Annotated in this window: 26 protein-coding genes; 4 read left to right on the top strand and 22 right to left on the bottom strand. The window is 61.3% G+C overall.

The genetic code is table 11. From position 1 onward, the window contains the following. From KDL09_RS08185 to KDL09_RS08200, 4 genes are all read right to left on the bottom strand, one after another. Nucleotides 1–1,370 (bottom strand): PQQ-binding-like beta-propeller repeat protein (locus KDL09_RS08185; protein WP_294383747.1); only part of this gene is annotated, 1,370 nt, incomplete at its 3' end. A 79-nt stretch (nucleotides 1,371–1,449) separates the two neighbouring features. Next, a complete protein-coding gene (locus tag KDL09_RS08190) occupies nucleotides 1,450–3,021 on the bottom strand; it encodes a TIGR03790 family protein (RefSeq protein ID WP_294383750.1) in 1,572 nt (523 codons plus the stop codon). Next, nucleotides 3,018–3,800: an MBL fold metallo-hydrolase gene (locus tag KDL09_RS08195; protein WP_294383751.1), complete on the bottom strand. Its 783-nt coding sequence runs from the start codon at nucleotides 3,798–3,800 to the stop codon at nucleotides 3,018–3,020. Before KDL09_RS08195 ends, KDL09_RS08190 begins: the two co-directional genes overlap by 4 nt. Nucleotides 3,801–3,809: 9 nt before the next feature. Next, nucleotides 3,810–5,015 carry a homoserine O-acetyltransferase gene (locus tag KDL09_RS08200; RefSeq protein WP_294383754.1) on the bottom strand — a complete coding sequence of 402 codons (1,206 nt, stop codon included), beginning with the start codon at nucleotides 5,013–5,015 and terminating at the stop codon, nucleotides 3,810–3,812. Nucleotides 5,016–5,122: 107 nt separating this feature from the next. Here KDL09_RS08200 and KDL09_RS08205 point away from each other — a divergent pair, with 107 nt between their 5' ends. Further along, nucleotides 5,123–6,061, top strand: a complete 939-nt coding sequence (locus KDL09_RS08205; protein ID WP_294383755.1) for a polymer-forming cytoskeletal protein — start codon at nucleotides 5,123–5,125, stop codon at nucleotides 6,059–6,061. Between the two features lie 51 nt (nucleotides 6,062–6,112). Next, nucleotides 6,113–7,888: a hypothetical protein gene (locus KDL09_RS08210; protein ID WP_294383758.1), complete on the top strand. Its 1,776-nt coding sequence runs from the start codon at nucleotides 6,113–6,115 to the stop codon at nucleotides 7,886–7,888. A 3-nt stretch (nucleotides 7,889–7,891) separates the two neighbouring features. On the opposite strand, the gene KDL09_RS08215 is transcribed toward KDL09_RS08210, so the two are convergent. After that, nucleotides 7,892–8,683 carry an alpha/beta hydrolase-fold protein gene (locus tag KDL09_RS08215; protein ID WP_294383761.1) on the bottom strand — a complete coding sequence of 264 codons (792 nt, stop codon included), beginning with the start codon at nucleotides 8,681–8,683 and terminating at the stop codon, nucleotides 7,892–7,894. Further along, nucleotides 8,680–10,080, bottom strand: a complete 1,401-nt coding sequence (locus KDL09_RS08220; RefSeq protein WP_294383763.1) for a DUF1501 domain-containing protein — start codon at nucleotides 10,078–10,080, stop codon at nucleotides 8,680–8,682. The genes KDL09_RS08215 and KDL09_RS08220 overlap by 4 nt, the downstream gene beginning before the upstream one ends. Before the next feature lie 104 nt (nucleotides 10,081–10,184). Between KDL09_RS08220 and KDL09_RS08225 the strand changes: the two genes are divergently transcribed. Further along, the gene (locus tag KDL09_RS08225) at nucleotides 10,185–10,847 is read left to right on the top strand and encodes a hypothetical protein (protein ID WP_294383765.1); all 663 of its coding nucleotides are present in this window, start codon (nucleotides 10,185–10,187) and stop codon (nucleotides 10,845–10,847) included. 515 nt (nucleotides 10,848–11,362) lie between these two features. Then, a complete protein-coding gene (locus tag KDL09_RS08230; protein ID WP_294383768.1) occupies nucleotides 11,363–26,776 on the top strand; it encodes a M36 family metallopeptidase in 15,414 nt (5,137 codons plus the stop codon). A 3-nt stretch (nucleotides 26,777–26,779) separates the two neighbouring features. Here the strand turns inward: KDL09_RS08230 and KDL09_RS08235 are convergent, their stop codons facing one another. From KDL09_RS08235 to KDL09_RS08310, 16 genes are all read right to left on the bottom strand, one after another. Further along, the gene (locus KDL09_RS08235; RefSeq protein WP_294383770.1) at nucleotides 26,780–29,314 is read right to left on the bottom strand and encodes a c-type cytochrome; all 2,535 of its coding nucleotides are present in this window, start codon (nucleotides 29,312–29,314) and stop codon (nucleotides 26,780–26,782) included. A 112-nt stretch (nucleotides 29,315–29,426) separates the two neighbouring features. Next, nucleotides 29,427–30,377 carry a DUF6807 family protein gene (locus KDL09_RS08240; protein ID WP_294383771.1) on the bottom strand — a complete coding sequence of 317 codons (951 nt, stop codon included), beginning with the start codon at nucleotides 30,375–30,377 and terminating at the stop codon, nucleotides 29,427–29,429. Continuing rightward, on the bottom strand, nucleotides 30,374–31,795 hold the full coding sequence (locus tag KDL09_RS08245; protein ID WP_294383773.1) for a DUF1501 domain-containing protein: 1,422 nt from the start codon (nucleotides 31,793–31,795) through the stop codon (nucleotides 30,374–30,376). The genes KDL09_RS08240 and KDL09_RS08245 overlap by 4 nt, the downstream gene beginning before the upstream one ends. A gap of 3 nt (nucleotides 31,796–31,798) precedes the next feature. Next, entirely contained in the window at nucleotides 31,799–34,843 is a 3,045-nt protein-coding gene (locus KDL09_RS08250) for a PSD1 and planctomycete cytochrome C domain-containing protein (RefSeq protein WP_294383776.1), read from the bottom strand. Between the two features lie 99 nt (nucleotides 34,844–34,942). Further along, a complete protein-coding gene (locus KDL09_RS08255) occupies nucleotides 34,943–36,280 on the bottom strand; it encodes a DUF1501 domain-containing protein (RefSeq protein WP_294383778.1) in 1,338 nt (445 codons plus the stop codon). An 18-nt stretch (nucleotides 36,281–36,298) separates the two neighbouring features. Further along, nucleotides 36,299–38,722 (bottom strand): PSD1 and planctomycete cytochrome C domain-containing protein, encoded by a 2,424-nt coding sequence (locus KDL09_RS08260; RefSeq protein WP_294383781.1) that lies wholly within the window; start codon nucleotides 38,720–38,722, stop codon nucleotides 36,299–36,301. Nucleotides 38,723–38,776: 54 nt separating this feature from the next. Beyond that, a complete protein-coding gene (locus KDL09_RS08265) occupies nucleotides 38,777–39,865 on the bottom strand; it encodes a serine hydrolase domain-containing protein (RefSeq protein WP_294383783.1) in 1,089 nt (362 codons plus the stop codon). A gap of 5 nt (nucleotides 39,866–39,870) precedes the next feature. Then, nucleotides 39,871–41,172 (bottom strand): amidohydrolase, encoded by a 1,302-nt coding sequence (locus tag KDL09_RS08270; protein WP_294383787.1) that lies wholly within the window; start codon nucleotides 41,170–41,172, stop codon nucleotides 39,871–39,873. Nucleotides 41,173–41,178: 6 nt separating this feature from the next. Beyond that, nucleotides 41,179–42,615, bottom strand: coding sequence for a sulfatase (locus tag KDL09_RS08275; RefSeq protein WP_294383789.1), 1,437 nt, complete (start codon nucleotides 42,613–42,615; stop codon nucleotides 41,179–41,181). Between the two features lie 65 nt (nucleotides 42,616–42,680). Continuing rightward, on the bottom strand, nucleotides 42,681–44,585 hold the full coding sequence (locus KDL09_RS08280) for an MBL fold metallo-hydrolase (protein ID WP_294383792.1): 1,905 nt from the start codon (nucleotides 44,583–44,585) through the stop codon (nucleotides 42,681–42,683). A 17-nt stretch (nucleotides 44,586–44,602) separates the two neighbouring features. After that, a complete protein-coding gene (locus KDL09_RS08285; protein ID WP_294383794.1) occupies nucleotides 44,603–45,355 on the bottom strand; it encodes a sialate O-acetylesterase in 753 nt (250 codons plus the stop codon). Between the two features lie 69 nt (nucleotides 45,356–45,424). After that, nucleotides 45,425–46,864 (bottom strand): sulfatase, encoded by a 1,440-nt coding sequence (locus tag KDL09_RS08290; protein ID WP_294383797.1) that lies wholly within the window; start codon nucleotides 46,862–46,864, stop codon nucleotides 45,425–45,427. A gap of 74 nt (nucleotides 46,865–46,938) precedes the next feature. Continuing rightward, nucleotides 46,939–47,649 carry an SDR family oxidoreductase gene (locus KDL09_RS08295; protein ID WP_294383801.1) on the bottom strand — a complete coding sequence of 237 codons (711 nt, stop codon included), beginning with the start codon at nucleotides 47,647–47,649 and terminating at the stop codon, nucleotides 46,939–46,941. Continuing rightward, complete coding sequence (locus KDL09_RS08300; RefSeq protein ID WP_294383805.1) at nucleotides 47,646–48,356, bottom strand: TrkA C-terminal domain-containing protein; 711 nt, start codon at nucleotides 48,354–48,356, stop codon at nucleotides 47,646–47,648. Before KDL09_RS08300 ends, KDL09_RS08295 begins: the two co-directional genes overlap by 4 nt. Before the next feature lie 46 nt (nucleotides 48,357–48,402). Continuing rightward, nucleotides 48,403–48,783: a hypothetical protein gene (locus tag KDL09_RS08305; RefSeq protein ID WP_294383808.1), complete on the bottom strand. Its 381-nt coding sequence runs from the start codon at nucleotides 48,781–48,783 to the stop codon at nucleotides 48,403–48,405. A 45-nt stretch (nucleotides 48,784–48,828) separates the two neighbouring features. Beyond that, a complete protein-coding gene (locus tag KDL09_RS08310; RefSeq protein ID WP_294383811.1) occupies nucleotides 48,829–50,145 on the bottom strand; it encodes a hypothetical protein in 1,317 nt (438 codons plus the stop codon). Nucleotides 50,146–50,191 lie beyond the last annotated feature (46 nt).

Raw genomic sequence — 50,191 nt, forward strand, 5'->3', positions numbered from 1 at the left:
AGCTTGCCGTTGCTGATGACGGGATGGGTCCAGATACGGCCGTCGCGAGCGCGCTGGGAGCTCTGTGCTTCGAGCTTGAAGCTGCTGACCATTTTCCATCCTTTCTTCGAAACCTCCACCAGAGCGATGGTACCATCGGTCTCTGCCTGGCAGTAGAGCATGCCGTCCGCGCAGGTCACCGCCCCTTTGCCGATGCCGGGATCCTGCCACACAGCTTCGCCAGTCTTGAAATCCTGGCAGGTCCAGTTGCCCGGACGGCCTTCGCAGAAGCCGTAAAGCAGGCCGTCGATCAGGATGACGCCGCCGTGGTGGTTGATCATGTTCTTGTTGGAGTACACCTCTTCGGCGCTGCTGGAACCGAGTTTTACCGCCTTGCAGCCGACATTGTAGCCAGCGGCAACATAGATCTGGCCGTCATTGTAGATCGGCGTAGGAATCACGGCGACGGCGCCTGGGAAATCACTTTTCCACAGCACTTTGCCTTCCTTGGACACTCCCAAAATGCTCTTCATCAGGAGCTGCACATACTGGCGCTTGCCGCCATGGTCGATGGGGATGATGGAGGAGTACTGGGCGGGCTCCTTCACTTCCTTGGTCTGCCAGATAAGCTCACCCGTCTTCGCATTCAACGCAGCGATGGCTCCCTTCGATCCGCCAGGGGTGACAATGACGAGATCGCCATCGACAAGCGGGGACTCCGTGAAGCCCCATTGTTGCAACTCGCCACCGAGGTCTTTGGTGAGACTCACCGTCCACACCTGCTTGCCATCGGCGGCGTTGACACAGATGAGATCACCGTTGCCGCCGATGGCGTAGACCAAGCCGTTGGCGACGGTGGGGGTTGCGCGTGGTCCATTACCCCAGGCGTTTTTGTAGATGGCTCCGACAGTCGTTTCCCATGCCTTTTTGCCGGTGGCTGTGTCGAGGCAAAGGACTTTCTCTTCGGCATCGAACAATCCCATCGTGTAAAGCTTGCCACCGACAACCGAGAAACCTGAGTAGCCAAGACCAGCTTCGTCGCTGACCCATGCACGCTTCGGACCGTTGGAGGGCCATTTTTTCAGCAATCCGGTCTCCTTAGAAATGTCATCGCGATTTGGGCCACGCCACTGCGGCCAATCCCCGGGTCCTGCTGCGCTGCCGCCGCCTGAAGCACCTTCCAGAAGCGCCTGATCGGCTTTGCTGAGGCTGGTAACGGGCAGGGTGATGAGTTTGCCGTCCTCACGCTTAAGAGTGACGTTGCCAGCCTGAACACCGACGAGTTCGGCTCTGATCTCGTGGACGCCGGAGGCATCCTTCCAAGTGCGAATTTCAGCCTGGACGGCGAGCGTGAGGCACAGGGAAAACAGGATGGTGACGGTGGTCTTCATGATGAGGTATGGATTGGCTCTCCGTGCAAACGGGTGAGGCATGCAGAGGTTTAGCACAGACCGCCGATTTCGGCTGCTTTCATCCGCCCATGTCGTTGAGCAGCGATTCGGCGGCGGCGCGGGCAGGAAGGTCTTTGAAGCGTGCGTCCTGAAGAACCTCGCGCAAAAGTGCACGTGCGGCACCGGCCTGTTCGCTTCGGCGCAGCATCTCGGCACGATACAAACGGAGTCGCAGCATGTCGGCGGGATCATGTGCGGTGGACTCGGCGTGTTCGAGAAGTTCGAGTGCCTGAGGCAGTTTGGACTGCAGTGCTGAGAGCAGCGCGGTGAGTTCGAGCAGCAGCGTGCTTTTACGCTTCGAGGCGAGCTCCGTGAGCGTGGTCTTGACGTGCGAATCGGGTTCGCCCGCCAGTCGCAGGGCCATGCCCTGATACAGTGCGTAGTCGCGCTCGGCTCCTTCGCCGAGCTTCGCGCCGATGCCTTTGCCATAGGGGCGGTAGAGCGGGTCGCCGAGCACGACGTTCATCCACGACAGGGCAGGTGTGGCGTTCCAGGCCGCCTCACCGACGGTGAATCCTTCGAGAAGCCGCCGGTTGAAGATGTCGAAGTGGATAGTGAGTGAGAGGTAGGGTTCAAACACATTGCCGAAGGTCACGGCAGCGCCATGGGACAGCAACGGCCCGGCCCAGGCTTTGTCGTGCGCACGAATGATGCTGGCGCTGAACGAATGCAGGTGGCAGGCGATCGCGCCGCGTTTGAACCGGAACGAGGGGGAAGCCAGCGCGCCGGTGATGTGATCGGTATACCAGCCGAAGTAGAGAATCGTATCAGGCAACGGCCACAAGTCGCGCAGCAAGGGCTCGTAGGGATCGATAAACACCGGAATGCCGGCGCGGCGAAATGAATCGGCGCTGTTCTTGAGCCAGGTTTCGCCCTCCTGATAGGCGCCGGTCTTCTTGGCCAGATCGATGACCGCACGGCCCAGGAGACCATGCTCTTCGGCGTAAATGGCGTCGTCGATCATGTGCTTCACGGTGTCATCGTCGGGCCCGTCGAGCCTGCCCACGATCAGCAGTCCGGAAGTGTTTCGGGCATTGGGAAAACGGGCCTGCTGGTCGAAGTAAGGATTGCGCACCCCTCCTTTGATTGGCGGTTGATCAAGGCCGAGCGTCGTCAGTTCGGAATCGACACTCGCCTCGTCTTCTTCGGATGGTTTCGGGTTCTGGGTGCCGCGTCGGATTTGATACGGCACGCCCCGCATCAGCACCAGCATACGGACATGAGGAGACGGTGCCAGAGGCGAGCGAATGCCGTCGCCCGTGAGCGGCTTTCCGGGAAGCGGTGGTTGTGAGATCCACCAGTGGCGTGATTCAAAAACCTTCAGCAACGGCTGGCGCAGCTGCTCTTCAAAATCGGCGCGGGAAATCGAGCTTTCCTGCGAACAGCGCAGGCCGATGACGTGCTCCTTCGGAATGTGGCGTTTTTCGGCGTAGTAGGCGGCCAATTCGGCAGAGCCGGGGAAGTCCGGGTTGAAGACAACGGCGGTCTCAGCTGCAGCATCCCATTCGGCGATGATCTGTGCATGAATATGAGGGGAGACAACGGGCAGCGCCAGCGCGACGGCAAGACAGGCTGGCAGTCTGAAAGTCATGCCCACTCAAGTTTCAGCCCGTCGTAGGCGATGTTCACTCCGGCGGGAAGCTTCGGATCTTCCACGGCGTGCATGATCTCACACTGAATGTGGGTGAACCAGGTCTGGCGCGGCCTGATCTCGCGCTGAACCGCCAGCGTCTCCTCGAAATTCATGTGCGTTGGGTGCGGTGTGTGCCGCAGCGCATCAATGATGAGCGTGTCCACGCCACGCAGTGCATCGAGCGACTGTGGGGACAGCGTTTTGCAGTCCGGGATGTAGGCGCAGAGTTTTTTGCCACCGCGTTCAAACAGAAAGCCGACCGTGTCCACTTTGCCATGTTGGACGGGAAGGGGAGTGATCGTGGTCTCACCGAGATGAAACGGGCCGTGAATCGGCTTGGGAAACGGTTTCAAGTACCCGCGATACCGGTTCTCGCCGTTGAAGGCATAGATGAACATGCGCTCCAGCACGGCGAGGCATTCCGGCGTGCCGTAGATCGGCATGAAATGATCCGCCTCAACCGTGAAGCGTCGCAGATCGTCGAACCCGGTGAGGTGGTCCATGTGAGGATGCGTGAAGATCGCCGCATCGATCCGGCGGATGTTTTCACGCAGGCACTGCATGCGAAAATCCGGCCCTGTATCGACCACCCATGAGGCCTCAGGAGTCTGAATGTAAACCGAGCACCGCAGACGCTTGTCCTTGGGATCGTTGCCCCGGCACACCGGGCAGTCGCAGCCGATCACCGGAATGCCGACGGAGGTGCCGGTGCCGAGAAAGGTGAGCTTCATTTCCATGTCAGGAATCTATTCTACTTCAGGCACGCGTCGATCGACGGACCCTTTGTTCCAGCGTCCTTCGAGGGTGAAGGAGAGGTGCGGGGTGTAGAGCTGGGGTTCCAGGAGGAAGGAATCGTGACCTTTGTCGGAGTGCACGGTGATATGCATGTTTGAGACAGCGGCTTTCTCGAGATGGCCGACGAGTTCCGCCTGCTCCTCGGGATAAAAACAGAAATCACTGTCAATGCTGAACACCAGGTAGTGCTGACCGGCGGCGGCGCTGCGGGCAAAGAGATCCTCATAGGTCTTCACACCGGCGTCACGCAGCGGATCATAGCGCAGCCACATGTCGGCGATGCGCAGGTAGGTGTTCGCATCGAAGCGGTTCACAAACTTTTTGCCCTGATGCAGCATGTAGCTCTCGACGTTGTGCTGGACGCGATACCAGGACAGCGTGTCGCCGCCCTGCTTCAAATCCTGCCGGGCGCGGCGTTCGATGGCGTCGAGGTGCACGAAGGTCTTGTGGCTGATCATGCGCGCGAGAGCGAGCCCGTATTCAGGCGCTCCATCCTCGTAGTAGTCACCGCCTTGGAAATGCGGGTCGTTTTCGATGGCCAGCACCTGCTCAAACAGGGTGAGACGGGTCAAAACAGTGGTCCGGCAGCCGCTGGCGATGGGGACGACAAGCCTCGCCCGTTCCGGATACATCGTGGCCAGATTGATCGCGAGCAGACCACCGACGGAGGCGCCCATGACGGCGTGGAGCTGCTTGATCCCAAGATGGTCGAGCAGGGCGAGCTGCGAGTTCACCACATCACTGGTGCGAACAGGCGGGAAGCTGCTGCCGTAGGGCTTCCCGGTGGCGGGATTGATGGAGGCGGGGCCGCTGGAGCCATAGCATCCACCGAGGTAGTTCGCGCAGATGATGAAGTAGCGCTTCGTGTCGAGCGCCTTGTCGGGTCCGATGAAGAGATCCCACCAGCCGGTGTGGATGTCCTCCGTCCAGCGTTCGTCGGTGCCGGCGACTTCGCGGGTGACTCCCGCCGCATGCTGACTGCCGGACAGGGCGTGGAAAAGCAGGATGGCGTTCGACTTGTCGGCATTCAGCTTGCCATGGGTCTCATAGGCCACGGTGATGCCGGGAAGCTGGTCGCCGGACGCGAACACGAACGGGTCCTTGGCGGTTCCGGTCTGAAAAAACTTGGTTTCTGCTGTTTTGGCGGCCTTCGACATGAGGCGCGGAAGAAACAGGGTTTTGGGGATGCAGCAAGGCGGAGATGTGGATTGATGGATCGTGGGATTGATGGATGTTTCCGGCGTTCTGCGTTTCGAACACATTCATGCTCGACCCTTTCGTCACACTCGAAGAAGCTGGTTTCTCGCTGCGGCGGAGCGCTGGTGTGGACCGGTTGGCAGGCTGGTCGCCTGAGCTGATCGCCGGTCTCGACTGGACGCGCGTGTCGGAACTGGCGCGTGCGATCGCTGCTGAAGCGGGTTGCGAACTGGCCGGATCCCACATCACGCCGGATGGAGCCGTCCACTTTGGCATGATCGAGCAGCCAAAGTCCGCGAAGGCGCGGCGGGCGATGGTGAAGATCGCCCCGTGGAATGAGTGGGGGGCCACGCCGGAGACGGTGCAGCGTTTTGCCCAGGAGGTGCGCACGGCGCGTGATACCAGAGGCATTTTGATCGCGCCCGCGGGTTTCAGCCCGGCCGCTCTTCGCACGGCGCAGGAATTGCGGATCGAGGCCGTGGATGCGACGGCCCTGGATGCGGCCGTGCGAACCCTGCCGGGTGACAAAAGTGATTTTCTCTTCGTCGTCACGACTGCGGGTGATTTCTCCACGCCTTCCTGCCCTGTCTGCATGAAGAAGCTGCGGCGCGTGGAGCAGGAGACCCTGGCCCTGCCCTCGCGCACGATCGACATGAGCGGGTTGATCGCCGACTTCATCGTCTGTGACCGGCTCGAAGTGGCCGCAGGCTGCGAAGTGACCTTTTTGCAGGAAGTGAGGGCGCGGTCCATAACGGTCTCGGGTCAGGCGTCGGGAGACTTTGTTTGCGAAGGACCCGTGACTCTGGAGGCCGGCGGCACGCTGGAGGGCACCGTGGCGGCACGCTCTCTCGTGGTGCGTGATGGCGGCGAGCTGCTGGGGCAGTTCCGCATTCTCGAAGGCGAGCTGGGCTCGTTCGTGAAGCCCTCGGTGCGCTGGCACTGGCGCTGTGCAGGCGCGGACGGAAGGCGCGAGTGTGCCGGCGTGATCTTCGAGCCGCATCAGTGACGGGCGAGATCGTTCTTGGCACGCTGGCTCCGCCTGTGGCATGTAGGCCGCATGTCCTCCAACTCCTCCGGCCCCGGCGCTCTGCTTCGACTGGTGTTTTACGCCGCGGCCATCGTCATGGCCCTGCTGCATGTGTTTGTGACGTTTCGCGGCCTGAGCAGCGCGGAGGGGATGAATCAGGCGCAGCTCGCGCGGCAGATCGCCCGCACGGGTTCTTATCAAAGTCACGTCATCGAGCCCTATGCCTGGGCGCAGATGGAGGCCGCAGAAAAGAAACCCTCGCCGCTGGCGATGCCGGAGACCGTGCAGCCTCCGCTCCAGCCGCTGCTGTGGTCGGTGGCGTTCCGTTTTATGAAGCCGTGGCAGGTATATGATCCGGTCACGGGAGGCGCGGTGTTCCTCATGGACCGCGTGATCGCCTGCTTCGGGGTCGTGTGGTATCTGCTGACGATCTTCCTCACGCATGGCGCCGCACGCCGGTTGTTCGATGAACAGGTCGCCGCCATCGCCGCCATCGCGCTGCTGGTATGCGAACCCGCGTGGGAGCTGATGGTCAGCGGCGCGCCGCGCGCCCTGCTCATTTTGCTGTTTGCGCTCGCCTTTCGTCTCTATGCCTCGGCGGCGGGACGCGCGGTGGAGGATCGCGGCACCTTCATGCCGCTCGCGCTGCTCGGCCTGGTCTGCGCCCTGATGGTGCTCACCCACTGGATGGCGCTATGGATCGTGCTGGGGGTCGTCATCGGTGTGGCGGTGTTTCTCCCGCGCGGCAGGGCGGGCGCGGTCATCGTGGCGTTGTTCCCGGCGCTGGTGCTGGTCGCCTGGGGCTGGTGGAATGTGCAGCTCTGCGGCGATCCGCTCGGCGGCATCAAGGCGCTCATGCAGTCGCAGTCCTCCGCCGTCGCGCATGATACGTTGCTGCGGGATTTTTCACCCAGCGTGCCGTTGTTGCAGGTGGACGACCTGTTGCGGCGCGCCGGCCTGGGCTGGCAGGAGCAGCTGGCGCTGCTCTTCGCCCATCTGGGTTACGTGGTGCCGGCCGTGCTGTCTTTCCTCGCGCTCATGCACCGCTTTCGCAAGGCGGACGCCGCCTCTGCACGCTGGACGCTGGCGGTGGTCTTTGCCTGCGTTGCGCTTGGCATGGGACTTCTCGGTCTGCCGGACAAGGAGAACGATGACAACGCTCTCTACATCGTCCTCATGCCTGCCTTGAGTGCTTTTGGAGCGGCGATGCTCGTGGTGCTCTGGTCACGCTTTCAGATGTCCGGTGAATTCGTGGCACGCTGGGGCGCGCCGATCGTGGCCCTCTTCATCACCGCACTGCCCATGGCGGTAAATCTCCCGGTGCTCATGAAATTCGGCCTCACCATGGGCGGCAAGATCCCGCCGCACTGGCCCCCATTCTTGCCTGAGCGTGCATTCATCCTGCACATGCTCACGGACAGAAACGAGTTCATCATCTCTGACTCTCCGGCTTTCGTCGCATGGTATGGCGACGTGCCCTGTGTGAACCTGCCGGTGCAGCGTGGCGACTACGAACTGATGAAATCAAAAGCCGAGGAACGCGGAGCCAAACTCGCCGGCTTCGTCATGACGCCGGTCTCCGCCAAGGTCGAGCGGATCACTGATGTTTATACCGGTCCGTATGCAGAGTGGCGCGATCTCGTGATCCGTGGTCCGATGCTTGCCTTCGATCGCGATTTCTCTCCGAGCCCGGAGTTCCCTTTCAAAATTCCGATTCCTCTCGTGGGTCAGCCCGTCGGTGAGAAGGAGAACCTCAGCCTGCCGATGGTCTTCTATACCGACAAGACAAGGACGGCGAAAAAGTAGCCGTCAGAACACCAGGCACGCGTGGAAAAAACGCAGCGTGTCCGCGAGATGCGTGTTCCAGTAGTCCCACGTGTGTTCGCCGGGAAACTCCTCATACACATGCGGAATGCCCGCGGCCTGCAGATCGCGATGCAGTGTGCGGTTGTGCTCGATCAGCACATCCTCCGTGCCGCAGTCGAAGCGCAGGTGCGGCAGACGCGGCGCGAGTTTCGCGCAGTCGATCACCGCCAGCGGATTCGGATCAGTTAGATCAAACTCCGCGAGTGATTCCTCCACAAAACCCTGCATCTGCGCCACGTGCGTGATGCTGCTGTGCGCGCTGATGGCTGTGAAGCGCTTCGGATTTAGCAGGCCAAGCCGCAGAGCGCCATAGCCTCCCATCGAAAGCCCACCAATGAATCGTGGAGCGTTCTGGCAGCGCGCATCCACTTCCGCCGCCGCCTCAGGCACCTCTTCGACGATCCACGCCGCGTAGTCGGCATGGCGATGCTGCGCGTAGCCTGAGCCGTCGCCCCACAAACCGTCCGACGGCATGGCCAGCATCATCGGCGGCAGATCTTCTTCCGCGATGAGGCGGTCCAGCACCTTGTGCGCGCCGCCTTTGAACAACCATGCCCAGTGGCTTCCATAAACACCGTGGAGCAGGATGACCAGCGGCAGCGACTCCGCCTTCGTGTCCGGCACGTAGAAGCTCACATCCGCCCTACGATGCAACGCTGCCGACTTCACCGTGACATGATGAATGCCGGCGCCCGCAAGCGTGGCGTCCGAAATCTCAATGGTCCTGAAACTCATGCGAGGATGTCCTTGATGACCTTCGCACCTTCCACCCCGCTCAGGCGCGCATCAAGTCCTTGGAATTTGAAGCTGAAGGCGTCGTGCTGGATGCCGAGCTGATGAAGCATCGTCGCATGCAGGTCGTGAACGGTCGTGATCTTCTCGATGGCGGCGTAGCCGAGGTCGTCGGTCGCTCCGTGAACGATGCCGCCTTGGATGCCGGCACCAGCAAGCCACACGGACATCGCCTTGTTGTGATGATCGCGCCCGCTGCCGCCTTGCGACATTGGTGTGCGGCCGAATTCGCCCGCCCAGACGATGAGCGTCTCGTCGAGCATGCCGCGTTGCTTCAAATCGGTGATGAGCGCCATGCACGCGCGGTCGATTTCCTCAGCCTTGAGCTTCACGCCCTCCTTCACGCCGCCGTGATGGTCCCAGTCCTTGTGATAAAGCTGGATGAATCGCGTGCCGCGCTCGGCAAGGCGACGCGCGAGCAGGCAGTTGGAGGCAAACGAGCCATCACCCGGCGTGCAGCCGTAAAGTTCCAGCGTTTTGGCGCCTTCCTTGGTGACATCCATCAAATCCGGCACGCTCGCCTGCATCTGGAACGCCATTTCATACTGCGCAATGCGCGTGGCGATCTCGGGATCATCGACGAGCGCGTCACGCTGCTTGTTGAGCATGTTGATTGCCGCCACGTCGCGCTCTTGCTGCTCTCGCGTGATTCCATTCGGATTGGTGAGATACAAAACGGGATCGCCCTTCGCGCGAAGCTGTACGCCTTGATACTTCGACGGCAAAAAGCCGCTGCTCCACTGCCGCGCGGCGATGGGCTGATTCTGCCCGCCTTTGCCAAGCGAGGTCAAAACGACGAATCCCGGAAGATCCGACGCCTCCGTGCCGAGTCCATACGTCACCCACGCGCCCATGCTCGGCCGTCCGGCGATCTGCGAGCCCGTGTTCATGAACATGTGCGCCGGATCGTGGTTGATCGCATCTGTCGTCATGCTGCGAACGAGGCAGATGTCGTCGATCACGCTGCCGATCTGCGGAAACAGCTCGCAGAGCTCGATCTGGTTCTTCCCGAACTTCGCGAACTTGTGCTGCGGCCCGAAACAGTTCAGCGGCTTGCCCTGAAGCTGCGCGAGCTGCTGTCCCTTTGTGAACGACTCCGGCATCGGCTTGCCATCCATCTCCGCCAGCTTCGGCTTCGGATCGAATGTCTCCAGATGCGATGGCCCGCCCGCCATCGTCAGCCAGATCACCCGCTTCGCTTTCTGCGGCAGCGGCAGGTTCCCGAGCACGCCCTTCACCGGAGCCCCAAAAGCCGGACGCATCAGCGACGCGAGCGCGACCGCACCGAGTCCCTGCGATGTTTTGCCCAGAAAGGCGCGGCGGTGGAGAGGAGTAGTCATGCCTTCAGAACGTAGATAGCACTGCTGAGTTTTCCACGCAGGCGCTGGCTTCTGAAAAGAACCCGCACATTCGCAAAATGCCTTTCATTTTACTGCATTACCCGATGCGTTCTCCCGCCTTCATCCAATGTCTGACGCTGCTTGCATGTGGCGCGTTAACCTGCGTTGGGCAGGACACCCTGTTCGATGAGCCTCTTTGGGCACGCGATGGGTTGACGCGTTCCACGAACGCTTTCGCCCGAGTGACTCGTGTGCCACATCCCGAGGATGCGACAGTGTCCGCCTTGCATTGTGAGCGAGAGTCGCGTTGGTGGGGGCGGTTGCTCGTGGTTCGCCGCGATGGGGACAACGTGAAAAGTTTCGTCCCTTTGCCTCAAGACTATCTCGATGGTGCAGGCCATTATGTCCGAGATCTATCGTGGCGCAAAATTCGAGATGTTGGCTGGGTGCTGCAAGTTTTCACAAGCACGCATCGAGGGAATGGATCGCTCTGGCTGCTGGAGTTCAAAGATGGCCGGTCAAGGACACTGATGACGACACGAGCGGTGGCTGACAACTATGAGCGCTGGTTTGATCGCGGGCAGTTGCAGATCGAGCATCTTGACGGTGATGTTTCCAAGCCAATTGCACTACGACTGCACGGAATTGAGCATATCATTAATGAGGCAGGGTGTCAGTTGGACAAAAAGGTGGACGAGCAGTGGGTTTGGGACGGTGCCAAGCGCGTGTTTGTTATCCAGAACAACATTCAATCGCCGTCAAAATGATAGAACCAGAATGAGGGATGATGAAGCTCGAAGGCCGAATGTTTCGATCGGTGCATTGGAGCTTCATTCTGGACGCAGACACTCATTTCCTCCTGCCCACATTTTCAATTCTTCCTCCGTCCGCATGGCAAGGGTGATGTGTTCCTAGTCGGGGGCGAGATGTCATGGATACGGGGAATTTTACGCCTGGTGATCATGCTTTTCAGCTCTGGACTGCATCCTCGGTGCTTATGGCAGGGTACTCCTTGCCAAGGAGCGGATAGCACGGGTATAACGCAGGTATTATTCCTTAAAACATGAAAAAGAGTCTGATACCGATTGCGGCGTCTGCTGGAGTCCTTGTGCTGATTTTGCTCCTCGCTGTGACCCGGCGACCGGGGCAGTCTATAAAGGGCATTCGTAGAGACGTGGTGTCGGGCTCTTCTGGCAAGATGGTGTCGAAGGCGGATGTCCAGAACGTATCCTTGAGCAAGGGAGACGGCCCGATGACGAATTTTGATGCGAGAAGAGCAGTAATGCCGGCCTTCCAAGAGGCGCGGAGGCAGGCCCTCGAAGGGTTGCGTGCGGAAATTCCGGGAGTCACGGTGGATTTTGATCCCGTGACCGGGTCGCCGAAGTGGGTGGGATCGACGGCGAGGCTGCTGACAGGTTTGCCGGAGCAGGGCGCCGCGCAGGACGCGGACGCACCGGTGCGGAACTTCATCAATGCGCATCGCGAGGTGTTCGGCCATGGTGCGGAGAGCATTGATACGGCACGGCGGGTGACGGATTACTCCACGACGCGCGGGCCTTCACGCAAGGTGGTGTGGCACCAGCAGCATGAGGGGATCGACATTTTCGAGGCAGTTTTGCAGGCGAATCTCACGACGAAGTCTGAGTTGATCAACATCGGGAGCCAATTCATCCCGGACCCGGCAGCGGCAGCCCAAGGCGCGCGGCCGAAGCTCGCTGTCGAAGAAGCGGTGGCAGCCGCCGGTCGCAACTTGGGGGAAAACATGACGGCGGAGACTGTGCGCGAGATGGCACCACCCGCAGAGCAGCCAGACAGGCGGCAGCAGTTCCGCGCCGCGTTACTGACGGACGCAGATGCGAAACTCACGTGGCTGCCCATGGACGAAAACAGCATGCGCCTGACTTGGGACGTTACGCTGACAAGCCGCAGCAGGGCTGAAATGTATCGCGTGCTCGTGGATGCCGACAACGGAGACGTGCTGGTGCGCCAGTCTCTTACCGCCTACATCAGCGATGCGACCTATCGTGTGTTCACCGCAGAGAGTCCGACGCCGATGTCCCCGGGGCACGAAAAGCCTTCCAGTCTTCAACCATTGCCTGTAAGCCGAGTTTTGGTCACGCTGCCTGCTCTCAACACCACGGCTTCACCGAATGGCTGGATCAACGACGGTGACAACATGACGAGCGGAAACAACTCGGATGCGTACACGGACACGAATGCCGACAACGTGGCCGATCTGCCGCGAACCACCGGAACGGGGCGTGTATTCGACTTTCCTCACAACTTGACCCAGGAGCCGTCCAATTTGAAGGACGCTTCAGTGACGCAGCTCTTCTACTGGACGAATTTCATGCATGACCGCATGTATGAATTCGGCTTCACCGAGGCGGCAGGGAATTTCCAAGTCGACAATTTTGGTCGCGGCGGCGTGGGAAACGATCCAGTCAATTCGGAGGCTCAAGACGGAAGCGGAACTAACAACGCGAATTTCTCGACACCGACGGATGGAAGTCGCGGACGCATGCAAATGTTTAACTGGACGAACCCAACTCCAGATCGAGACGGCTCGTTCGAAGCCGAAGTTGTTCTGCATGAGTACGGCCATGGCGTGAGCAATCGACTCGTTGGAGGTCCTTCGGTCACGATCACGGCGCTGAGCACTCAAGGTATGGGTGAAGGCTGGTCAGACTTTCTCGGTCTTGCTCTCACGGCCCAGCCTTCTGACAATCCTCACGGAAACTGGGCACGTGCAGGATGGAGTCGCTATCTCACCAGCGGCTGGTACTCGGAGAACTATTACTACGGTGCCCGGCGCTACAGCTACTGCACGGACATGCTCAAGAATCCTCATACGCTCAAGGATATCGATCCCACACAGGTGGACTGGCACACGAACGTGCCGAGAAATCCGACCTACGCGGCCACGCAGGACGCCACGCAGGTGCATTATCAGGGGACGGTCTGGGCTGTCACCCTCTGGGACATGAGGGCCAACATGATCCTGAAGCACGGTTTCGCCATCGGCAACGACCGGGCCATATTCTTGGTGGCGGAAGGAATGAAATACGCGCCGGCGAATCCGAGCTTTATCCAAGCTCGCGACGGCATCCTGCAGGCCGCGCTCGTCAACCACCCGGAAGACCTCGGTGAGGTATGGACGGCGTTTGCCAAGCGCGGGATGGGCGACGGGGCTACCGCACCCGCCAGCACGACCACAACCGGCGTTCTGGAGCAGTATGATGTGCCCGACAGCTTGGAAATCAGCGATCGCAGCGGTTGGAACATCGAAGGCAAAAAGGGTGGTCCTTTTTCTCCCGCGACCAAAACGCTCACATTGAGCAACGACGGTGCTTCGGCGATCAACTGGAGTTCAGATCCGAACTGCTCGTGGCTCAGCGTGAGCCCGGCGAGTGGAACGCTCAGCGCAGGCGCCAATGTGACAGTCACGATCACGACGCAGGCGAATTTGATCGAACCGGGCTTTCACAGCACGAATCTTGTTTTCACAAACACCGGGACAAGTTTCAATCAACCCATCGGCGTGCGTCTTTATGTGACGCCACCCGTGGCGGTGAGCTTTGATTTGAGCGCCGATCCGGGCTGGACCACCAGCGGGCAGTGGGCCTATGGCACGCCTGCGGGTGCTGGAGGCACCTCGGGCGGGGGAGCTGGCAATGCTGATCCGGCCAGCGGCGCGACTGGCAGCAATGTGTTCGGTGTCAACCTGGCTGGCAATGTCGCCACTGCCGTCGGCGGGCCGTTTTATCTCACGAGCACACCGGTGGACCTTTCGGCACGGAAGACGACGCGGCTGCGCTTCAAGCGCTGGCTGAACACGAACGTGCTCAGCAGCACGCGGACCACGGTTGAGGTGAGTGCCGACGGCACGACGTGGCGGGAGGTGTTTGTAAATCCTGGTACGGCCATCACGGACAGTGCCTGGCAGACGATGGAGTATGACATCTCCACCATCGCGGACCAGCAGCCGGCGGTGCAGGTGCGCTGGAGTTATCAAAACGTGGTCGCAGGCACGGCCTATTCGGGCTGGAACATCGATGACGTGGAGTTTCTGGGCGAGACGACGGCACAGTTCAGCATAGTGGCGGCCTCCTCTGCGGTGGAGACAGACGCGCCTTTTACGGCCACATTGAATCTCAACCTCCCGCAGGAATCGGATGTGACGGTGAACCTGTCCTCGAGCAACCCTGCTGCGGCCACGGTGCCAGCTAGCCTCACCCTGCTGGCCGGGGAGACCTCGAAGACGTTCAACATCACCCCGGTGGACGATGCCGAGCTGGATGGCACGCAGACAACGGTGATCACGGCCAGCACGGTGGCAAACATCGCGGCGGGCACACACGTGCTGGCGGTGACCGACAGCGAGACGGCGGTCCTGACGCTCACGGCACCTGGAAGTGTCACGGAGGGCTCGACGGGTCTGAGCGGCAGTGTGAGTGTGAGCACGGCACCAACGCAAAGCATCACCGTGCAGCTCAGCGCGGCTTCTTCACGTCTTCAGGTGCCTGCGAGCGTGGTGATCCCGGCAGGCGGCGCGGGGCCGGTGAGTTTCACTTTTGATGCGGCGGATAATCTGCTGGCCGAGGGGCCACAAAACGTCGTCTTGACCGCCAGCGTGCCCAATTGGACGCCTGGCACGGCCAGCGTGACGGTGAATGATGACGAATCCCCCGCCATCGTGCTCACCGGACCTGCCGTCCTACGTGAGGGAGACGGACCTCAGACTTACACCGTCACGGTGAACACGGTGCAAGCCTCTGATTTGACGCTGAATCTGGCATCTGATGAGCCCGGTGAGCTGACCGTGCCTGCGACAGTGGTGATCCCCGCCGGGCAGTTCAGCGCCAGCTTTGACGCGGCCCCTCAGGATGACTCCGACCTGGACGGGGTTCAAAGTGCCACTTTAACCGCCAGCGGGTCGGGCTTCCCGGACGCCACACGGTTGGTGAGCATCGCGGATAATGATGTGAGCGCCTACAGCTTTGCCGCCATCGCCAGTCCGCAGAAGCGAAACAAGGCCTTTGATGTGATCATCACGGCACGGGACATCAACGGTGCGGTCATCACCAATCACAGCGGCAGTGTTACGCTGTCTTCCGCCTCAGCCGGCGACCCGCCGCCATTCACACCAGGCAGCGTCACCGGCTTCTTCAACGGCGTCGCCACCACAGCCTTGTCCGTGACGGCCGCAGCCACCGCGATGACTCTGACGGCGACCGATGGCGGAGGGAAAACCGGTCTCAGCAATGCCTTCGACGTGCAGCCGGTTGCCCATGACACCTTCGTATTCAGCGGGATGCCCGCCACCGCAAATGCGGATGCTCTTTTCAATGCCACCGCCACCGCCGTGGACGACCAAGGCGACACTGTCACGAGCTACACGGACCCGACGGTGGTGGACATCCTCGGCTCTTACTTTGATCGCGTCGTGGGTTCCACGAGCGCCACCACAAGCACCGACAAGGTTCACAACACCGCCGCGCATGACTCTCGCTGCCAGATCATTTACACCGCGGCGGAGCTGGGCGCGGTGCCGAAGCTGATCTCCGCTCTGGCCCTCTGGCGCCTCACCACAGGCGGCCAGGCCATGAGCAATTATAAAATCCGGCTGAAGCACACCACGCTGGACCATTTTGACGGCCGGACCTGGGAGGAGGGTGACTGGACGACGGTTTACACATCTGCCAGTTTCACGGCGAGCGGTTCCTTCCATGCCTTCAACCTCAAACCTTTCGCCTACGATGGTGCGCGAAACCTCATGGTGGACATCAGCTTTGACAACACCAGCGCATCCACCGCCGGAACGCTGCGCCAGACACCCGCCGCCACGAACCGCATGCTGAGCGGCACGAGCGACAGCACTCACGGTGATCCTACGACTTGGACAGCGGCCAGTGGACCCGTGCCGGTGATCTCAAACGAACTGCCGACAATGAGTTTTTACGAGGCGCGTTCCTTCGGCCCTATCCCGGCCTCGCCAGTGGCCTTCACCAACGGGACGTGGAACGGGCAGGCTGTGGGGCCGATCAGTGGCAGCATGTGGCTGCGGGCCACCGCCCCCTCCGGAGTGACCGGCCTGAGCAGTTTGATCACTCTATTCAACCTGAGCTCCACCGTCGGCACGGACACGGTGTTCAGCGATGGCTTTGAAACAGGAGTGCTCGGTGCCTCATGGAGCACGACGGGCAACAGCGGCGCCACGGCACGCACCCAGGTGACATCGCTCAACACTCCGAAGACCGGCACCTATCACCTCACGATGGACACCACGAGCACTGTCACGGGCACTTTCGCGGCAAACCGGCCCACGCTCACGCTGAATCTCGCCGGACGGAAGAATGTCTCGCTGGAGTGGTTCGCGAAGAGCTTCGCGGAAGAAAGCCATTCTCCGACGCTGACGGGCCCGCTGGGCACCTTTGGCTTCACGATGAATTACGATGGCGTGGCGATCAGCCAGGATGGTGTCACCTGGGTGGAAGTGAGTTCCTTGCGAGGTCTTTCCTCAACCTATGGCGGCACGGCGACACGGGTGACCCTTGATCCGATTATTCAACGCCTCGGCTGGAGCTTCAACAGCACCTTCCAGCTTCGCTTCTCCCAGTATGACGACCAGGCCATCCCGAATGACGGCATCGGCATCGACGACGTGGCGGTGAAGGCCAATCCCACGACGTCGATTGCCGTGAACCTGCCACCCACGATCACCGAGGGCACCTCCAACCAGGCAGTGACCGTGACTCTGCCTGCCGCCGCTGCCTCCAATACGAGCATCACCCTGACCTCGAACGCGCCCGCCCGCCTTAGCATCGTCTCGCCGGTCACCATCCTCGCCGGACAAACGAGCGCCAGCACCACCATGAGCGCACCGCAAAACAACTTCGCGGATGTGGGCAAGGGAGTCATCGTCACTGCCAGCGCCACCGGCCAGACCACCAGCTACACGCACATCCGCGTGGTGGATGACGAGCAGCCGGTGCTCACGCTGGCCTTGCCCGCCAGTGTCACGGAGGGCGGCTCTTCAGCCACCGGCACCGTTTTCATCGAGCCCATTCAGCCTGTCACCACCACGGTTTACCTGACTTCAGGCAACACAGCACAGGCCACCGTTTCCAACTTTGCCACCATTTCCGCCGGCTCCCGTTCTGGCACCTTCCTGATCACACCCGTCAATGATGTGCTCCTTGACGGCACACAGTCCGTCAGCCTCACCGCGGTCGGTCAGGGGCTCGTTTCCACCAGTGCCAGTGTTGACGTGCTCGACAATGAACCCGTGACGCTCACCGTCACTCCGCCTTCCATACTTAGTGAGGGCGGTGTCCCTGGCGTCGGCACCATCGCTATTTCTGGGCCGCGCGCTGTGGACACAATCGTCACGCTGGTCTCCAGTGACACGACGGAGGCCACGGTGCCCGGCACCGTCGTCATCCCAGCCGGCCAGACCACCACCAACTTCCAGGTCTTCCCGATGGAAGACAGCGTGCAGGACGGCACCCAAAGCGTGGCCATCACCGCCAGTGCCGAAGGCTTCTCCGATGGCAGCACCACGCTGAATGTACAGGACAACGACCCCGCCGCGTTCGAATGGACGGTGATTCCCTCGCCCCAGACTCGAAACGCGTCCTTTGCCGTCACAATCACCGCGCGTGATGCCACGGACAGCACGCTCACGGGATTCAACGGCAGCGTGACGCTCTCCGCCCAGTCCGGAGCTGGCACATTGCCGCTTTCCGCCGCAGCATCCGGGACCTTTGTCAACGGTGTGTGGAATGGAACCCTGGCAGTGGGAGCTGCGGCCTCGGATGTGACGCTCCTCGCCACGGGCGTCGATGGTGCCACGGGCACTTCGGACGCCTTTGACGTGATCTTGGGAGGGGCGGCGGTATCGTTGGCCTTTGCGCCGGTCACATCGCCGCATGCGGCAGGCACCGTCATCCCGGTGCAGGTGAGCGCGGTGGATGCAGCAGGCTTGCTGGTGAATGAAACGACGGGCCCCGTCTCGGTGGAGCTAGTCACTTCGCCCGGAGGGGTCGTGGTGGCCTCTGCCAGTCTCACGCTGGTGAATGGAGCGGCCGGCACCAATTTTCAGGTGCCTGCCGGGATCTCCGCAGTGCGTCTTCAAGCCACGTCAGGCATGCTCACCGGCCAAGGCGGCGTGTTTGTCATCGAATCGCCCGCTCTCATCTCCTACCCGCCGCCGCAGGTGGTGTTCAGCGATGGCTTTGAAGACCCCGCCTTCAAACCGGAGTGGACGATCACCGGCGCTGGCACGCACCGCACCATTGTGACGACCTCCAACGGACCGCGCTCAGGCGCACGCCATATGACCATGGACTCCACCACAAGCGGCTCACTCGCCCGCAACGAGGCCACGTTGACTTTAGACCTCGCTGGGAAGGATGATGTGGAGCTAAGCTTCTGGATGAAGGAAAGCGGGGACGAGGACAACGGGCCTCCCAGCCTGCCTTTCACGGGCGGCGCGGACTTCGACGGCGTGGCCGTCAGCATGGACGGGAACACCTGGTATGAAGTCAAAGGCCTGCGCACCGCGGATGGCATCAGCAGCACCTACACGCAGTTCAAGGTGAACCTGACCGCCGCTGCCGCCACCCACGGCCTCACACTGGGCTCCGCTTTCAAAATCCGCTTCAACCACTATGACGACTACCCGTTCACCACGGACGGTTTCGCTTTCGACGACGTCACCGTCACCGCGAACGCCTACACACCTCCGGAGCCCGTGGCCACGCTGTTCGAGGATGACTTCGAAAGCGGTGTCTTCAGGCCGCAATGGGCCATCACCGGCACCGGCAACCATCGCACCCAGATCACCAGCCAGCAGACGCCGCGTGGGAGTTACCACATGCTCATGGATGTGTTCGCTACGGGCAACGGACGCAATGAGGCCACGCTCACACTGGATGTCAGCGGGCATCAGGACCTGGCGCTGAAGTTTTGGATGAAGGAAAACAGTGACGAGGACCAGGCGCCGCCGACGAATCCCTTCACGGGCGGTGCCGATTTCGACGGCGTGGCCGTCAGCACGGACGGTGACACCTGGTATGAGGTGCAGGCCCTGCGGGGCACGGCCTCCACCAACACCTATCAGGAGTTCACCGTCGATCTCAGCGCCGCTGCCAGCGCTTTCGGATTCTCTCCCGGTGCAGGCTTCAAAATTCGCTTCAATCACTTCGACAACTCCCCTTGGGCATCAGGGGATGGCTTCGCCTTTGACGACGTCCGCGTCACGGGACGACCGGAACAGAAACTCCTGCTGAGCGCTCCCGCCACCCTCGCCGAAGGCGGCGGCGCCGTGGCAAATGTGACCCTGCCTGCCGTGCGGGCGGTGGACACAATCGTCACGCTCGCCACAAACCGCCGGGATGGAGTCACGGTGCCCGCTTCCATCACCATTCCGGCGGGTGACACCGTCTCCGCGGATTTTACCATCACCGCCGTCCAGGATGCCTTTCTGACCGGAAACCTGCCTGTGCAGGTCGTCGCCACGGCGGAAGGCTTTCACCGCAGCGTGATCGAATTGACCGTTCTGGACGATGAAACTCCCGCAGGTTTCGATTTGAGCCTCCCGGCCACTTTGGCGGAAGGTGGAACAATCAGCGGTAGTGTTTCCATCACCTCCGCGAACCTGTTCGATCTCTCCGTGGTCCTTTCCGCCTCGCCATCGCTCGGTTTGACGCTGCCGTCTTCCATCTCCTTGCCCGCCGGAGCCACCAGCGCCTCGTTTGACCTCATCAAGGCCGAGAACAACACCATCCTCGAATCAGCGAGCACCACCATCACGGCTTCGCTCGCTGGTGGCAGCGACTCTGCCGCAGTCGCTCTCACAGACAATGACGCCTCGGCACCGCTGGTCATCACTCTCCCGGCCGCCGTGCTGGAGAGCGCCGCGCCGCTCACCGGCAGCGTCGGCTTTGCCGCACCGATCATCACCGGCACGGATGTGACCGTTACTCTCGCCAGTTCAGATGCCAGCTCACTCACCGTGCCTGCCACGGTGGTCATTCCCGCCGGCACGGGCGGCGTCTCCTTTGACATCACGCCGGTGGATGACGCTCTCAGTGATGGTGCCGTCTCCGTGACGATCACCGCCACGGCTCCTGGCCTCGCAGGTGACACACACGACATTAACGTGCTGGACGACGAGGTGCATCATCTCGCCTTCGAGGCCATCAGTTCGCCGCAAGTCGCGCTGAGAGCCTTCTCCGTCACCCTCCGTGCCCAATCCGTCGACAACCAGACGGTGACTAATTTCGCTGGCACCGCCACACTCTCCGCCTCGAATGGTGGCGGAACCGTCAGCATGACTCCCGCTGGCACTGGAGCCTTCGTCGAGGGAGTGTGGACCAGCTCCGTGACCATTGCGACGCCGGCGACCGCCGTCATACTCACCGCCGACGCAGCGGGTGGACTCACTGGCAGCAGCAATGCCTTCGATGTGTCGCAAGGAGCCCGCCTGACGGTCGCTCCATCCTCGTTGAATGTTGCGATGCCTGAAGGCGAACCACCACTCGTCGTCCCTCTCACCCTCACCAATCCTGGAGGGATGACCACTAACTGGAGTGCCGAGGTCATCATCCCAGATGTCATTGCACAGCCGCCACTCTCCAATGTCCTCACCGAACTAAACGCGGACTTTGCCACCCTCACTTCCCTCATTCCGAACCGTCACGACTTCATCGACGGTGTCACCGGCAACAATATCGTCGATGGAAACGGAGACATGTATGATGGTGGAAACTACCTCAGCACCAACATCACCACCGCTGGCAGCTACCTCAGCTACTCAGACAATGTCATCACCGCCTCGGCCAACTTGGGTTCCGGCGGGCAGTACTTCACCCGCAAGCATCCAGGCCTCTTTGTCTTCGCCGCCGACATCGCGGGCTTGAGTCATTTCGAAATCAGCGGGGGGCTCGGCGCGGATGGCTCGGGAGCCACGGACACGGCCATCCTGACCTCCACACGGGGAACGGTGACCTACAAAGGTTGTGTGAAGCGTGTCTATAACGCAGGTGATCCCAGCGTGAACCACCTCATTATCGTGCAGGACGATCCCGCGCTTACCCACACCGCGAGCACGAACACGGACAGCGACCAGCACCGTCTCAGCGGACTGGGGGGCGTCACACGCATCTATTACCTGTTGTATGCCTCCACCTCCGGCGGCTACATCAACGACACCCAGACGCAGGCCATCATGGATGCATTTCTGGACAGCGTGACAGGGGTGCAGTGGCTCACCCTGGTGTCATCGAGCGGCAGCATCCCCGTGGCCGACAGCGCCACGCTGGATGCCGGCTTTGATCCCGCCGGTCTGCCCCAGGGCGTCCACAACGCCACGCTGCGCTTCACCTCCAACGATCCCACGCAGCCCCAGCTTGATGTGCCGGTGGCTCTCACCATCACACAGGCGGTGCATCACTTCTCATGGAGTGCCATTTCTCCATCCCAGGTCGCCAATGTGCCTTTTGCCGCCACTTTGACCGCGCAGGATGCCTCGAACGCCACCGTCACGGCCTTCAATGGCACCGCTCCCCTGCAGGCACTGGGTCCGGTGGCTCAGAAAACCACGGGCACAGGCACGACCACGACCACCTTTCCACTCAGCGCAGGCAGCTACTACGAGTTGAGGACGCAGAGCATTTACACCCCGGCGGAGGTCGGCGCCGCAGGTCGCGTTCAAAGCATCGCCCTGGACGTTGCGACGCTGCCCTCCACGCTCACCGACTTTACCATCCGGCTCAAACACACTTCCAAAGCGGACTACAGCGTCTCGGGCAGCGCGGTGTGGGAAAGCAGTGGCTGGACCACGGTTTACAGAGGAAACCTCAGCGTTCCCGCCACCGGCTGGTTTGCATTGCCTCTGACGACTCCTTTCGACTACGACGGCACCAGCCATCTCATGGTGGACGTCAGCTTTGACAATGCCGCCTACGGCACGAGTGGCAGCACGCGTTATTCGACCATCGCTTCTCGGGCCATCTACAGCGGCCAATACGGCGGCTACGGTGCTCCTGTCACCTGGAGCGGCACTTCACCCTCCCCGTTCACCTCGTCGAGCCTGGTAAATCTCCGCTTTGACAAACGCCCGGTGCTGCCCGTGGCACCCCAGAGTGCCACCTTCACCAACGGTGTCTGGAATGGCTCGCCGTCCGTTGGCAAATCGGGCACACAGGTCAGCTTGGTCGCCACCCACAGCGCCAGCTCCGCTGTCACAGGCGAGTCTGGCACTTTCGATGTCACCAGCGTCGGCTCTCTCAGCCTCTCCATCGTGGGCACCGGCACAGAAGGAGGCACGCTGAATGCCACGGTCACCGCCAGTGTGTCTCCGGCTTCGGATTTGACGGTCACACTGGCCTCATCGGCAGCAGGCGTGGCATATCCGCCTGCCAGCGTCACCATTCTGGCCGGGCAAACCAGCGCTGCGTTCACTCTCACTCTTCCGGAGGACGCGCTTCTGACCGGACCACAGTCCGCGTTCATTAGCGCCGCCGCCCTCGCTTATGATCAGGGCATGGCCACGGCGATGGTGAACGACAACGAAGTCACCACCGTCACCCTCACGTTGCCCGCCACGCTCGTCGAGGGTACTTCAACCACCGGAGGCCAGGCCAGCGTGCAGCTCGCCACCCCGGCGGCAGCGGATCTCACGGTCAGTCTTTCCTCCTCGCTCACCACACGTGTGACCGTTCCTGCGTCCGTCGTTATTCCGGCGGGCCAAAGCAGCGCGTCATTCATTCTCACTGCTCCGAACAATTCGGTGATCGACGGCAACCAGGACGCTGTCATCACCGCCATACTTCCAGGATCAACACCGGCCAGCGGAAACGTCACCGTCATCGACAACGAGAGCCGGACGCTCACCCTGTCACTCTTCTACTCCAGCGTGAGCGAAGGCGGCGCTGCCCTGCCTTCCGGAGGCTACGTGTATCTCTCCGGCACGATAACCAGTCCGCTGACGATCAATCTCAGCTCCAGCGACACCAGTGAACTCACGGTCTCCTCCACTGTCACGATCTCCGCAGGCTCGTCCGGCAGCACTTACTTCACCCTCACCCCGGTCAACGACACCCTGTTCGACGGCACCCAGACCGTCACCCTCACTGCCAGCGCAGACACTTTCACGGATGCCACTCCGCGTACCGTCAGCGTGCTCGATGACGACGTGCACCACTTTACCGTCTCCACCGTGACCAGTCCGCAGGTTCGAAATGCCCCGTTCAATGTCACGTTCACGGCGAAAGACGTCAATGACATCACCATCACCTCCTATGCAGGATCACCCGTGCTCTCTGCGGCGGATGGAGCGACAGCAATCTCCGTCTCTCCCGGCAGCGTCACCGGCTTCAGCAGCGGTGCGCGGACTCAAAGCGTGAGCGTGGGAGATTTTGCCACCAGCACGGTGCTGACGATCATGGATCCGGTCACGGGAGGAAGCGGCGCGAGCAATGCGTTCACCGTCGGCACCGGGAGTCTGGACCACTTTGGCATTTCCACCATGCCCGCAAGCGTGATGGCTGGCAACCAGGTGCCGGTCACCATCACGGCCCAGGACATCGGAAATAACATGGTGACGACGTTCAGCCAGACGGCATCCCTCGCCATCTCCGGTGACTCGCCGCAGGTGATCGTGGGGACGAGCACCTTCACCTGGTCACTCCCGCTTGGCTCGCAAAGCCGCTCCCAGCGCATGCAGGTCATCTACCTTCCCTCCGAAGTGGGGGCCGCCCGCACGCTTCACAATCTGGCGCTGTATGTCGCAACGGTCCCGGGCAGCCCTTTTACCGGCTACACCATCCGCATGAAGCATACCCCGGCCACCTCGGCCACGGCCTCATGGGACAACACCGGATGGACGACGGTGTATCAGGCAGACACAACCGTCTCCAGTACTGGATGGCATCAGTTCGACTTCACCACGCCATTCGACTACGACGGCACGAGTTCGCTGATGGTAGATTTCAGCTATTACAATGCTTCGACTGGTGTGACGCAGGGTTATGTGCGCTATAGCAATCCAACCCTCCCGCGCACCACCTTGTTGCAAACGGACACCGACTACGGCAATCCGCTCACTTGGACCGGCACCTCGAATCCCACGCCGACCACCAACTACGTGCTGCCAAATGTCCGCTTTGGCACCGTGGGAGCCAGTGTGCCTGTCACACCGACGGTCTCTGGCGCCTTCACCAGCGGCGTCTGGAGCGGCACCGTCGCAGCATCAACCGCGGCCGCCGGCGTCCGCCTGCGAGCGGTCAATGGCCCGGCGGCAGGCGCCTCGAACACCTTCGATGTCATCTCGCAGCTTTCCTTGCTCGTCAGCCTGCCGGCCACAGCGGCGGAGTCCGCAGGCAGTGTCTCAGGTACAGTCACTTTGTCCGCTTCCCAAGGCACAGACACGACGGTCACCCTTTCCTCCGACGATGCTACGGAAGCCTTGCCGGCATCCCCCACCGTGGTCATCCCTGCCGGCACGACCTCCGCAGGCTTCACCCTGAGTATCGTTGATGATGCGCTGCAGGACGGCACGCAGACGGCCGCCATCACCGCCAGCGCAGGTGGAGCCATCCCGGGGACCGCTAACATCGATGTCCTCGATGATGATGTGCATCATTTCGATGTGGCTGTTCCTGCTGGAGCGAAAGTCCGCAATGTGCCGTTCAATGTGACTTTCTCAGCGCGTGACGTGAACAACGCTGTAATCACCACTTACGCCGGAACCCCATCATTGACCTGCTCCGAAGCGGGGTTCCCTCTCAGTGTCTCGCCTTCCCAGGTCAGCGGCTTTATGAGTGGTGCGAGCACCCAGGCCGTGACCGTGTCGTCTTTCGCCACTGCCGCCGTTCTGACACTCTCGGACGCTTCGGCAGGCGCCAGCGGCAGCAGCGACCCATTCGTCGTCAGTTTTGGCACGCTAGCCGCATTCCAATGGGACGACATACCGTCTCCTGCGGTGCAGGGGATGCCGTTTCCGGCAACGGTCCGGGCATTGGATGCCGCGGGCAACACCGTCAGCTCCTACACAGGGACTGCCTCGCTGTCGATCCCCGGGGATACCACCAGCCAGGATGTGGGCAGCAGCACATCCGACTACTTCGTTCCTTTCAATTCCATCTTCGCCATGACCCGTTCACAGCAGGTGCTCCTCGCCAGTGAGGTGAACATGCAGGCGGGCCCTGTTACCGCGCTGGCCATAAACATTACTGCACTGCCGTCTTCCAAAGTCTTCACGAATTTCACCATTCGCATCAAGACAACCTCCAGAACCGGATACAGCGGTTCTTCCGATTTGATATGGGAAGCGACCGGCTTTACCACGGTGTTTCAGAGCACGGTCACGCTGTCGAGCACCGGACTCCAAACTTTCACTTTCACCACGCCTTTCGACTACGACGGAACGAGCAACCTCATGGTGGACTACAGCTATGGCTCGGTTTCCGACACGTACAACAGACCCACCGTCAGGGGCACCTCGCGTACCGGTTCTCGCAGCATCAACTATTACACGTCCAGCACGTCGTTTGGAGAGCCTCTTACATGGTCAGGCCTGACCCCCACCGCGTTTTCGGACGCCAGGACCACGGACATCCGGTTGATCCGGGCGCTCTCGTACCCGATTACGCCGGCAGTCACCACGGCTTTTGTGGGTGGCGTCTGGTCGGGCAACCTGACTGCGCAGCAACTAGGAATGCCCTTCACCATCAATGCGGCAGACGGGGCGTTGACCGGAACTTCGAATCCATTTGAGATTCATCCGATCGCCTTCTCCATTGATGCTGAGCCGGCTTATACTGGAGGCAGCACCAATTCGCTGTCATGGAACCAGCCTGTGGCAGGGCTGGAATACGAACTCCAGCGTTCTGCAACGCCCGGCTTTGAGTCACCATCCTCCACTGGATTCGGCAATGATTCGTCAACTGTCTTTTCCGGTCTCGCCGACGGCCAGCCCTACTACTATCGTGCCAGGATGAGGAGACTGGCGCCGCTTGCCTGGGTCAGCCCATGGTCTCCCGTCGTCACCTCCACCCAGGATGCCACCGCTCCCGTGCTCGAGATTGAGGAGCTCACCACCTTAGGCACCAGCGCCACCTTGACTGGGACGGCCGTGGATCCCGTCAGTGGCGTGGCCGGCGTCGCAGTGGCGGGCGATGCCGCCAACACATCGGATGGTTTCGCCAACTGGACACGCAATCTGACCGGACTGGCAGATGGCTCCAACTCCTTCAGCGTCACCGCCAGTGACAACGCCGTGCCGCCCAACACGACCACGCTGACCGCGCTCGTATTTCGGATAGCGTCACCGGCCGCGGATGCGAACAACGACGGCATCAACGCTCTGCTGGAGCACGCCCTCGGCATCCCCGCAGGCTCGGCCAATGCCCGCAGCATGCTCCCTGCGGCAAATACCGAAACCGATAGCGGCAGCGGCCATAAGTATCTTTGCATGCAGTTCCGCCGCCGCATTCAGCGTGCGGGGCTGAACTACGTGGTCGAGACCAGCCCTGATCTCACCGACTGGGATGACACTGGAGCCGGCGTCGTCGAAAAATCCGCTGTCCCCACGGGCGATGGCGTTACCGAAACGGTCACCGTGCGCGTCACCCCATCGATCGATCTTGGCGGAGCCAAGTTTGTCCGGCTCCGTGTCACCTCAAATTGACGTTTACTTCTTCTTCCCGAGATTCTTCAGTTCCGTCTCCGTCCACATCGCCGGGTGGTCTTTGCTGGCCTCGCGGATGGCGGTGACGTCTTTGACTTCGACCGCACTGGCGGTGTGTTCCCACTCGCGGCGGATGTAGGTGAGCACGCCGGCGACATCTTCATCGGTGAGCTGCGGCAGCGGCGGCATGGCGAGGTTGAAGCTGCGACCGCTGACCTTCAAGGGGCCGGCAAGGCCGTTCAACACGATGCGGGCGGCGATCTCCGGTTTGCCGAGCACCCACTCGCTGTCCACGAGCGGCGGGGCGAGGCCATCGAGTCCAAAGCCGTGCGGCTGATGGCAGGCGGTGCAGAGCGTGTGGTAGATCGTCTTGCCTTTCTCAAAGAGCGCGGTCTGCGCCTCGGTGAGCGGCTTGATGACGGGCGGCGGCGGTGCGCCGGGTTTGCCGGGCCAGGCGAGACGCGCGGCGACGGCGGTGAAGAGCTTTGCGCTAGCCTTGTCGGTCATCGCGCCTTTGAGCGTCTTCAAGGAGGCCGGCTCAGCATCGAGCCAGAGCAGCTTGGCGGGCGCTTTCGATTTTGAATCGCCACTGGTGGAGAGGCCCTTGATGACAGCGACCTGAAACGGGCCACCCTGCGGCTGCGCGGCGGCGAGTTCGAGCATTTCTTCAAACGGTCCCGCTTTGTTCGCCGCGGCGAGCAAGGCGCCGAGTGATTCGATCACCGGCATGATCTGCACGCCGTTGTCCTTCGTGAGTTGTTCCGCGAGCAGCTTGGCAAACGCAGCCTCGCGTCCGCGCAAACCGGTGAGCGCTCCTTCGCGCACAAGGGCGGTCTTGCCGTTGCTCGCGAGCAATTTGGCCGCGGCAGCATCCGCGTCGGGGAGATTGAACGCGGTGAGCTTGATGGCGAGGTTGGCGAGCACGAGCGCGTCCTTTTCTCCAGTCATCGCGATCAAATCCGGCGCGAGGTCGCGCGAAGCGATGCGCACGGCGGCGGCGCGAACCTGCGCGTTTTTGTCGGCCAGAGCGCCTTTCACAACATCTGGTGTCGCGGCAGCGAGGCCGTCGAGCGTCCACAACGCATGCAGGCGTGCGAGCGCGTTTTCGTTTTGCAGCATCTCCTTCAGCGCTGGAATCGCGGTGGCATCGCTGGACTCGACGATGAGACGCTGCGCGGTGTCGCGCACCCAGCCGTTGGCGTGCGTGAGCAGCTTCACATCCTTCGCGACCTTCACAGGCTGCGGGTGCTCCTTCGTGTCCGGCACGATGCGCCAGATGCGGCCCTGATTGAAGGGCGCCTCCAGTTTGCGCGCCTCGATGTTCGCGATGAGGTAATGCGTGAGGAAACTGGTGTGCTGGATGATGCCGCGATACATGTCCACGAGGTAAAGCGCGCCGTCAGGACCATCATAGGCGTTCACAGGGCGGAAGCGCTCGTCGGTGGAGGTGAGGAACTCGGCGCCCTTGAGCACGTTCGTCGCCTTCACGATGCCGCCGCGTTCGCTCATGGTGAAACGCTTCACCAGATTCGCCGCAGGTTCGGGCACGAAGGCGTTGCCGCGATACGCCGCAGGAAAAGCGTCGCCACGATAAATGAGCGCGCCGCAGGTGGCGGTCGGTTTCGTCAGACGGCCGTCGGAGCTGAGCGACTTCGCATCGTAACCTCGATTCACGCCCGGCGTGGGATGCGACGCGTAGAGTGTCTGATCGGCGGCGAGCTTCGCGTTGATGCTCGATGCGTTGCGCAGCAGTGGGTTTTTCGTGAAGGCCTCCGTGGGCAGCAGATCAGCGCGTAGCATGTCGGAGTTGTAGTTGAAGTAGAGCCTGCCGTAGTTGTCCTGGCACAGTCCCCACTGACCGCGGCCCAGGCCGCTGTCCTTCTGCCACACGCCGCCGCGCAGCTTGAAACGCGTGCCGTGGCCCGCGCACCAGATCGCGTTGTCGATCGCCCACACGGGCGAATTCGCCATATGCTCCGGCTGTCCGCCGAACGTGCCGAAGTCGCTCGCGACAATGTCCTTCACATCCGCCACGCCATCGCCGTCCGTGTCCTTGCAGAAGAACAGATTCGGCGGCACGGCGATCAACGCCCCACCGTTCACCGCCATCACCGCACGCGGCATGACGACCTTGTCGAGAAACGCCGTCGCCTTGTCCATGCGACCGTCACCATCGGTGTCTTCGAGCAGCGAAACACGTCCCGTCGGCTCCTTTTCGCCGCCGCCTTCGAGATCGTGCATGTAGCCGCGCATCTCGCAGACGTAGAGGCGGCCCTGGTCGTCAAAGCTCATCGCAATCGGCGATTCGATCATCGGCTCGCAGGCGACGAGTTCGACGCGGAACCCCTTTTCGACTTTGAAGGTCTTCAGTTCCTCCTCCGGGCTCAGCGGCGTCGGCGGTGGCAGTTTGAACTTCAGTTCGACCTTTTCCGGGCCGGCGTTTTTCGAGTGAACGGCGAATGCGATCGGCGGGAGGGATGAAACCAGAACGAACAGCGACGAACGCAGAACGAGGGAGCGGATCCTGGAGGGGGACATGGAAGAACGTTTTTTGATTTGAGCGGGGTGGACTCACGAAGGCGGAATGCCGTGTGAAAAGCCGGATTCCTCAATGGCTAATGTTGGTGCTACGAGCTTGGTTGCGCATGCGTCATTTTTCCTTATTCACCTTCGGCTTGGCGGCCTTCCGTTCGGAATCTTTGATCGTCAGCGGCGGCACGGGATCGTTTTTGCCCGCGAAGGCATTCCACGCGTTTTGCAGCGTGGCGGCGTCGCGGACTTCGCCTTCGGCGACGAGCCACAGGTAGCGCAGCTTGAAGGGCGAATCGGCGGTGGCCTTACCTTTCGGAAACATGCCGAAGCGGCCGTAGTCGCGGTAGGCGGAGGTGGCGGTGTCCTTCGGATTGTCGGGGTGATTGAGAATGATGACGGTGAAGGTCTTGCCCTCCACCGTGAAGATCTCCGCGGCCCACGGCAGATCCTTCACTTTGTGCGCGTCGATGTTTTCGCCGGGGAAAATGTAGGTCGTCGTTTTCGTGTCCACGAGCTCGGAAGGACGGAATTGCGCGCCCGCGTGCTCGGGGTCGCCATTCATGTCGGCTTCACCGCTTACGGTTTTGATCGCGCTGTTCATCTCGATGCCGAGGTAGAAGGGCTTGGCTGGTGTGGTGAAGCTGAAACGGCGCTCCTCAGTGAGAAACGGCTCCGCCGTGTCGCCCTGCCAGTCGATGTTCGCCGTGAACGCGTTGTCACCGGGTGTGACTTTCGTCACGACCTGGTCGCCGCCCTTCATGTGCCAGCGGTCATACGATTTGCCATTGTAGGCGATCTTGCTGAAGCCAAGGAAGATGCCGCGATGATGCGTGAACTGAAATCCCGGGCCTTTCGTGAGCCGCGTGGCGCCATCCGCGCTGAAGACATGCAGATACGGCTTGTAGGTGTCGTGATGTCGCTCCGGCGTGCTCGTGTCGTTCGCGATCATGAACTTCGCCACGACCTTTCCGTCATTCGCGAGATCGACATGGTCTTTTTCAGCGACGGTGATGTCGAAGGCGCGAGCGTGAAGGCTCAGGGCGAGGAGAATGAGGAGGGTGTTTTTCATGCGAGGATTTTCTTGATGACCTTGGCTCCTTCAACGCCGGAGAGGCGCGCGTCCAGTCCTTGAAATTTGAAACTGAAGGCATCGTGATTGATGCCGAGCTGGTGGAGCATGGTGGCGTGGAGATCGTGGACGGTGGTGATGTTTTCCTGCGCGGCGTAGCCGAGGTCGTCGGTGCTTCCGAAGGTGACGCCGCGCTGGATACCCGCACCGGCGAGCCACATGGACATGGCCTTGTTGTGATGGTCGCGGCCGACGGGACCTTTGTTGCCCTGCGCCATCGGCGTGCGGCCGAATTCGCCGCTGAAAACGATGAGCGTGTCATCCAGCATGCCGCGGCGTTTGAGATCGGTGATGAGCGCCATGCAGGCGCGATCGACCTCACCGGCCCGCAGCGGCAGTTCTTCGCGCAGCAGGCTGTGGTGGTCCCAGTCGCGATGATAGAGCTGGATGAAGCGCGTGCCGCGTTCGGCGAGACGACGCGCGAGCAGGCAGTTTGATGCGAAGGAGCCGTCGCCGGGCGTGCAGCCGTAGAGTTCGAGCGTTTTGGCACCTTCACCGCGAATGTCCACCAGCTCCGGCACGCTGGCCTGCATCTGGAAGGCCATCTCATACTGCGCGATGCGCGTGGCGATCTCCGGATCATCGCAAATCGCGGCGTGCTGTTTGTTCAGCGCATTGATCGCGGCGACGTCCGCGCCTTGCTGCTCACGTGTGACGCCGTTCGGGCTCGTGAGATACAAAACGGGATCGCCTTGCGAGCGAAGCTGCACGCCTTGGAACTTGGAGGGCAGAAAGCCGCTGCTCCACTGTCGTGCAGCGATGGGCTGCGGATTGCGGCCCTTGCCGGTGGACATCATCACGACAAAGCCGGGCAGATCGTCCGCCTCGCTGCCGAGACCATAGGTGATCCATGAGCCCATGCTCGGCCGACCGGCGATCTGCGAGCCGGTGTTCATGAACATGTGCGCCGGATCGTGATTGATCGCGTCCGTGGTCATCGAGCGCACGAGGCAGATGTCGTCCGCGACGCTGCCGATGTGCGGCAGCAACTCGGAGAGCTCCATCTGGCATTCGCCATACTTCTGAAAGCGAAACATCGGCCCTTTGCAGACCAGCTTCTGCCCTTGGAGCTGCGCGAGCTGCTGCCCCTTCGTGAACGACTCCGGCATCGGCCTGCCGTCCATCTCGGCGAGCTTCGGTTTGTGATCGAAAAGCTCCAACTGCGACGGTCCGCCTGCCATCGTGAGCCAGATGACGCGCTTCGCCTTCTGCGGGAACGGCAGTTTCCCCAACGTGCCGCGGATGGCGGCAGCGCGGAGCAGTTCCGGATTCATCAACGACGCCAGCGCCACGGCGCCGAGACCTTGCGTGGTCCGGCCGAGGAAGGCGCGACGTGTCTGTGATGAAATCGAGTTCATGATTTACGAACGCGTGATCGTTTCGTGAAGATTGATCAGCACACGCGCGACATGCGTCCACGCGGCGAGGTCGGTCTTGTTCAATCCGGCGGCAACAGGCGCGGCGCCGGTTTTGAGCAGGGCTTCGGCGGCGGCGCTGTCTTTTTGATAATCGGCGAGCTGCTTGTTGAACAAGGCGGACAGCGTTTTCATTTCGTCGGCGCTTGGTTGGCGCTGCAGGACCTGCTGCATGGCCCAGGTGATGCGTGCTGGCGTGTCGCCGTTGCATTCGGAGAGAATGCGCGCGGCGAGGGAGCGGGCGGCTTCGACGTAAGTCGGATCGTTGAGCAGCACGAGCGCCTGCTGCGGAATGTTGGAGCGATTGCGCTCGGCGACGCACTCTTCGCGGCTCGGCGCGTCGAAGGCAACGAGGCTGGGATGCGTGAAGGTGCGCTGCCACCAGGTGTAGAGGCCGCGGCGATACAGGCCTTCGCCGGTGTCATTCTGCCATTCGCGGGTGGGGAAGTTCAAGTTTTCCCAGTATTTCTCCGGCTGATACGGCTTCACGCTCGGACCGCCGATCTTCGGCACGAGCAGGCCGGAGATCGCGAGCGCGTTGTCGCGTACGAGTTCCGCGTCGAGTCGGAAGGCGCTCTGGCGCGCGCATTCACGATTGTAGGGATCCGCGGCGGTGAGTTCCTTCGTGGAGGTGGACACCTGCTTGTAGGTGTCGCTGTTCACGATGATGCGCACCATGTGCTGGAAGTCCCAGCCGCTGTCCATGAACTCGCAGGCGAGCCAGTCGAGCAGCGCGGGATTCACCGGCGGTTCGCCCTGCGCGCCGAGATCGTCGAGCACCTTGCTCAAACCGGTGCCGAAGAACTGCTTCCACAGGCGGTTCATCACCGTGCGGGCGGTGAGCGGGTTGTCTTTGGAGACAAGCCACTGTGCGAGGTCGAGGCGCGTGAGATCGCGGCCTTCGATCTTCGGCTTCGGCAGATAACCGGGCAGCGCGGCCTTCACGACTTCGCCCGTCTCGTTCATCCAATCACCGCGCGGCAGGATGCGAACGGTGCGCTTGTTGGTGTCGCTGATGGAGACGATGCACTTCGGCGCAGCGGCTTCGAAATCGGCCTTCTCCTTCTCGGTGGTGGCGATCTTCGTGCGGAGGTCGCTGAGCTCGGGCGCGATCTGCTTGTAGGCATCGACGAGTTTCTGCTTCTGCGGTGCGTTGCGCTTGTCCGCGGGCGCTTTGAGGATGTCGGCGATCTCTTTCGCCGGAAGCGAAGTGCCTGGTGCGCGGACGGGCTTCGGCGCGGTGGTGGCGCTCAGGCGGAGGTTCGCAATCTCATGATTCTCACCCCATCCGAACGTGAGCGTGAAGGTGACGGTCGCATCGGCATCGGCGAGCGGTTCGGCGAGTTCAAGGTAGAGCGCCTGATCCGCACCCGTGCCGCCGAGCACACCCCAGCCATTGTTCTTTTGGTCAGCGACACCGTCGATGACGTTCTTCACCGGGAAGTTCGGCTGCTCAAACGTGGCGCTGGCATTCGCGATGGCGAGTTTCTCCTGCTGCTTTTTGCGTCCAACGCTCAAAGCGACTTCGCTGAGCACGAAGTTGCCATTCGCAGCGAGGCCGATGCCGGGTGATTTTTCCTTCAGGGCTTCGATGCGCACGCCGGTCGCGCCTTTCGGCAGCTTCGCGGTGATCGTGTAGGTCTCGGTGCCGTCGTTTTGTTTCCGCTCGTTGCGCTTTGCATCGATGGCGCCGCGCACGACGCCGTCCTTGTCGGTCTTGATGGTAATGTTCTTTTTCGCCGACGCGGCGGTGAGCGGTTTGACCGGCTGCCAGGAGCCGCTGGTGGTGACGGCGTCGAGCGCCTTCTTTTCCCACTCGGCCTGCGCGGCGGCGAGGTCGGGGCGCGGTTTGGCGAACTCCTTTTGCAAATCCGCGAGACGCTTCGCGATGTCCGCCTGTTTCTTCTCGCCTGCGGCATCGAGCACCATCATGCCCGGTTCACGTCGGCCGAGGATCGGCTCTTTGATGTCGGCGAAGAACGCGCCCATCGAATAGAAGTCGCGCTGCGTCCACGGATCGAATTTGTGATCGTGGCACTGACCGCAGCCGGTGGTCTGGCCCATCCACGCATTGCCGACGGCACGGACGCGGTCGGTGAGCATGCGCTGCTCATAGTCCTTCGCCTGTGCGCCGCCTTCCTCGGTGGTGAGCAGCAGGCGGTTGAAGGCGGAACCGACACGCGTCTCCGGATTCGCATCCGGCATCAAATCACCGGCGATCTGCTCGATGGTGAAGCGGTCGAAGCGCTTGTTCGCATTGAACGACTTGATGACGTAGTCGCGGTAGGGCCAAACGTTGTGCGGATTGTCGCTGTGATAGCCGATTGTGTCCGCGAAGCGCACCACGTCGAGCCAGCCGATGGCCATGCGCTCGCCGTAGTGCGGGTTTTTGAAGAGGGTGGAGACGAGTTCGTCGTATTTTTTGTCGGACAGGTCGGACCATTTGGCCACTTCCGAAGGCGATGGAGGCAGGCCGATCAGATCAAAGTAGAGGCGACGGATCAAGGTGCGCGCATCCGCCCTCGGCGAGGGCTTGAGGCCGATCTCGGCCAGACGCTGCTGAACCAACACGTCCACGCCGTTTTTTCCGGCAGGGATGGCGGCTTTGACGGGCTTCTCATACGCCCAGTGCTGCTGATACGCCGCGCCTTGCTCGATCCACTTTTTGAGAATGTCCTTCTGCCGCTGCGTCAGCTTCTTGTTCGAATCCGGCGGCGGCATGAGATCATCTTCATCATTGGTCAGGATGCGGGAGACGAGTTCGCTTTCCTTCACCTTGCCCGGCACAAAGGCCTCCGCCTTCACGGCCTCCTCGCGAATGTCTAGCCGCAGATCGGCCTCGCGATGCTTCGGGTCATTGCCGTGGCAGTAAAAGCAGTTGTCGCTCAGGATCGGCCGCACATCGCGATTGAACTCAATCTTGGCCGGAACGGGTGGTTCGGCGGCGGCGCCAATCGTGGCGAGAGCGGTGAGAAAGAGTGATTTGGTCATAAGAACGTATGTGCGGATAGTACGAGCGTGGCGAAGGTGATATTCGCGCATCTGAGATGGCAGATTCGGATTCAGGCAGCAGGGAATCGCGCGAAAGCCTCAAGCCAGAATCTCCCTCACCACGTTTCCTTTCACGTCGGTGAGGCGGAAATCGCGTCCGCTGTAACGGTAAGTCAGCTTTTCGTGGTCGAGTCCGAGCTGGTGCAGGATCGTCGCATGCAGGTCATGAATGTGCATTCGCCCTTCGAGACCTTCGCGGCCGTAGTCATCGCTGATTCCATGGCGGATGCCAGCCTTCACACCACCGCCGGCCATCCAAATGGTGAAAGCGCGGTTGTTGTGATCGCGCCCGTTGTCGAACTGGGCAAAGGGCGTCCGGCCAAACTCGCCCGCCCAAACCACCAGCGTGTCTTTGAGCATGTCACGCTGCTTCAGGTCGTTCAGCAGCGCGGCGATGGGCTGATCCACGCTCCCTGCGCTGCGCTCCATCTCGTCCTTCAGATCCTTGTGATGATCCCAGCCGCCGACGCCAATCTCGATGAACCTCACCCCTGCTTCGGCGAACTTGCGGGCGAACAGGCACTGGCGCCCAAAGTCGTCTGTTTTGGAGTTGCCGATGCCATAGGCCTTCAAAGTCGCCTCCGACTCGGTCTTTAAGTCCATCAAACCCGGCACGGCGGTCTGCATTTTGAACGCCATCTCGTAGGAGCCGATCACGGCCTCCAGTTCGCTGTTGGCCACGTCCTGCTCCAGTCGGCGCTTGTTCATACGGCTGAGCAGATCCAGTTGCTGGCGCTGCTGCTCCGGCGAGAGATGCGCGGTGACGAGATTCGCCACGGGATCACCTTTTTCTTTCCCGCCCGCCTTCACGATCGTTGCCTGATACGAGGCCGGAAGAAACGCGCTGCCCTGATTGTTGCCACCGAAGCGATTCAGCGGATTCATCGCGATGAATCCGGGAAGGTCCTGTGTCTCCGCACCGAGGCCGTAGAGAACCCACGCGCCAATGGACGGCCGCGCCTGAAGCTGGTTGCCGGTGTGAAACATCGGCACCGCGGTCTCATGCGCTTGCGCGTCCGTGTGCATCGCGGAAAGCACACAGAGGTCGTCCGCCTGTTTCGCGAGGTGTGGGAATAGCGAGCTGATCCACTGTCCGCTCTGGCCATGCTGCTGGAATTTCCACGGGCTGCCGAGCAGCTTGCCGCCCTTGCCTGTTGCGAAGTCCTTTCCGTTATCCGCCTGGAGCTTCGGTTTGTAGTCGAAGGTGTCCAGATGCGACACGCCACCCTGCATGTAGAGAAGGATGACGCGCTTTGCCTTGGCGGCGAAATGCGGCTGCTTGGTGGCCGCCTGCGCGCTGAGCCCGGCAAACGCGAGGTAACCGAAACCGTTCGCGCTGGTGCGCAGCATGTCACGACGAGAGAAGGTGGTATTCATGAACGGCGCCGGGTTGATTCAATAAAGGTAACGAAACTCCGCCGAGGCAAACAGGGTTTGGCACAGTGCCGCGACGGCGTTGGCGTTTTCCGATGAGGATGATGCGAAGTTCTGCAAAAACTCTGCGGCATCCCGCAACTCCTCGTCGCTGGGCTTGCGATTGAGGATCAGCGCGTAGGCGTGCTGAACGCGTTCGCTGCTGTCCGTGGAGGTTTGTTGAAGTCTCTGCGCGGTCCTCTTCGATTGCTCGACGATGAAGGGGCTGTTCATCAGATAGAGCGCTTGAGTGGGCACGGTCGTGATGCCGCGGCGGCCGGTGACGAGTTCGGGATCGGGGAAATCGAAGAGACTCCATTCGTCCGGCACGTAGTCGCGCAGGATGGGCTGATAGACCGTGCGGTGGTGTCTAGTGGGCGCGAACCAGGCCTTGAGATCCATGGACTTCACACGGTCATCCTTCTCCGTGGCGGGAATGACCGGCGCAGGGCGCTCCAACACGAGCTCGCCGCTGATGCTGCGGACGGCATCCATGATGGCATCCGAATCGAGTCGGCGGCGGTTCATCCGCCAGTGCAGACGGTTCGCCGGATCGACCTCGATACCCTTGTCATCATGCGCTGTGCCGAGCTGGTAAACATGGCTTCGCATGATCTCCGCGATCATCTTTTTCACCGACCAGCCGTGCGCGATGAAGCGTCCTGCCAGATGGTCGAGCAACGCGAGGTTCGAAGGCGGCTGGCCTGTTTTGCCAAAGTCATCGGGCGACTCGACGATGCCCACGCCGAACAGGTGCTGCCAGATCCGGTTCACCATCACACGGGTGGTCAGCGGGTTCTCAGGACTCGCGATCCATTCCGCGAGTTCCAGACGTCCGCTCTGCTCGGGATTCACCGGTTTTGTTTTTGCACTCACCAGCACCTGCGGAAATCCGCGCGGCACCACCTCGCCGAGTTGCGTGTCCTCGCCGCGAATGTGGACGGCGCAGTCGGCTGGTTTCACATCGCGCAATCCCATGACCGTGTGCGGCATCGCTGCGTCGTAGCGCTCGCGCAGATCCTCGTATCGCTTCTCCTGCGCGTCGGCCTTGTCTGCGAGCGCCTTCACGGCGGGATCTCGCATCAGCATCTCCTCCACGTCCGGTTTGACGTTCTTCACCGACATCTTTTTCTCCGTGAGAATGCGCCACTTCTCATCGCGCACCTTGAGCCGCGCGTAGGTGAGGTCCACGCGTTCGCGCAGCATCTCAGCCATGTCCTTGTCACCAAAGATGACCGGGCTTTCTGACATCGGGAGCAGGCCGGCCGCGAAAGGATCGCGCTGACGATTGCGACGGGCGCCGAGCATGGGCTCGCTGCTGGTGAAGATGCCTGCAAGCGCATAGTAGTCGCGCGTCGGAATGGGATCGAACTTGTGGTCGTGGCACTTGGCGCACGCGAGAGTCAGACCCATGAACGCGCGGCTGGTGGCGTCGATCTGCTCGTCCGCCATCGCCATGCGAAAGCGGTGGCTGCCGTTCTCCCGAAGATCCTTGATGCCCACCGCCAGAAAACCGGTGCCGATGAGTTGTTCGTCGCGCTGCGCGTTGCTTTTCGCAGGAAGCAGGTCCCCCGCCAGTTGCTCGCGCACGAACCGGTCATAGGGCTTGTCGGCGTTGAACGAGTCGATCACCCAGTCGCGATAGCGAAACGCCAATGGAAACAGCACGTTGTGACCGCTGCCGCTCGACTCGGCATAGCGCGCCACATCCAGCCAGTGGCGTCCCCAGCGCTCGCCAAAGCGCGGGGAATCCAGCAACTTGGCGATCTGCGAATCGAGGTTGCCGACCGATGTGCCTTCAGGCGGCAGACCCGTCAAATCAAAGGCGATCCGGCGATTCAACTCCTGCGCTGTGGCATCCGCAACGGGCCGAAGCCCCTTCGCCTCAAGCGCGGCAAGGACAAACCGGTCGATATCTGTCTTCGGCCATGAAGTGTCTTTCACATCTGGCACGGACGGCTTGGACAGAGGCTGAAAGGCCCAGTGTTTGCGACCTTCCTCGATGCCGATCGTGCTCGCGATGGTCTTCGACGTTCCTTCGCGCGGATCGGCAGCGCCTGCAGCGATCCATTTTTCAAAATCCGCGACAATCTCTGGCGACAGCCGCTCTTTCGGAGGCATCTCGAGATCGTCCTGATAGTGAATGGCCTGAATGAGCAGGCTGCCTTTCACATCTCCCGGCACCACCGCTGCCGCCGTGTCTCCACCTTTGCGGATCCCTTCGCGTGTGTCGAGCAGCAGACCACCTTTGACCTTCTCCGCCTCCGTGGAATGGCAGGAGTAACATTTGTCGATCAACACGGGCCGGATGCGCGACTCGAAAAACGCGACCTCCGATGACGAATCCGCCGCCAGCGCACGGAGGCTGGCAAAAGTGGCAATCAAGATCGAAACGCGGCGGGTCATGAGCCGCTAAAACGACGCTTCGCCGCCTCCTTGTTCATGTCTTTTGCAACGCGATCAGGCGCCCGCCGAGACGAGGTCGGACACCGGATACAGGATGAGCTGCCCGGAGACGTTTTTCGGCAGGGCGGTGAGCAGCACGAAGGTCGTGTCCGTGGCAGGATCGGCCCACGCGAGCGTGCCGGTGGAGCCGCTGTGGCCGAAGACGCGTTCGGAGCAGCCTTTGCCGAGCCCGACGGGGCCGACCATGAAGCCGATGCCGCGATGCGCTTCGAGCGTCGGCGTGTGATCGTGGATCATGAGCTTCGCCGTCGCTTCACGCAGCACTTTTCCATCAGGATGCAGGAAGCTGCGCAGGAAAGCGGAGACATCGGCCGCCGAGCTGTGCGCGCCGCCCCAAGGCGCGGCGAGGTTGCGCCAGTAGTCGCTGTTCCAGTCCCACTCGCGGGCCTTCGGATCGCCAGCGCCGGATTCGGGTGCGGCATGCTCAGTCTGCATCGGCACCATGTCGGACTTCTTGAACTTGCCGAGGCCGAGCACGGTGCGCGTCATGCCAAGCGGCGTGAAAACATGCTGCTGAAGGAACTCCGGCAGCGGCGTCTTCGTCACACGCTCGGCGATCTCCGCGGCCAGCAGGATGCCCATGCTTTGATAATGATACTTCGAACCCGGTGCAAAAAGCAGCGGCGTGCGCACAGCGCCTTTCACGAACTCTGAGAGCGGGGCGTGGCTCGCACGCAGGTCGCTGTTGTTCTCCAACTGATCTGGAAGGCCCGAGGTATGCGTGAGCAGTTGCTCGATCGTGATGTTCTTGCGTGCGCCTTCGTTGAACTCGGGCAGGTATTTCACCGCGTGATCCGAGAGCTTCACCTCGCCGCGATCCACCAATACCATCACGGCGGCGGCGGTGAGCGGTTTGGAGATCGAGCCGAGCAGAAACATCGAGTCCGCCGTCGCCTTGCCAAAAACATGCTGCGTCACCTGATCGCCCCGCTGCACATGCAGCACGGCGTTGTGAAGCGTTCCGTTGTCGAATTGTGTCTGGATGATCTGGACGGCGGTTTGCATGGCGGGAGTGGTGGATCGGGCGCGGACGGGCAATCCCAGTCCGGCAAGCGTGAGGGCGAGAGTGTCGCGGCGGTTCATGAGGTTCAGCGGTTGAGTTCGTTCATCACGGCGAGCGTCATCGCTTTGATGCCGATGGTGATCGATGGCGCGGCTTCAGGCCGGTAAAACGGCGAGTGCAGACTCGGAAGCGCTTCGCCGGTCTGTTTCGCTTTCTCGACTTTCTCCGGTGCAACCGTGCCGAGCCAGGCGAGGAAGATGGGGATCTTGTCGGGCGTCATCGTGTAACGCGAGAAGTCCTCGCCGGCCATCGTGGCCTTGCGTTCGATGACGCTTGCTTTGCCAAACGCTTCCGACCACACGTCGGTCACGCGCGTGGTGAGATCGGGATCGTTGTAAAGCGACGGCGTGCCGGGTCCGAGCAACGAGATTTCCGGCAGCAGATTTTCCGGAAGTCCGGCGGCGATGCCGAGGCCGCGACAGATGCGTTTGATGGATTCGAGCACCTGCGTGCGCGTCTCGGCGCTCGTGGTGCGCACAGTGAGACCGAGTTCGACCTTGTCGGGAATGATGTTGTGTTTTGTGCCGCCGTTGAACTTGCCCACCGTCACCACCACCGGCTCCACTGGATGCAATTCTCGGCTGTCGATCGTTTGCAAGGCCAGCACGATCTGCGAGGCGAGCACGATGGGATCCTTCGTCATGTTTGGCATCGCGCCGTGACCGCCGATGCCATGCACGACGATGTCCACGCTGTCCGTGCTCGCGGTGGCTGGTCCGCTGGTCACACCGAACGTGCCGACGGCGAGACCGGAATCGCAATGCAGAGCCAGACACACATCCGGCTTCGGGAAGCGCTGGAACAAACCGTCCTCGATCATCGCCTTGGCGCCCGCACCACGTTCTTCCGCCGGCTGCGCGATGAACACGAGCGTACCTTTCCACTGATCCTTCGAAGCCACCAGCGCCCGCGCCGTGCCGACCCAGCAGGTCATGTGCACATCGTGTCCACAGGCATGCATCACATGCACATCGTTGCCCGCGTCGTCTTTGGTGACGGTCTTGCTCACATAAGGCACAGAACCGATCTCCCGCACCGGAAGTCCGTCGAGATCCGTGCGCACGAGAATCGTCTTTCCAGGCCCATTCTTGAAGACACCCACCACACCAAAGCCTCCTACCTTTTCCGTCACCTCAAACCCCAGCGCCCGAATCTCCTGCGCCATGCGCGCACTCGTCTTCTCTTCATGAAACGACAGCTCCGGATGCGCATGCAGATCTTCGTAGAGCTGGATCAACGACGGCTTCTCCTTGTCGATCAAAGCGTCGATGGAATCCGCGGCGTGAAGGCCGGAGGTGGCGAGGGCGATGAGAAGGAGTGACTTCATGGCAGACTAGGGCTGGGTCGCGTCCTCCTTGACCGGCTTGAGGAAGCCGAGGAGTTCTTGGACGACGGCGGGTTGGGCGTCGGCGAGGTTGGTTGTCTCAGGGGAGGCGGATGTGTAGTCGAAGAGTTCGAAATCGGGCGCGCCTTTTTCATGCGGCGTTACGATCATGCGCCAGCGTTCGGTGCGGACGGTTTGCACCCCATTGGACCACCAGCCGAGTGCGGGTTTCGTGGTTGGCTTGTCAGGATCGTCCAACTGCGGACGCAGGCTGTGGCCTCTGAGTTTGGCGGGCGCTTCGATGTCGCAGAGATCGGTCAACGTGCGGAAGATATCGACGGTTTCCACGATGGCGTTGGACGTTTTGCCCGGTGCCGCCATGCCGGGCACGCGGATCATGAGCGGTGAGCGAGTGGCATCCTCATAGAGGCAGTGCTTGCCCCAGATCGCATGTTCGCCGAGCAGGAAACCGTGATCGCTCCACACAACGACGATCGTGTTGTCGGCCATTCCGAGATCGCTAAGCGCGGCAATCACACGGCCCAGTTGCGCATCCATGTAGCTGACGCAACCCGCATAGGCCTGACGCAGGAGGCGCGCGTATTCGGGATCCGTGGCGGGATCGCGTCCGGGTTCGTGACCGTAGTTGTGGCGCAACTCGCCGCCGTCATACCAGTAGGCGGGCCAGGCGGGCTTTTGCGCGATATCCGCCGGCAGATCAGGAACGTTTTTGTCGTGCAGATCAAACCACTTCTTGGGTGAGGCAAAAGGAAGGTGTGGTTTGAAAAAACCCACGCCGAAGAACCACGGCTTGTCCTGCTTGGCGAGCCGCTGGAGCGTGGCCACAGCGTCGCCGGCGACCCAGGCATCGGGATACGCTTTGTCGGGACCATCGATGTGTTGATACGGCGGCGACTTGCCGCGCTCACGCGGCTCGCCGTTTGCAAAACCGTGCATGATGCCTTCCGGGCTCGGCCACGGACCGTCGGGCACCCAGGCGCGATCCCACGCGCCGGGCAGTTCCTCCGGTCCGACCGCCCAGTCCTTGCCGGTGAGATTTCCCGGATAGTGGCTGACCTTGCCAAGCGCCATCGTCGCATAGCCGTTGCGGCGAAACACCGCCGCCATGCTGTCCGCGGCCCAGTCGGTCTGCGAATCGCGGATGGCATCGTTGACCAAATGCACGGGACGTTCCGGATAACGCCCGCGCAGCATGGCACAGCGCGAAGCACCGCATGTGGGCACCTGAATGTAGTGATGACTGAATGCACGGGCGGTGGCGGCAAACGCATCCAGTTGCGGCGTTTTGGCGTGCTTCACTCCAAAGCAGCCGAGATCATCGCGCAGATCGTCGATGGCGATGAACAGCACGTTGGGCCTGGCGGCCTCTGCCGATGAAACACAGATCAGCAGGATGGAAGCGAGAAAGGAAAGGTGTCGTGTCATGATGAATGCAGGAGGCGAAAAAGGCGCCTGTTTTTAACGCAGTCATCCGATGCCATCCCTCATGGTTATTTCTCGTGACCGAGGACAATGAAGTCGAACAACTCGCCGCAGCGTTTGCCATCGAGCGTGATGTCCATCGGCACCATCTGCACGCCGGCGGGCAGCTTGTCGGGATCGGGGGTGAGTTTGACTTTGAAACTCTGGCGTGACTTCGGCTCGACGGTGCCCACGAGTTCAGCGGGTTCGGCTTTGAGGCCGGGCGGCGGTTTGAGGACGACTCGATGCTGCTGCAACGTGTTGCGGAAATTGCGCACCGTGATGTTCACTTCGGTCTCCTTCGAGACATCGACGCGATACGGATACGCGCTGACCCAGTAGGGATCGAAGAGGTATTCGTAGTTCGTGTCCGGCAGGAGTTCCTTGTATTCGCGAATCGCCCGCAGCGCCCAGTCGTGATAGCGCTCGATGAAGTCCTTGGGCTTCGTCATGAGCACGCCGTGCGCGCCCATGATGATGTCGGGCTGGAGCTTCTGCAGATACTTCGCGGCGACGAGATAGCCTTCGTCGATGATGGCGCTGTTGCGGGCGTTCACGCATTCGTGGCCGTTCTGCGCAGGATCGGACGGATCGCCGAACAGATTGTCGCCGGTGAAGACGATCTTTTTGCCATCGAGTTCGAGCCACAGGGCGTTTCCAAACTCGGTCTGGCCCGGCATCCAGTCGATGTGCAGCTTGTAGCCTTCCCAGTCGATGACGTCGCCTGCTTTGAGAATGCGGTCGATCTTCGCATGTTCGAAGCCGGCGTTGTAAGTGCCGATCATCGCAGGATAATCGTAGTAGCGCGGGTTCTCGCACTTGTCGGCGATGGTGTCCATGGTCCAGAACTTCACGCCGTGATCCTTGAGCGCGGGGAAGAGCGTGAAGTGGTCGCCATGCGAGTGGGAGATCCAGCAGGCGTCGATCTGCTTGAGGCCGAGGAACTCCTTCATATCGCTGATGATGCGCTCGAGAACGAGCTTCGGAAACAGGCCGCAGTCCAGCAGCAGCGCGTGACCGCTGTCGGCGATGAGGATGGCGAAATTCTTCCCAGCCATCTCCGGACCGAACATGTAAAGATGCGGCGTCACCTGCACGATGTAGTGCGCCTTCGTCGGCTTCGTCGCGGGATGCGGGCCGCGCTTGGAGAGATCTCCAACGGGATAGCCGCGGACGTAGTCCGGACGGAAGGCAAAGAGCTTCTCATGAAAAATTTGGAATTGCTTCGCTGCATCGTGAATGACCGGCCCTTGCGATGGAAAGGCGGTGTGAATCTCCCGCGACGCGAGGTTTCCCACCGAGTCGATGAGCGCATCGAGCCCCTTGGCGAAACCGTAATCCCATTCGGTGTCGAACCAGTTCGTCATCTTCGCGCCGTCGTGCATCACGCCGCCGGTGAAAGCGAAGGTCTGGTGGCCGCCCTCCAAAAGATACGTCATGCCGCCCGGCGAGTGGCCTGGAGTGGAGAGACATTGAATCTGCCGTCCATGCCACTCGAACACTTCATCCGCCGCCAGCCAGCGCTCCACTTTGACCGGCGACTGCGGAGGCCGCACGTAACTAGAACCATGCACGGTGTATTTGTCCCCGAGCCGTGGATCCCATTTCCGAAATGCCGTCGGCGTCTCCAGCAGTTCCTGCTCCGCCTTGGGCGCGGCGACCTGGGTCACCGTGTGGTCGATCTTGTCCGCCCCCTGCAGCAGCTCGCGGTGATGGCCGGTGAGCAGAATCCAGTCGATCTTTTTCACGCCGATCTCGCCCACGTGTTCCAGCACGCTGCCATCACCGAGGTCAAACAACAGTGCCGCATCACCGTCGCGCAGGACATAGCTGTTGCAGGTGCTGCGCCAGACGAAGAGGTCCGGTCCGGCCTGTTCAAAGGCGGCATGCACGGTCGCGTGCAGCAGCGCGAAAGCGATGAGAGCGCGTTTCATGAGCGTGTTGGATCCAATCATTCCGGACGACCGTTTTCGGCAGGCTTCCGACCTTCGATGAGTGCCTTCGCCTGGCGCACATAGCGCTCGCCGAGGAGCTTGTAGCCTTCAGGCGTATAGTGGAGGTCGTCGCGGGTGACGCCGTTCTTTTCCTTGTTATTCAAGTCGTCGCAGTCCACCCATGAACCGCGCGGGTCCGCCTTCGCGAGATCGACCTGCGCCTGACGAATGGCCTGCCACGGCTTGTTATCCGCCTTCCCGAAGTCGCTGAGGCGACCGATGACGAAGTTCATTTCCGGCTGCTTCAAATCACGGCGAAGGTTGGCGACGAGTTGTTTCAAGGCATCGCCATAGGCCGCGTCCAGGCCGGTCTTGGCGTCGTTTTCGCCCTGCATCCAGCAGAAAGTGACCGAGGCGGGATTCGAATGCTTTTTCAGCAGCTCGGCGAACTGGTCGAGAATCGGTTGGTAATAGAGAGTGCCCTTGCTCTTGTCCTTGGCGCGGGCTGTCTCGACATTGATGCCGTGCTTCGTGGCAATCGCGTCCCACTCCGCCACCCAGTAGCGGATCGGCTGCCCGCCAAACGCGACCTTGATGTAGGCGACCTCAGCCTCCGGAAAGAGCTTCGCGGTCTCGGGCTCGAAGCCGAGCTTTGGATTCATCCCAGCCATGTTCGACTGTCCGGAGAGAATGAAAAGATGCGCCGGCTTGTCAGCGGCAGCGGCGAGCGAGGAGAGAAGAAGGGAGAGAATGAAGGCGAGTTGTTTCATGGTCGGGAAGTGTCGCAGAATTCCAACGAGGAATGCCAGCACAACCTTCCGCGATTACCAACTCCTCCGTTAACGCCCGCCATTCTGCCCGACCCTGCGGGCAAGTCGCGAACGCAGGTCGCCAAGCGTTTGCGCGTGCGCGGGATCGCTGATGACATTTCGCATTTCGGAAGGATCGGCATCCAGGTCGTAAAGCTCGTCCGAATCCGGAAGTTCGAGGTAATGAATCAACTTCCAACGCGTGGTACGAAGCGCTTGGTAGCCCATCTGGCGAATGCGTGGGAAGACCGTGTCGGTGTAATACTCGATCATGAAGTCCTCGCGCCAGCCGGGTGGCGGGCTTATGCCCAAGAGCGGCAGCAATGAACGGCCCTGGATCTGCGACGGAGGCTCGATGCCGGCAAGTTCGAGGCAGGTCGGTGCGAGATCGATTGTCAGCGCCATCTGCGACGGTTTGCTTCCGGCCTGAATCACACCCGGCAATCGCATGAGCAGTGGAATGCGGATCGACTCCTCGTAGGCGAGCCGTCGTTCGACACTGAGGCCGTGCTCGCCGTAGAAATAGCCGTGGTCACTGGTCACCACGACGAGCGTGTGATCCAGCGCGCCCGATTTCTCAAGTTCGTGCAGCAATCCGCCCACGCTCTCATCCACTCCGGCGAGCATGCGCAGGCGTCCCAGGATGGATTCGTCGCTGCTTCCTGTCGCAGGACCGAGAGGCGGCAGGTCGCCGATGGAACGTTGCAGCGCCGGTTTGTCCTGTGGAGATGCGAGCGCGCTGGCCGGACGCGGAATGCGTTGTCCTGCGTAGAGGTCGCGATGGCGCTCGGCGGGGATGAAGGTCGAGGCATTCGGATCGCTGAGGCTGCCGTCGGCACGCTGCACGGTCTCGGGATGCAGGGCCTTGTGCGAAAGATAGAGCAGAAAAGGTTTCGAGTGCGGCTGCTGCAGGAATTGCAGCGCCTGCTGATGCAGCACGTCGGTCGCGTGGCCCTTTTCCTTCCGCACTTCGCCATTCACGTTCAACACCGGATCAAACGAAGTCCCCTGCCCCTTGAGGCACACCCAGTGATCAAATCCCGGACGACGCGAGTCGTCGTTGCCCATGTGCCACTTGCCGATGAAGGCGGTCTCGTAACCGGCGCCTTGCAGTGACTGCGGGAAGGTGGCGAGCTTGTGGCTCTGCGGACCACGCTCGGTGTTGTCCGTGATCCCATGCGCACGCGCATGCATGCCGGTGAGCAGGCATGCGCGACTGGGCGAGCACAGCGGCGTGGTGGCGAAGGCATTGAGAAAGCGGGCGCCCTCACTTGCCACGCGATCCATGTGCGGCGTCTTCACAAACGGATGCCCAGCGCAACCGAGATCGTCCCAACGCAGGTCGTCCACCAGCACCACGAGCATGTTCGGTGGCGAGGCAGCTGCACATGGCAACACCGCCAACGTCAGACTTAGCGCGAGGCATTGCGCAATGCGGGTTAGGAATCCTGAAAACGAAAAGTCACGCATCCTGACTCAACGAACGGCGCCCCGAATTCCTTTTCATGGCAATCAAACGCCCGTTCCCGTCCGGTTCTGCATCGTCAGGCCGGCTTCACCGAGAAATCGCTGTCATCCAGCGAACGAAGCACGAGTTCGCGCGGCACGCAGAAGTCATCCATCTCGAGGCAGCTCACGATGCCGTCGGCGATGTGTTCCGGTTTGAGGAAAAGCTGCTTCGGAGCCTGGCGCTGCGAGGCATCGTCCCAGAAGGCCGTGTCCACACCGCCGGGAAGGATCGCAGTGACGCGGATGCGATGTGCGGCGGCTTCCTCGGCGAGGCCTTGTGTGAAGCCACGCACGCCCCACTTCGCGGCGCAGTAAACCGTTTCGCTCGGGATGCCGCGCAGGCTGGCGGTGGAGATCACATTGATGATGTGGCCCTGCTTGTGTGGGATCATGGCCTTCAACGCGGCCTGGGATCCGAGGATGGTGCCTTTGAGATTCACATCGAGCATGAGGTCGATCTCGCTTTCGGTGTAGTCCGGAATCCAGCGATGGCGTGCGAGGCCGGCGTTGTTCACCCACACGCTGATGTGGCCGAGTCGCTCGGTTACTTGATCGACGGCCGCCTGCACGTCCGAAGCGCTTGTGACATCGCATCGCACGGAGAGTGCGTTTGGATCGTTGAGATCAATTTCAACGAGATCGAGAAGCGCCACCCGTGCGCCACGGGCGAGAAGTGCTTTCGCAGTGGCGAGGCCGATGCCTTTGGCGCCGCCGGTGACGACGCAGACTTGGTTTGTCAGGTTCATGGTTCCTTGTTCTTGGTTCCTGGTTGTTCCAGAGGCTGGGTCATCGCCTGCAGGGCGTTTTCCTTGCCGTAGGCGGTCAGGATGTCGCCCGCCTGAATCAAGTCATCACGACTCGGGATGCCGGGGACGGTTTTGCCCTCGCGCTTGATGGCAAGAATGACGACACCGCGATCCCATGGGCGTGAATCGCGTAGCGTGCGGCCTGCCAGGAAAGTGTCCGGCAGCACTTCGATCTCGGAGACGACGTAACCGTGCTGGATTCGCAGCAGCAGTTCGTAATCGAGGGCACGGACCATGCCGGTGCGTTCGAGCGTGTATTGGATGACGCGGTCGAGCACTTTTTGAAACCAGCTCATGCGGGAAATGAGCAACAGCACGAGGAGTCCGCCGATCAGCCATGCTAGCATGAGCATTGTGTCGCCACCGGAGCCGCTCTGTAGCAGCGTGACGATGAGCGTGGCGAGCGCAGAGGTGAGGCCGACGTTTCCGGCGAGAATGAGATCGCGGATGATGCGGCGGCGCACCGGGTGATTCACGACGAGTTCCGCCTCCTTCGTGGTGAAACCGACGCCGAAGAACGCCGAGTACGCCTGAAAGCTGGCGGTGTCCCAGCTGATGCCGGTCATCATCAGCGCCGTCGCACCGACACGCACCGCCAGCAGCGAGACGAGCGCGATGACGAGCAGGGCGATGACAGGAGCGGCCATGAGGTAGTATGACAAATAACGAAATCCGCAGATCGAATCTCAACCATCAGAGGTGCTTTTCACTGACAGATTTGTCGTGATCGTAGATCTGCTCCTTCGTCTGCTTGCCCTTCATGTCCCAGTAGCGGTTCAGACCATGGCGCTGGCCGTGATCGAAGTTCGTCTCGGCGGACTGCTGGCCGTTTTCCCACCATTCCTTCATCACGCCGTGCATCTTGCCGGCGGTGTAAGGATATTCGCCCGCGGTCTTGCCATTGGAGTGCTTGTTGCGAACAAGCCCGGTGTACGGCTTGCCCTTGTAATTCGCCTCCTTGCCTTCATTGAGGAGTTCGACGTCCTTGTCGGCAAAATCGACTTCGGCAGGCTGTTTTTCGCCGCAGGAGGAAAGGCAGAAGGCGCAGAGCAGGAAGGTGAGGAACCGGTTCATGGATGCAGCTTGGAGATGACGCGCTGCATTGCAACCCGCGGCTCCTCACTTGCTTGCCAGCGCCTTCTTCCATTCCGGAGGTGCTCCCGGCAACGTTTCCGCGAGGATACGTCGAATGTTGGAGCGTTCGGATTCGCCGAGATAGTCGTAGCTGCCGGTGGTGTCCTTGCCTTCGAGGACGGTCCAGAGACGGCTGAGGACGGTTTGCTTCAATGGCGCGGTGAGGTGCTGGAAGGTGAGGGAATAGACCATGTAGCTGCAGCGGTGCTTGAAGAGGCGGTTGAGAAGCTGGAAATCCTTCAGGCTGCGACCGTCGCTGCTTTGCGGGGCGCGTTTGGTGAAGGCGGTCTGGAAGGCGGGATCGCCCTCGATGCCGCCTGCGGGGAGTTCGGCTTCGTCTTTGAAAAGCAACGCCTCGACGACGTCCTCAGCACAGTGGTCGATGATGCGGCGTGCGGTGCCGACGGGCTCGCGCTCGACCTTCTCGCCCAGTTCGCGCTGGAGGCTGGTCTGCATGTGCATGGCACGCAACGAGGTGTGATTCGCCTTGGTGAGGATGTTCTGCACGCTGGTCTGATGCTCGAGCACCATGAGCGCGACGATGTCGCTGGATTTGCGCTTGTAGGGCGTGGTGTCGAAGAACTTGCCGAGGTTGGTGATGTTCGCGCCTTTTTTGAAATCGATGTCGATGGTCTGGTCGTTCTGCTCGGTGGCGGTGACGTTGCCGCGGTGCAGCACGCTGCCGTGTTTGCCAGTGACGTACCAGCCGCCCCAGCGATCGCTGAACGGTGTCGTTGTATCGACCACGGTGCTGCCCTGGCTCATGATGGGATGGCCTTCGGGGCCGGGAAACACGGAGCGCACGATGACACCGGGAACCTCGGGGGTGAAGGGGCCGCCGTGGCAGCTCAGGCAGCTTTGATCGCGCTGGAAGTGCAGCGGCTTCTGCGGCGCCTCATATGGATCGAGCAGGTAGAAGATGGGACCGAGCTTCGGATCGATGGTGGAGACCTCGATGCTGCCGCCGAGGCAGTAACCGACGTAGGCGTTGTCGCCGAAATACACGACGCGCGGCGTCTGCGGACTGATGCGATCGTTCTGCTTGCTCGTTTTCGAGAACACCATGACCTGCGATTCGGCAGGAATGTCGAACTGCTTCATCACATCGCGCAGCACGGTCCATGCGTCCGTGCGATCGACTTTGACCTTCCCGGTGGCCATCAGGCGTTCGAGACGCTGCGCAGCATCGTTCGGCTCCGTTTCCGAGTAGCGGATGGGCGCGTTTTCGTATTCGTCTTCGGCCAGCACGGTGAGACCGGACAGCGAAACGACGAGCAGGCTCGTTTGAAGGAGGCGGTTCATGACTTGGGAAGCAAAATGCGGTTCAGGCGGGTTCCGTCCGTGCCGG

The sequence above is a fragment of the Prosthecobacter sp. genome (genome assembly GCF_020439865.1).
GTDB lineage: Bacteria > Verrucomicrobiota > Verrucomicrobiia > Verrucomicrobiales > Verrucomicrobiaceae > Prosthecobacter.

What these genes read in the sequence shown, in the direction of transcription:
- KDL09_RS08190 (WP_294383750.1), bottom strand. Translation starts at nt 3,021, where the DNA reads ATGACTTTCAGACTGCCAGCCTGTCTTGCCGTCGCGCTGGCGCTGCCC.
- KDL09_RS08195 (WP_294383751.1), bottom strand. Translation starts at nt 3,800, where the DNA reads ATGGAAATGAAGCTCACCTTTCTCGGCACCGGCACCTCCGTCGGCATT.
- KDL09_RS08200 (WP_294383754.1), bottom strand. Translation starts at nt 5,015, where the DNA reads ATGTCGAAGGCCGCCAAAACAGCAGAAACCAAGTTTTTTCAGACCGGA.
- KDL09_RS08205 (WP_294383755.1), top strand. Translation starts at nt 5,123, where the DNA reads ATGCTCGACCCTTTCGTCACACTCGAAGAAGCTGGTTTCTCGCTGCGG.
- KDL09_RS08210 (WP_294383758.1), top strand. Translation starts at nt 6,113, where the DNA reads ATGTCCTCCAACTCCTCCGGCCCCGGCGCTCTGCTTCGACTGGTGTTT.
- KDL09_RS08215 (WP_294383761.1), bottom strand. Translation starts at nt 8,683, where the DNA reads ATGAGTTTCAGGACCATTGAGATTTCGGACGCCACGCTTGCGGGCGCC.
- KDL09_RS08220 (WP_294383763.1), bottom strand. Translation starts at nt 10,080, where the DNA reads ATGACTACTCCTCTCCACCGCCGCGCCTTTCTGGGCAAAACATCGCAG.
- KDL09_RS08225 (WP_294383765.1), top strand. Translation starts at nt 10,185, where the DNA reads ATGCGTTCTCCCGCCTTCATCCAATGTCTGACGCTGCTTGCATGTGGC.
- KDL09_RS08230 (WP_294383768.1), top strand. Translation starts at nt 11,363, where the DNA reads ATGCCGGCCTTCCAAGAGGCGCGGAGGCAGGCCCTCGAAGGGTTGCGT.
- KDL09_RS08235 (WP_294383770.1), bottom strand. Translation starts at nt 29,314, where the DNA reads ATGTCCCCCTCCAGGATCCGCTCCCTCGTTCTGCGTTCGTCGCTGTTC.
- KDL09_RS08240 (WP_294383771.1), bottom strand. Translation starts at nt 30,377, where the DNA reads ATGAAAAACACCCTCCTCATTCTCCTCGCCCTGAGCCTTCACGCTCGC.
- KDL09_RS08245 (WP_294383773.1), bottom strand. Translation starts at nt 31,795, where the DNA reads ATGAACTCGATTTCATCACAGACACGTCGCGCCTTCCTCGGCCGGACC.
- KDL09_RS08250 (WP_294383776.1), bottom strand. Translation starts at nt 34,843, where the DNA reads ATGACCAAATCACTCTTTCTCACCGCTCTCGCCACGATTGGCGCCGCC.
- KDL09_RS08255 (WP_294383778.1), bottom strand. Translation starts at nt 36,280, where the DNA reads ATGAATACCACCTTCTCTCGTCGTGACATGCTGCGCACCAGCGCGAAC.
- KDL09_RS08260 (WP_294383781.1), bottom strand. Translation starts at nt 38,722, where the DNA reads ATGACCCGCCGCGTTTCGATCTTGATTGCCACTTTTGCCAGCCTCCGT.
- KDL09_RS08265 (WP_294383783.1), bottom strand. Translation starts at nt 39,865, where the DNA reads ATGAACCGCCGCGACACTCTCGCCCTCACGCTTGCCGGACTGGGATTG.
- KDL09_RS08270 (WP_294383787.1), bottom strand. Translation starts at nt 41,172, where the DNA reads ATGAAGTCACTCCTTCTCATCGCCCTCGCCACCTCCGGCCTTCACGCC.
- KDL09_RS08275 (WP_294383789.1), bottom strand. Translation starts at nt 42,615, where the DNA reads ATGACACGACACCTTTCCTTTCTCGCTTCCATCCTGCTGATCTGTGTT.
- KDL09_RS08280 (WP_294383792.1), bottom strand. Translation starts at nt 44,585, where the DNA reads ATGAAACGCGCTCTCATCGCTTTCGCGCTGCTGCACGCGACCGTGCAT.
- KDL09_RS08285 (WP_294383794.1), bottom strand. Translation starts at nt 45,355, where the DNA reads ATGAAACAACTCGCCTTCATTCTCTCCCTTCTTCTCTCCTCGCTCGCC.
- KDL09_RS08290 (WP_294383797.1), bottom strand. Translation starts at nt 46,864, where the DNA reads ATGCGTGACTTTTCGTTTTCAGGATTCCTAACCCGCATTGCGCAATGC.
- KDL09_RS08295 (WP_294383801.1), bottom strand. Translation starts at nt 47,649, where the DNA reads ATGAACCTGACAAACCAAGTCTGCGTCGTCACCGGCGGCGCCAAAGGC.
- KDL09_RS08300 (WP_294383805.1), bottom strand. Translation starts at nt 48,356, where the DNA reads ATGGCCGCTCCTGTCATCGCCCTGCTCGTCATCGCGCTCGTCTCGCTG.
- KDL09_RS08305 (WP_294383808.1), bottom strand. Translation starts at nt 48,783, where the DNA reads ATGAACCGGTTCCTCACCTTCCTGCTCTGCGCCTTCTGCCTTTCCTCC.
- KDL09_RS08310 (WP_294383811.1), bottom strand. Translation starts at nt 50,145, where the DNA reads ATGAACCGCCTCCTTCAAACGAGCCTGCTCGTCGTTTCGCTGTCCGGT.